Source organism: Actinoplanes auranticolor, assembly GCF_018332655.1.
GTDB lineage: Bacteria > Actinomycetota > Actinomycetes > Mycobacteriales > Micromonosporaceae > Actinoplanes > Actinoplanes auranticolor.
Window position 1 is genome coordinate 53,927 of record NZ_BOQL01000022.1, and the last position, 54,581, is coordinate 108,507.

General features: G+C 72.3%; 59 protein-coding genes, 1 tRNA gene and 1 pseudogene (1 of these 61 cut by a window edge). 33 read left to right on the forward strand and 28 right to left on the reverse strand.

The annotated features are described in order from the left end of the window. Positions 1–601: the 3' portion of an EamA family transporter gene (locus tag Aau02nite_RS13770; RefSeq protein WP_212988800.1), read on the forward strand. It extends 398 nt beyond the left edge of the window; only the last 601 of its 999 coding nucleotides appear in the window; its start codon lies beyond the left edge, outside the window; the stop codon is at positions 599–601. 64 nt (positions 602–665) lie between these two features. Here the strand turns inward: Aau02nite_RS13770 and Aau02nite_RS13775 are convergent, their stop codons facing one another. Next, the gene (locus Aau02nite_RS13775; RefSeq protein ID WP_246595119.1) at positions 666–2,246 is read right to left on the reverse strand and encodes a DHA2 family efflux MFS transporter permease subunit; all 1,581 of its coding nucleotides are present in this window, start codon (positions 2,244–2,246) and stop codon (positions 666–668) included. A gap of 361 nt (positions 2,247–2,607) precedes the next feature. On the opposite strand from Aau02nite_RS13775, the gene Aau02nite_RS13780 reads away from it, so the two are divergent. Together Aau02nite_RS13780 and Aau02nite_RS13785 are read left to right on the forward strand one after the other, a co-directional pair. Next, positions 2,608–3,456, forward strand: a complete 849-nt coding sequence (locus Aau02nite_RS13780) for a metallophosphoesterase family protein (protein ID WP_438841127.1) — start codon at positions 2,608–2,610, stop codon at positions 3,454–3,456. Then, positions 3,453–4,118, forward strand: coding sequence for a 4'-phosphopantetheinyl transferase family protein (locus Aau02nite_RS13785; protein WP_212988803.1), 666 nt, complete (start codon positions 3,453–3,455; stop codon positions 4,116–4,118). The genes Aau02nite_RS13780 and Aau02nite_RS13785 overlap by 4 nt, the downstream gene beginning before the upstream one ends. Here the strand turns inward: Aau02nite_RS13785 and Aau02nite_RS13790 are convergent. The 4 genes from Aau02nite_RS13790 to Aau02nite_RS13805 form a co-directional block, all read right to left on the reverse strand. Continuing rightward, positions 4,115–4,576, reverse strand: a complete 462-nt coding sequence (locus Aau02nite_RS13790) for a DUF6223 family protein (protein ID WP_212988804.1) — start codon at positions 4,574–4,576, stop codon at positions 4,115–4,117. The genes Aau02nite_RS13785 and Aau02nite_RS13790 overlap by 4 nt on opposite strands. 173 nt (positions 4,577–4,749) lie before the next feature. Continuing rightward, on the reverse strand, positions 4,750–5,139 hold the full coding sequence (locus tag Aau02nite_RS13795) for an isocitrate lyase/phosphoenolpyruvate mutase family protein (RefSeq protein ID WP_212988805.1): 390 nt from the start codon (positions 5,137–5,139) through the stop codon (positions 4,750–4,752). A 173-nt stretch (positions 5,140–5,312) separates the two neighbouring features. Next, positions 5,313–6,128, reverse strand: a complete 816-nt coding sequence (locus Aau02nite_RS13800) for an ABC transporter permease (protein WP_212988806.1) — start codon at positions 6,126–6,128, stop codon at positions 5,313–5,315. Beyond that, the gene (locus tag Aau02nite_RS13805; RefSeq protein ID WP_212988807.1) at positions 6,125–7,078 is read right to left on the reverse strand and encodes an ATP-binding cassette domain-containing protein; all 954 of its coding nucleotides are present in this window, start codon (positions 7,076–7,078) and stop codon (positions 6,125–6,127) included. Before Aau02nite_RS13805 ends, Aau02nite_RS13800 begins: the two co-directional genes overlap by 4 nt. A gap of 77 nt (positions 7,079–7,155) precedes the next feature. On the opposite strand from Aau02nite_RS13805, the gene Aau02nite_RS13810 reads away from it, so the two are divergent. The 3 genes from Aau02nite_RS13810 (at position 7,156) to Aau02nite_RS13820 (ending at position 10,255) form a co-directional block, all read left to right on the forward strand. Continuing rightward, positions 7,156–7,902: a TetR/AcrR family transcriptional regulator gene (locus Aau02nite_RS13810; RefSeq protein ID WP_212988808.1), complete on the forward strand. Its 747-nt coding sequence runs from the start codon at positions 7,156–7,158 to the stop codon at positions 7,900–7,902. A gap of 224 nt (positions 7,903–8,126) precedes the next feature. Then, positions 8,127–8,810: a response regulator transcription factor gene (locus tag Aau02nite_RS13815; RefSeq protein ID WP_212988809.1), complete on the forward strand. Its 684-nt coding sequence runs from the start codon at positions 8,127–8,129 to the stop codon at positions 8,808–8,810. After that, entirely contained in the window at positions 8,807–10,255 is a 1,449-nt protein-coding gene (locus Aau02nite_RS13820; RefSeq protein WP_212988810.1) for a HAMP domain-containing sensor histidine kinase, read from the forward strand. The genes Aau02nite_RS13815 and Aau02nite_RS13820 overlap by 4 nt, the downstream gene beginning before the upstream one ends. A 109-nt stretch (positions 10,256–10,364) precedes the next feature. Here the strand turns inward: Aau02nite_RS13820 and Aau02nite_RS13825 are convergent, their stop codons facing one another. Continuing rightward, positions 10,365–12,449 (reverse strand): MMPL family transporter, encoded by a 2,085-nt coding sequence (locus Aau02nite_RS13825; RefSeq protein WP_246595121.1) that lies wholly within the window; start codon positions 12,447–12,449, stop codon positions 10,365–10,367. Between the two features lie 167 nt (positions 12,450–12,616). Here Aau02nite_RS13825 and Aau02nite_RS13830 point away from each other — a divergent pair, with 167 nt between their 5' ends. Then, the gene (locus tag Aau02nite_RS13830; RefSeq protein ID WP_246595122.1) at positions 12,617–12,835 is read left to right on the forward strand and encodes a hypothetical protein; all 219 of its coding nucleotides are present in this window, start codon (positions 12,617–12,619) and stop codon (positions 12,833–12,835) included. A gap of 88 nt (positions 12,836–12,923) precedes the next feature. Here the strand turns inward: Aau02nite_RS13830 and Aau02nite_RS13835 are convergent, their stop codons facing one another. The 3 genes from Aau02nite_RS13835 to Aau02nite_RS13845 all read right to left on the reverse strand — a co-directional run bounded on the left by Aau02nite_RS13835 (position 12,924) and on the right by Aau02nite_RS13845 (position 14,023). Next, on the reverse strand, positions 12,924–13,109 hold the full coding sequence (locus Aau02nite_RS13835; protein ID WP_212988812.1) for a helix-turn-helix domain-containing protein: 186 nt from the start codon (positions 13,107–13,109) through the stop codon (positions 12,924–12,926). A 356-nt stretch (positions 13,110–13,465) separates the two neighbouring features. Next, positions 13,466–13,537: transfer RNA gene (locus Aau02nite_RS13840), tRNA-Val, on the reverse strand. A gap of 60 nt (positions 13,538–13,597) precedes the next feature. Continuing rightward, a complete protein-coding gene (locus Aau02nite_RS13845) occupies positions 13,598–14,023 on the reverse strand; it encodes a TIGR02611 family protein (RefSeq protein ID WP_212988813.1) in 426 nt (141 codons plus the stop codon). Positions 14,024–14,340: 317 nt separating this feature from the next. Here Aau02nite_RS13845 and Aau02nite_RS13850 point away from each other — a divergent pair, with 317 nt between their 5' ends. From Aau02nite_RS13850 to Aau02nite_RS13865, 4 genes are all read left to right on the forward strand, one after another. Continuing rightward, complete coding sequence (locus Aau02nite_RS13850; protein ID WP_014446635.1) at positions 14,341–14,772, forward strand: SsgA family sporulation/cell division regulator; 432 nt, start codon at positions 14,341–14,343, stop codon at positions 14,770–14,772. A 308-nt stretch (positions 14,773–15,080) separates the two neighbouring features. Further along, positions 15,081–15,950: a helix-turn-helix domain-containing protein gene (locus Aau02nite_RS13855; protein ID WP_212988875.1), complete on the forward strand. Its 870-nt coding sequence runs from the start codon at positions 15,081–15,083 to the stop codon at positions 15,948–15,950. A 72-nt stretch (positions 15,951–16,022) separates the two neighbouring features. Continuing rightward, a complete protein-coding gene (locus Aau02nite_RS13860) occupies positions 16,023–16,478 on the forward strand; it encodes an RrF2 family transcriptional regulator (RefSeq protein WP_212988814.1) in 456 nt (151 codons plus the stop codon). A 66-nt stretch (positions 16,479–16,544) separates the two neighbouring features. Then, a complete protein-coding gene (locus tag Aau02nite_RS13865; RefSeq protein WP_212988815.1) occupies positions 16,545–16,718 on the forward strand; it encodes a DUF4236 domain-containing protein in 174 nt (57 codons plus the stop codon). Positions 16,719–16,733: 15 nt separating this feature from the next. Here the strand turns inward: Aau02nite_RS13865 and Aau02nite_RS13870 are convergent, their stop codons facing one another. Beyond that, positions 16,734–17,654: a hypothetical protein gene (locus tag Aau02nite_RS13870; protein ID WP_212988816.1), complete on the reverse strand. Its 921-nt coding sequence runs from the start codon at positions 17,652–17,654 to the stop codon at positions 16,734–16,736. A 96-nt stretch (positions 17,655–17,750) separates the two neighbouring features. Between Aau02nite_RS13870 and Aau02nite_RS13875 the strand changes: the two genes are divergently transcribed. Both Aau02nite_RS13875 and Aau02nite_RS13880 read left to right on the forward strand, forming a co-directional pair. Then, positions 17,751–20,060, forward strand: a complete 2,310-nt coding sequence (locus Aau02nite_RS13875; RefSeq protein WP_212988817.1) for a hypothetical protein — start codon at positions 17,751–17,753, stop codon at positions 20,058–20,060. Positions 20,061–20,165: 105 nt separating this feature from the next. Then, on the forward strand, positions 20,166–21,752 hold the full coding sequence (locus Aau02nite_RS13880) for a GGDEF domain-containing protein (protein WP_212988818.1): 1,587 nt from the start codon (positions 20,166–20,168) through the stop codon (positions 21,750–21,752). Here Aau02nite_RS13880 and Aau02nite_RS13885 read toward each other — a convergent pair. From Aau02nite_RS13885 to Aau02nite_RS13900, 4 genes are read right to left on the reverse strand one after another with little or no spacing between them, the layout of a single operon-like run. Continuing rightward, positions 21,747–22,526: an endonuclease/exonuclease/phosphatase family protein gene (locus tag Aau02nite_RS13885; protein WP_212988819.1), complete on the reverse strand. Its 780-nt coding sequence runs from the start codon at positions 22,524–22,526 to the stop codon at positions 21,747–21,749. The genes Aau02nite_RS13880 and Aau02nite_RS13885 overlap by 6 nt on opposite strands. Further along, on the reverse strand, positions 22,523–24,049 hold the full coding sequence (locus tag Aau02nite_RS13890) for a phosphatase PAP2 family protein (protein ID WP_212988820.1): 1,527 nt from the start codon (positions 24,047–24,049) through the stop codon (positions 22,523–22,525). The genes Aau02nite_RS13885 and Aau02nite_RS13890 overlap by 4 nt, the downstream gene beginning before the upstream one ends. A 46-nt stretch (positions 24,050–24,095) precedes the next feature. Further along, the gene (locus Aau02nite_RS13895) at positions 24,096–25,154 is read right to left on the reverse strand and encodes a YihY/virulence factor BrkB family protein (protein WP_212988821.1); all 1,059 of its coding nucleotides are present in this window, start codon (positions 25,152–25,154) and stop codon (positions 24,096–24,098) included. Further along, positions 25,151–26,122 carry a diacylglycerol/lipid kinase family protein gene (locus Aau02nite_RS13900; protein WP_212988822.1) on the reverse strand — a complete coding sequence of 324 codons (972 nt, stop codon included), beginning with the start codon at positions 26,120–26,122 and terminating at the stop codon, positions 25,151–25,153. The genes Aau02nite_RS13895 and Aau02nite_RS13900 overlap by 4 nt, the downstream gene beginning before the upstream one ends. 95 nt (positions 26,123–26,217) lie before the next feature. Here Aau02nite_RS13900 and Aau02nite_RS13905 point away from each other — a divergent pair, with 95 nt between their 5' ends. From Aau02nite_RS13905 to Aau02nite_RS13920, 4 genes are read left to right on the forward strand one after another with little or no spacing between them, the layout of a single operon-like run. Then, a complete protein-coding gene (locus Aau02nite_RS13905) occupies positions 26,218–27,105 on the forward strand; it encodes a YndJ family protein (protein ID WP_246595123.1) in 888 nt (295 codons plus the stop codon). Next, positions 27,102–27,608, forward strand: a complete 507-nt coding sequence (locus tag Aau02nite_RS13910) for a DUF1990 domain-containing protein (protein WP_212988823.1) — start codon at positions 27,102–27,104, stop codon at positions 27,606–27,608. The genes Aau02nite_RS13905 and Aau02nite_RS13910 overlap by 4 nt, the downstream gene beginning before the upstream one ends. Next, entirely contained in the window at positions 27,605–28,381 is a 777-nt protein-coding gene (locus tag Aau02nite_RS13915) for an MBL fold metallo-hydrolase (RefSeq protein ID WP_212988824.1), read from the forward strand. Before Aau02nite_RS13910 ends, Aau02nite_RS13915 begins: the two co-directional genes overlap by 4 nt. Then, the gene (locus Aau02nite_RS13920; RefSeq protein WP_246595124.1) at positions 28,378–28,971 is read left to right on the forward strand and encodes a DedA family protein; all 594 of its coding nucleotides are present in this window, start codon (positions 28,378–28,380) and stop codon (positions 28,969–28,971) included. Before Aau02nite_RS13915 ends, Aau02nite_RS13920 begins: the two co-directional genes overlap by 4 nt. Here the strand turns inward: Aau02nite_RS13920 and Aau02nite_RS13925 are convergent. Beyond that, positions 28,968–29,819, reverse strand: a complete 852-nt coding sequence (locus tag Aau02nite_RS13925) for a serine hydrolase (RefSeq protein WP_438841130.1) — start codon at positions 29,817–29,819, stop codon at positions 28,968–28,970. The genes Aau02nite_RS13920 and Aau02nite_RS13925 overlap by 4 nt on opposite strands. 179 nt (positions 29,820–29,998) lie before the next feature. On the opposite strand from Aau02nite_RS13925, the gene Aau02nite_RS13930 reads away from it, so the two are divergent. The 3 genes from Aau02nite_RS13930 (at position 29,999) to bla (ending at position 34,965) form a co-directional block, all read left to right on the forward strand. Next, positions 29,999–30,757 (forward strand): hypothetical protein, encoded by a 759-nt coding sequence (locus tag Aau02nite_RS13930; protein WP_212988825.1) that lies wholly within the window; start codon positions 29,999–30,001, stop codon positions 30,755–30,757. Between the two features lie 202 nt (positions 30,758–30,959). Next, positions 30,960–34,022, forward strand: coding sequence for a glycosyl hydrolase (locus Aau02nite_RS13935; RefSeq protein WP_212988826.1), 3,063 nt, complete (start codon positions 30,960–30,962; stop codon positions 34,020–34,022). Between the two features lie 61 nt (positions 34,023–34,083). Next, complete coding sequence (gene bla, locus Aau02nite_RS13940) at positions 34,084–34,965, forward strand: class A beta-lactamase (protein WP_212988827.1); 882 nt, start codon at positions 34,084–34,086, stop codon at positions 34,963–34,965. On the opposite strand, the gene Aau02nite_RS13945 is transcribed toward bla, so the two are convergent. Together Aau02nite_RS13945 and Aau02nite_RS13950 are read right to left on the reverse strand one after the other, a co-directional pair. After that, a complete protein-coding gene (locus Aau02nite_RS13945; protein WP_212988828.1) occupies positions 34,916–35,962 on the reverse strand; it encodes a protein kinase family protein in 1,047 nt (348 codons plus the stop codon). The genes bla and Aau02nite_RS13945 overlap by 50 nt on opposite strands. A 40-nt stretch (positions 35,963–36,002) precedes the next feature. After that, positions 36,003–37,166: an outer membrane protein assembly factor BamB family protein gene (locus tag Aau02nite_RS13950; RefSeq protein ID WP_212988829.1), complete on the reverse strand. Its 1,164-nt coding sequence runs from the start codon at positions 37,164–37,166 to the stop codon at positions 36,003–36,005. Positions 37,167–37,394: 228 nt separating this feature from the next. On the opposite strand from Aau02nite_RS13950, the gene Aau02nite_RS13955 reads away from it, so the two are divergent. Next, entirely contained in the window at positions 37,395–39,230 is a 1,836-nt protein-coding gene (locus Aau02nite_RS13955) for a ricin-type beta-trefoil lectin domain protein (protein WP_212988830.1), read from the forward strand. A gap of 47 nt (positions 39,231–39,277) precedes the next feature. On the opposite strand, the gene Aau02nite_RS13960 is transcribed toward Aau02nite_RS13955, so the two are convergent. The 5 genes from Aau02nite_RS13960 to Aau02nite_RS13980 all read right to left on the reverse strand — a co-directional run bounded on the left by Aau02nite_RS13960 (position 39,278) and on the right by Aau02nite_RS13980 (position 44,513). Further along, entirely contained in the window at positions 39,278–40,453 is a 1,176-nt protein-coding gene (locus tag Aau02nite_RS13960) for a cytochrome P450 (RefSeq protein WP_212988831.1), read from the reverse strand. 80 nt (positions 40,454–40,533) lie between these two features. Then, positions 40,534–41,577, reverse strand: a complete 1,044-nt coding sequence (locus Aau02nite_RS13965; protein ID WP_212988832.1) for a S1 family peptidase — start codon at positions 41,575–41,577, stop codon at positions 40,534–40,536. A 212-nt stretch (positions 41,578–41,789) separates the two neighbouring features. Then, positions 41,790–43,058 carry an FAD/NAD(P)-binding protein gene (locus tag Aau02nite_RS13970; RefSeq protein WP_212988833.1) on the reverse strand — a complete coding sequence of 423 codons (1,269 nt, stop codon included), beginning with the start codon at positions 43,056–43,058 and terminating at the stop codon, positions 41,790–41,792. 301 nt (positions 43,059–43,359) lie between these two features. Beyond that, positions 43,360–43,920: a winged helix-turn-helix domain-containing protein gene (locus tag Aau02nite_RS13975; protein WP_212988834.1), complete on the reverse strand. Its 561-nt coding sequence runs from the start codon at positions 43,918–43,920 to the stop codon at positions 43,360–43,362. 344 nt (positions 43,921–44,264) lie between these two features. Beyond that, positions 44,265–44,513, reverse strand: a complete 249-nt coding sequence (locus Aau02nite_RS13980) for a hypothetical protein (RefSeq protein WP_212988835.1) — start codon at positions 44,511–44,513, stop codon at positions 44,265–44,267. 111 nt (positions 44,514–44,624) lie between these two features. On the opposite strand from Aau02nite_RS13980, the gene Aau02nite_RS13985 reads away from it, so the two are divergent. The 7 genes and pseudogenes from Aau02nite_RS13985 (at position 44,625) to Aau02nite_RS14010 (ending at position 47,635) form a co-directional block, all read left to right on the forward strand. Then, positions 44,625–44,954, forward strand: a complete 330-nt coding sequence (locus tag Aau02nite_RS13985; RefSeq protein ID WP_212988836.1) for an acyl-CoA dehydrogenase family protein — start codon at positions 44,625–44,627, stop codon at positions 44,952–44,954. After that, positions 44,954–45,952, forward strand: coding sequence for an LLM class flavin-dependent oxidoreductase (locus Aau02nite_RS13990; protein ID WP_212988837.1), 999 nt, complete (start codon positions 44,954–44,956; stop codon positions 45,950–45,952). Before Aau02nite_RS13985 ends, Aau02nite_RS13990 begins: the two co-directional genes overlap by 1 nt. A gap of 110 nt (positions 45,953–46,062) precedes the next feature. After that, a complete protein-coding gene (locus Aau02nite_RS13995) occupies positions 46,063–46,578 on the forward strand; it encodes a flavin reductase family protein (protein WP_212988879.1) in 516 nt (171 codons plus the stop codon). Beyond that, positions 46,579–46,830, forward strand: a complete 252-nt coding sequence (locus Aau02nite_RS14000; protein ID WP_212988838.1) for a hypothetical protein — start codon at positions 46,579–46,581, stop codon at positions 46,828–46,830. Next, positions 46,782–47,134, forward strand: a pseudogene (locus Aau02nite_RS46400) (LLM class flavin-dependent oxidoreductase); the annotation flags it as partial. The gene Aau02nite_RS14000 and the pseudogene Aau02nite_RS46400, both read left to right, overlap by 49 nt. A 5-nt stretch (positions 47,135–47,139) precedes the next feature. Further along, the gene (locus Aau02nite_RS14005) at positions 47,140–47,292 is read left to right on the forward strand and encodes a hypothetical protein (protein ID WP_246595130.1); all 153 of its coding nucleotides are present in this window, start codon (positions 47,140–47,142) and stop codon (positions 47,290–47,292) included. 28 nt (positions 47,293–47,320) lie between these two features. Next, the gene (locus tag Aau02nite_RS14010; RefSeq protein WP_212988839.1) at positions 47,321–47,635 is read left to right on the forward strand and encodes a hypothetical protein; all 315 of its coding nucleotides are present in this window, start codon (positions 47,321–47,323) and stop codon (positions 47,633–47,635) included. On the opposite strand, the gene Aau02nite_RS14015 is transcribed toward Aau02nite_RS14010, so the two are convergent. Both Aau02nite_RS14015 and Aau02nite_RS14020 read right to left on the reverse strand, forming a co-directional pair. Further along, a complete protein-coding gene (locus Aau02nite_RS14015) occupies positions 47,610–48,323 on the reverse strand; it encodes a hypothetical protein (protein WP_212988840.1) in 714 nt (237 codons plus the stop codon). The two genes, Aau02nite_RS14010 and Aau02nite_RS14015, sit on opposite strands and share 26 nt — an antisense overlap. After that, complete coding sequence (locus Aau02nite_RS14020; protein ID WP_212988841.1) at positions 48,320–48,748, reverse strand: hypothetical protein; 429 nt, start codon at positions 48,746–48,748, stop codon at positions 48,320–48,322. The genes Aau02nite_RS14015 and Aau02nite_RS14020 overlap by 4 nt, the downstream gene beginning before the upstream one ends. A 98-nt stretch (positions 48,749–48,846) precedes the next feature. Between Aau02nite_RS14020 and Aau02nite_RS14025 the strand changes: the two genes are divergently transcribed. The 5 genes from Aau02nite_RS14025 to Aau02nite_RS14045 all read left to right on the forward strand — a co-directional run bounded on the left by Aau02nite_RS14025 (position 48,847) and on the right by Aau02nite_RS14045 (position 51,370). Then, a complete protein-coding gene (locus tag Aau02nite_RS14025; RefSeq protein WP_345477290.1) occupies positions 48,847–49,122 on the forward strand; it encodes a DUF2238 domain-containing protein in 276 nt (91 codons plus the stop codon). Continuing rightward, a complete protein-coding gene (locus tag Aau02nite_RS14030) occupies positions 49,119–49,757 on the forward strand; it encodes a LysE family translocator (RefSeq protein WP_212988842.1) in 639 nt (212 codons plus the stop codon). Before Aau02nite_RS14025 ends, Aau02nite_RS14030 begins: the two co-directional genes overlap by 4 nt. Position 49,758: 1 nt before the next feature. Next, the gene (locus Aau02nite_RS14035; protein WP_212988843.1) at positions 49,759–50,235 is read left to right on the forward strand and encodes a hypothetical protein; all 477 of its coding nucleotides are present in this window, start codon (positions 49,759–49,761) and stop codon (positions 50,233–50,235) included. Positions 50,236–50,295: 60 nt separating this feature from the next. Continuing rightward, entirely contained in the window at positions 50,296–50,418 is a 123-nt protein-coding gene (locus Aau02nite_RS14040; RefSeq protein ID WP_015624451.1) for a ribosomal protein bL36, read from the forward strand. A gap of 115 nt (positions 50,419–50,533) precedes the next feature. Beyond that, positions 50,534–51,370, forward strand: coding sequence for an alpha/beta fold hydrolase (locus tag Aau02nite_RS14045; protein ID WP_212988844.1), 837 nt, complete (start codon positions 50,534–50,536; stop codon positions 51,368–51,370). A gap of 43 nt (positions 51,371–51,413) precedes the next feature. On the opposite strand, the gene Aau02nite_RS14050 is transcribed toward Aau02nite_RS14045, so the two are convergent. From Aau02nite_RS14050 to Aau02nite_RS14065, 4 genes are all read right to left on the reverse strand, one after another. Further along, on the reverse strand, positions 51,414–52,037 hold the full coding sequence (locus tag Aau02nite_RS14050) for a response regulator (RefSeq protein WP_212988845.1): 624 nt from the start codon (positions 52,035–52,037) through the stop codon (positions 51,414–51,416). Continuing rightward, positions 52,034–53,182 (reverse strand): sensor histidine kinase, encoded by a 1,149-nt coding sequence (locus Aau02nite_RS14055; protein WP_212988881.1) that lies wholly within the window; start codon positions 53,180–53,182, stop codon positions 52,034–52,036. The genes Aau02nite_RS14050 and Aau02nite_RS14055 overlap by 4 nt, the downstream gene beginning before the upstream one ends. 18 nt (positions 53,183–53,200) lie before the next feature. After that, a complete protein-coding gene (locus Aau02nite_RS14060) occupies positions 53,201–53,629 on the reverse strand; it encodes an ABA4-like family protein (RefSeq protein ID WP_212988846.1) in 429 nt (142 codons plus the stop codon). Positions 53,630–53,690: 61 nt separating this feature from the next. Next, positions 53,691–54,572 (reverse strand): hypothetical protein, encoded by an 882-nt coding sequence (locus tag Aau02nite_RS14065; RefSeq protein ID WP_212988847.1) that lies wholly within the window; start codon positions 54,570–54,572, stop codon positions 53,691–53,693. Positions 54,573–54,581: the final 9 nt, after the last annotated feature.

Here is a 54,581-nt window from a genome sequence, read left to right on the forward strand (position 1 = left end):
GCTCGCGGTCGGCGGCCTGGTCCTGGTGATCGGGCCGGGCGCTCTGCAGGCGGTCGACCCGATCGGCCTGGCCATCGCCTTCTGCGCGGCGGTCGGCTGCGCGGCGTACTTCCTGATCGCGGCCCGGCCCGCCGACGGTCTGCCGCCGGTCGCGCTGGCGGGCTCGGGCCTGCTGCTGGCCGGCGTCGTCCTGGCCCTGATCAGCACGACCGGCCTGCTGCCGTTCAGCGCGACCTACGGCGACCTGTCGCTCTTCGACATCACGGTGCCGTGGTGGACGCCGCTGCTGGTCGTCGCGGTCATCGGCACGGCAGTGGCGTACGCGTCGGGAATCGCCGCCTCGGCCATCCTCGGCTCCCGGCTGGCGTCCTTCATCGGGCTGCTCGAGGTGGTGTCGGCCTCGCTGTTCGCGTGGCTGCTGCTGGGCGAGAAGCTCACGCCGCTGCAGTTCGTGGGCGGGGCGCTGATCCTGGGCGGGATCGCGGCGGTCCGGATGGAAGGCTCCGCACCGCAGGACGCGCCGGAGGCTGCCGGCGTGACGGACGCTGCCGGCGTACCGGATGATGCGCAGCCCATCGGCCTGACCACCGGCCGGGTCTGAGCTCCGCAGCCGGTGTTTCCCGGCGCGACGCGGCGGGCTGGGAACAGCCCGCCGCGACGCGGTTTCAGTGGATCATCACCGGGGTGTCGAGGCGGCCGTCGCCCTCTTCGGCCGGACCGCCCAGCTTCGCCGGCCGGCGCTTACGGGGCAGGAAGGCGATCGGGATGAACGTGAGCAGGACCAGCCCGAAGCCCACCCAGAACGTCGTGGCGAACGAGTCGGCCACGAAGGCCAGGCCGCGCTGGATGACCGAGGGCTCCACCGGCAGCTGCTGACCGTGCTGGCTGGCGATCGCCGCACCGGCCTCGGTGATCGGCTCACCGGTGCGCGGGTTGTTCAGGCCCGGGATGGGCTCCGAGCCGTTGAGCCGGCTGGTGAGGATGACCGACATGATCGCCGAACCGATCGAGCCGCCGATCTGCTGCAGGATGTTCACCAGAGTGGAGCCACGCGCCACCTCCTGGCTGGTCAGCGTGCGCAGCGCCGAGGTCATGATCGGCATCATCGTGCCGCCCATGCCCAGGCCCATCACGAACAGCGACCCGCACAGCAGCCAGTACGACGTGTCCGTGCCGACCTGGGTGAAGGTGAAGAAGCCGGCGGCGATGAGGGCCATCGCGAACGGCACCGTGCGGCCCACCGGGATCCGGTCGGCCAGGGTGCCGGCGATCGGCATGGTGAGCATCGCGCCGAGACCCTGCGGTGCCATGAGCAGACCGGCGTTCAGCGTGGACTCGCCGCGCACCTGCAGGAAGTAGCTCGGGAACAACAGGCCGGCGCCCATGAACGCGATGATGAACACGAACAGCGAGATGGACGAGACGCTCAGGTTGCGGTTGCGGAACAGCCGCAGGTCGAGCAACGGGTGCTGCGGCTTGAACGAGTACAGCACGAAGCCGATCACCAGCAGGGCGCCGACGAGCATGGTGCCCCACACCTTGGTGGCCGTGATCGTGCCGGTCTCGGGCAGCGACGAGACGCCGTACAGGAAGAGCGCCAGGCCCGGCGAGAGCATCAGCATGCCGATGAAGTCGAACGACTCCGAGGACTCGGCATTGTCCTTGGGCAGCGCGAAGAAGGCGTAGACGAGGCCGATCGCGCCGATCGGGAGGTTGATCAGGAAGACCCAGTGCCAGCTCGCCGCCTCGATCAGCCAGCCGCCGAGGATGGGCCCGCCGATCGGACCGAGCAGCATCGGGATGCCCAGGACGGCCATCAGCCGGCCGATCCGCTCCGGACCGGCGGCCCGCGTCATGATCGTCATGCCGAGCGGCATGAGCATGCCGCCACCGAGGCCCTGCAGCACCCGGTACGCCACGAGCTGCTCGATCGAGTCAGCCGTGGCACAGAGCACCGAACCCAGCGTGAACAGCAGGAGTGCGAGCATGTAGAGCCGTTTGGTGCCGAACCGGTCGGCGGCCCAGCCACTGAGCGGGATCACCGTGGCGAGCGCCAGGGTGTAGCCGGTCATGGTCCAGGCGACCTCGGCGTACGTGGCGTCGAACTCGGTCTGGAACGTGGGCAGCGCCACACTCACGACGGTGATGTCGAGGATCGACATGATGGCGCCGAGGACCACCACTCCGGCGATCTTCAGCACGGCGGCGTCCAGCTTGTCAGGCGTCGCGGCGGCTTGACCAGTCACGGGAAGCTCCAGGTTCTGTCGGGCGGTGCGGCCGCGCCGACGTGCTGGATGTCGGGGCGCAGGCCGTGCGCAAGGCGACGATCGTGCCACCGTCACCGGCTGCCGGCATCCGCATTTCCGGATGCGGAGCCGGAACACCGGGCTCATTCTGCCCTGCCGGGCACCGTCGGAGGAGCAAGTCCAGCGACTCGGGTACGTGAACCCGGACACGTCGGCTGTCCCCGGACGGAACCGCCGTCGGTGGGACGTTGTCGCTGCCTGCGCTCATCGCAACCTTCGGTGTGAGCCCGGGCAGAAAGACGGTCGGCAGGTCCAGAGTGGAGCCGGCGACGCTCACCCCGGGGCGGGCGGAGCCTCGGCAGTGGGAGAATCCGGTGTGCCCACCTCCCTGTTCGCAGTCAGCGATCTGCACGTCGCCTACGAGGAGAACCGGCGGATCGCCGACGCGCTCGTGCCCGAGTCCGACGACGACTGGCTGCTCGTGGCCGGTGACGTGGGCGAGAAGTTCGCCGACATCGAGGCGGTGCTCCGGGGGCTGCGCGACCGGTTCCACCGGGTGGTCTGGGCGCCGGGCAACCACGAGCTGTGGACCCACCCGGGCGATCCGGTGCGGCTGCGCGGGGTGGCGCGCTACGACGCCCTGGTACGCATGTGCCGCGACCTCGGCGTGCTCACACCCGAGGACGACTACCCGGTCTGGCCGGGGCCGGACGGTCCGGTGGTGGTGGCGCCGCTGTTCCCCCTCTACGACTATTCGTTCCGGGTCGCCGGGGCGGCCACCAAGGAGCAGTCGCTCGAGCTGGCGTACGCCGCCGGGGTGGTGTGCACGGACGAGTCGCTGCTGCACCCCGACCCGTACCCGAACCGGGAGTCCTGGTGCTGGGCGCGCGTCGCCGCGACCGAGACCCGCCTCGCCGCGATCGATCCGGCACTGCCGACCGTGCTGGTCAGCCACTGGCCACTGGTACGCCAACCGACCGACGTGCTGTGGTACCCGGAGTTCGCCCAGTGGTGCGGCACCGAGCTGACGGCGGACTGGCACACCCGGTTCCGGGCCGTCGCCGCCGTCTACGGCCACCTGCACATCCCCCGCTCGACGACCTACGACGGCGTGCCGTTCGAGGAGGTGTCGCTGGGCTACCCGCGGGAGTGGAAGCAACGGCCGGACTCACCCGCGCCGATGCGTCGGATCCTGGGCGGCCCGCGGTGATCGGCGAGCTGCTGCCGCCGGCGGTGCGGAGCGTGGAGGCGTACGGCGACGAGCCGGACGAGCCGCCGTACCCGGGTGAGGCCGATCTGATCGCCGGGGCGGTCGAGAGCCGGCGCCGCGAGTTCATCACCGCGCGGCGCTGTGCCCGGCAGGCGCTGGGCCTGCTCGGGTTGCCGCCCGCGGCGATCCGGCCGGGGCCGAAACGGGAACCGTTGTGGCCGGCCGGCGTGGTGGGCAGCCTGACGCACTGTGCCGGCTACCGGGCGGCGGCAGTCGCGCGGGCGGCGCAGGTGTCGTCGATCGGGATCGACGCCGAGCCGCACGGCCCGCTGCCGGAGGGCGTCCTGGAGTCGGTCGTCGCCCCCGGGGACACCGAGACCCTGCGCCGGGTCACCGAGGGTGACCCGGCGACCCACTGGGACCGGCTGCTGTTCAGCGCCAAGGAATCGGTCTACAAGGCGTGGTTCCCGCTGACCGGGCGGTGGCTGGGCTTCGAGGAGGCGCGCCTGGAGATCGACCCGCGGGCCCGCACCTTCACCGCACACCTGCTCGTCCCCGGTGACCGGCTGGACGACGGACCCGCACTCACCGCGCTGTCCGGCTCGTTCCTGGTGGACCGCGGCCTGGTGCTGACCGCGGTGGTCGTCGAGCACCGGACCTAGCGGGACCGCTGCGGGCCGGGGACACTGCGACCGGTACGGCGGGAGCGGACCAGCGCGAGCCCACCGAGCCCGACCGCGATCAGTCCCACCACCACCGCCACGAAGGCGCCGGCCAGCCCGTTGCCGGTGCCGACGCCACCGTCCGAGGTGGCGATGACCAGTCCGCCGAGGGCGACGCCGACCAGGCCCGCGGTCAGTGCGATGCCGGCGCCCAGGGGCCCGGAGCCGGTGCCGAGACGACGGGCGGGCCGGGCGAGGGCCAGCCAGCCGAAGACCACGCCCAGCAGTCCCAGCATGCCGCCCACGCTCGCCCCGAGCCGCCCGGAGCTCATGGTGGTGACCTCGGCGGCGATCGGCTGACCGGCTGCGTACGCGGCCGCCGGCGCCGCCTGACCGACCACCGCCAGCAGGAGGATCCCGACCCCGGCGATGGATCTCAGTGCTCGTGACCAGCTCATGACTGCGTCCTCCCTGATGCGTCCGGTTCGGCGTTTTCCGGCTCCGCCCGATCATGTCGCCGGGCGCACCGCCGGTCATCCAGCGGCCGGACGCACTTCGGGCTGCTGTCGCCGGCGTACCCGGCTACCGCGGACGCCGCAGTCGCCGGGAAGCTACTGCCGGTGCAGTACGGTCACCCGGCTTCGGTCCGCAGGGCGCGGACCGAGGCTTCGAGTCCGGCCAGGGCTTCGCGGTAGAGCGCGCCCCGCCGGATCGCCTCCGCCACCCGGTCCGGCCCGGGGATGCCCGCGGTGGGCAGGAAGGTGTCGACCCGGGCGTTGATGACGAGGGGGACGCCGGCGTCGTCCGCGGCGGAGCGGACGGCCGCGAGCCATTCGGCGTGGGCACCGGCCTCCCGCAGACCGCCGGCCCGGTGGTCGGAGTCCTCCAGGTTGCAGCCGACGGCACCGATGTCCAGCAACCGGTCCACGAGTTCGTGCGGCTGCATGCCGTACCGCGCCTCGGCATCGACCGTGACCGGGACCGGCCCGGCCCGGATGATGCGCTCGGCCGCGGCGAACATCTCCGGCCACGGCGCACCCCGGCATCCCAGGCGTTGGGCAGCACCAGCATCTCCGTGCTGTGCGGCTCGCGGAGCCGCTGCGCACGGGCGTGCGGGCCGGTCACATCAGCAGGCATGGACGTCCTCCGGTTCGGGATTCAGCCGAGGGGGTCGCGCCGCACCGAGCTGGATCGTCATCGTCCCCAGCGCCGGTAGGTGCGGACCGAGAGGGGGACGAACACCACCAGCAGCACGGCGGACCAGAGCAGCACCGCGGCCACCGGATGCTCGATCGGCCAGGCCGTGCTCCCGGCCGACCCGCCGGGGTTGCCGAACAGGTCCCGCAGCGCGGCGGTGAGCGCGCTGACCGGATTCCAGTCGGCCAGGAAACGCAGCCAGCCGGGCATGCCGCCGGTCGGGACGAACGCGCTGGAGATCATCGTGACCGGCAGGAACAGCGGCGCCAGGTTGTTCGCGGTCTGCTCGTCCTTGGTCAGCAGGCCCAGGTAGACGCCGGCCCAGCTCAGCGCGTACCGGAGCACGACGATCAGCAGGAACGCCTGGACCGTGAGGGCGAGGCCGCGGTGCGGCTGCCAGCCCACCAGCAGGCCCGCACCGGCCATGATGGCCACGAGCAGCAGGCCGGCCAGCACGTCGGAGCCGGTCTGCCCGAACGGCACCGCGAGCCGCGCCGTGGGCATGGAGCGGAACCGGTCCATCACACCGCGGGAGGCGTCGCCGGCCATCCGCACCATGACGCCCTGCGGCGCCGTGAAGGTCACCATCGCGAACAGGCCGGGCATGAGGTATTCGCGGTAGTCGCCGCCGGGCACCCGGATGGCACTGCCGAACACGTATCCGAAGAGCAGCACCATCACGGCCGGGAAGACCAGCAGGCCGATGATCTGCCCGGGCGCCTGGCGCAGCCGGCCCAGCTCCCGGCCGACCAGCGTCATCCCGTCGGCGAGGGTCCAGCGCAGGCGGCCCAGGGGCGAGGGGGAAACGGTCATCGGACGTGCTCCTTCTGGTCGCTCGGCCCGGTGAGCCGGAGGAACACCTCGTCGAGGGTGGGTCGGCGCAGGCTCACGTCGGCGGCTGCGACCCCGGCGCGATCGAGCTCGCGCACGATCTCGGCGAGGCGGAAACCGCTGCCGGGCAGGGGAACGCTGAGCCGGACGGAGTCCGCCGTCGTGGGCTCGGTCCCGGCCAGCGAGCTCAGCACGGTGACCGCCGAGCCCAGCGCGGCCGGGTCGGCGAGGGTGACGTCGAGGCGGTCCCCGATCGTGGCCTTCAGCTCCTCGGGCGGGCCGGTCGCGATGACCCGCCCATGGTCGATGACGGCGATGTCGTCGGCCAGGTGGTCGGCCTCGTCCAGGTACTGGGTCGTGAGCAGCACCGTGGTGCCGTCCGCGACCAGCTCCCGGATGCTCTCCCAGATCTCGCCGCGGCTGCGGGGGTCGAGGCCGGTCGTGGGCTCGTCCAGGAAGAGCACCTCGGGCCGCAGGATGAGGCAGGTGATCAGGTCGAGGCGACGGCGCATACCGCCCGAGTAGCCGGCGACCTGGCGGTCGGCAGCCTCCATCAGGCCGAAGCGTTCCAGCAGCTCGTCGGCCCGCCGGTGGGCCTCGTGCCGGGACAGGTGGTAGAGGCGCCCGAACATACGCAGGTTGCTCCGGCCGGTGAGCACCTCGTCCACGGCGGCGTACTGGCCCGCGAGCCCGATCTTCTCCCGTACCCGGCCGGCCTCGCGGACGACGTCGTATCCGGCGACGCGGGCGTGTCCGGCGTCGGGATCGGAGAGTGTCGCCAGGATGCGTACGGCGGTCGTCTTGCCCGCGCCGTTCGGCCCGAGCACGCCGCAGACGGTCCCCTTCGGGACGCTCAAGTCCAGGCCCCGCAACGCCTGGGTGGTGCCGAAGGACTTGTGCAGTCCCTCGGCGACCACGATCGGATCGGTCATGACCCCTCCACTGGGTATGTTGTACGCAGAAACAACCGTAGGCTACTTGGTACGGTGTACGCAACGGAGGGTGGGACGTGACCGACGAGGCATACGTGAGTATCTGGATGCGGCCGGAGCAGACCAGCCGCGGGCCGAAACCGGCCTACAGCCGGGCCCAGATCGCCCGGGCGGCAGTGCGCATCGCGGACGCCGAGGGCCTGGAGGCCGCCACGATGCGGCGGATCGCCGCCGAGATCGGCGCGGGCGCAATGTCCCTCTACCGGTACGTCCCCGGTCGCGACGACCTCATCGTGCTCATGGCCGACCTGCTCATGGGAGAGATCAACCTCAGGGGAATCCCCTCCGTCGACTGGCGCGCGGACCTGACGCGCTACGCCGAGGAGGTACGGGCCATGTGGCTACGGCACCCGTGGATCGCCACCGTGCACCGGTCCCTGCACAGCTACGGCCCCAACCAGCTGCTCCTGATCGAACAGATCATGGGAGTGCTCGACCCCCACGTCTCCGTCGACGAGAACCTCGTCCTGATGTCGATTCTGAACGGCTACGTCGAAAGCGTCGCCCGCGACGAGGTCACCGCAGCCGAAGAACTCCGCCGCAGCGGCCTCACCGAGCAGCAATGGCTGGCCCGCACCCACCCGTACGTCCAGCAGCTACTGGAAAGCGGAGACTACCCACTCTTCACGAAGATCGCCCTGGAAGCCCGCCACCCCCGCCTGACCTCCGACGCCCAATTCCACCAGGGCCTGACCCGGGTCCTGGACTGCATAGCCACAGCCATCCCCACGACCGAAAGCCAGAACAACCACGAGAAGCCCTGACCGGTGCAGCGATCGACATCGGCGGGACCATGGACCGACTCGCCCGGCTGGATCTCAGATGAGCGCCACTTCTCGGGGCCGGGGGCGGACAATCAGCGCGGGCATCCGTAAGAGCACGGCCCGGGGGCACCACAGCGGCGACGGCTCTAATCCTGGCCTCAGGTTGATCGGAAAGAGTAAGCGGCAAAGTATCGACTGGAGGGGGGCGGGCCGGCGTGCGGATCATGATCGCGGATGACGACGGGGCCATCCGTGAGTCGCTGGAGCGAGTGCTCCAGGTTGAGGGTTATGACACCAGCAGCGTCGCCAACGGTCTCGCTGTGCTCGAGGGGGTGGGTGGGGCCGGCGGTGACGCGCTGGATCTGTTGATTCTCGACGTGATGATGCCCCGCCTCGGCGGGTTGGAGACCTGCCGGCGGTTGCGGGCCGCGGGCCGGGATCTGCCGGTGCTCATGCTGACCGCCCGTGACCAGGTCACCGACCGGGTCGCGGGGCTGGACGCGGGCGCCGACGACTATCTGCCCAAGCCGTTCGCCACCGAGGAGCTGCTGGCCCGGGTGCGGGCCCTGCTGCGCCGGCGCACGCCGGGCGAGGGGGATTCGCAGGTCCTGTCGTTCGCCGACGTCCGGCTCGATCCCGACAGGTTCGAGGCGTGGCGGGGCGGGCGGCCGCTGCGCCTGACCCGGACCGAGTTCTCTCTGCTGCAGGTCCTCATGCGCAACGCGACGCGGGTGTTGACCCGCGACGCGCTGTTCGAGGCGATCTGGGGCTTCGATATGAGCGCCACCGCCAACAATCTCCAGGTGTACGTGAGCTACCTGCGCCGCAAGATGGAGGCCGAGGGTGAACCGCGATTGATCTACACACTGCGCGGCCTGGGATACACGTTGCGGGAGACTCCTCCGTGAGCAGGCCCGGTGGCCGGGAAAAGCGCCGGCTGGCCCGTTGGTGGCGCCGGCGGTCCCTGCGGAGCAGGCTGACGGTGATCGCGGCGACGGCCATCGCGGTCAGCGTGTTTGTGGCTTTCCAGGTGGCCAGCGAGCTCATGGACCGGAAGCTGCGGGACACCGCCGAGGAACAGCTGCGCGCCGACTCCCGCGTGCTGGCCACGAACGCGGAGCGCGCCGGTCTGGCGCAGGTCGAGCTACCGCCGTATCCCGGATCCGGTCGGCTGGTGCGGGTCATCCTGCCCGACGGCTCGACCCGGACGCCGGCCGGCCAACCCGCGCTGCCCCCGGTCAGCGAGCGCGCCGGGCGCGTGGCGCAGGGCGCGTCGACCGACCTGCTGGAGTCGACCGACTGGAACGACGGCTACCGCATCTACACGCTGCGGGCGGTCGACGGCGCGGTCCAGGTGGCCGACCTCGCCGACGACAGCCCGGTCAACCAGTTCGGGTTCGGCATGCTGCTGATCGGGCTGTTCTGCGTGGGCGGCGGCGCCCTTGTCGGGCGGACCGTGGCGCGGACCGCGCTGGCACCGATCGACCGGCTGACCGCCGCCGCGGTCCGTGTCGCGCACACCCGGGATCTCGACGCGGACATCCCGGATGAGGGCGGTGGGGAGATCCGGCGGCTGATCCAGGCGATCAACGACATGCTGGCCGCGCTCCGGGATTCCCGGCGGGCCCAGCGGCTGCTCGCCGAGGACGCCGCTCACGAGCTCAAGACCCCGCTCACCAGCCTGCGCCTCAACGTCGAGCTGCTGATCCGGCTCGATCGGCGCGGCACCCTGGACAGCGCACTGCCGGCGGAGAGCCGGACCCGGCTGCTCAACGATCTCGGCGCCCAACTGGCCGAGCTGAGCACTCTGGCCGCCGAGCTGACCGACCTGGCGCGCGGTGACGTCAGTGACGAGAGCACCGAGCTGATCGACCTTGCCGACGTGGTGGTGGCCGCCGCGACCCGGGCGCGTTCCCGCGTGCCCGACATCGAGGTCGCGCTCGACGTGACCTCCGTGTGGGTGAGCGGCCGACCGGCTGCGCTCCAGCGGGCGGTGCTCAACCTCATCGACAACGCCGGCAAGTGGTCCCCCGCGGACCAGCCGGTCCAGGTCCGGCTCCGTACCGAGGGCGCGTCGGCGGTGCTCGAGGTCGACGACGCCGGGCCGGGCATCGACGCCGCCGACGTACCGCGGGTGTTCGACCGGTTCTACCGTGCCGACAGCGCCCGGGCGCTGCCGGGATCCGGTCTGGGGCTGTCGATCGTGCAGCGGGTCGTCGACGCCCACGGCGGCCGGGCCGCCGTCGCCCGCTCCGCCCGCGGTGGCGCGCTGCTGCGGGTCGACCTTCCGGCCGCGGCCCCGCCCGCCCTGAGCGCGCGGCCCACCGCCGGGGAGGACACCGCGGTGCGCTGACCCGCCCGGCGGCGCGGCACAGGACAAGGGACGGCGGCCGTCAGGCCGACGAAAATAGATCCGGGACGGGTCTGGGTCCCCGTCCCGGATCTCGTACGTGCCGCCGCGCTCACCGTTGCAGCGCGGGCTCCTCATCGTCCACGAGCGGCCGTTGACCGTCCGGCAGTTCCACCGGTCGGGACAGCCGGCTCGGCCACCACATTCGCCGGCCGATCAGCAGGGTGAGGGCGGGCACCAGGACCGACCGCACCAGCAGGGCGTCGAGCAGCACGCCGAACGCGACCAGGAACCCGACCTCGATCAGCATCACCAGCGGAAGTGAGACCAGGACCGCGAACGTGGCCGCCAGGACCAGGCCGGCCGAGGTGATGACGCCACCGGTGGCGGAGAGGGCTTTGAGCATGCCGTCTCTGGTGCCGAGACGCACGGTCTCCTCCCGCGCCCGGCTGACCAGGAAGATGTTGTAGTCGACGCCGAGCGCCACCAGGAACAGGAATGCCAGCAGCGGCACCGAGTAGTCGATGCCCTTGAAGCCGAGGATCGTGTCGAAGACGAACACGCTGCCGCCGAAGGCCGCGGCGAACGAGACGACCACGGTGGCCATCAGGATCAGCGGGGCCACGATCGCTCGAAGCAGCAGGCCGAGGACGATCAGGACGACGGCGAGCACCAGCGGGATCACCAGCTTCTCGTCGCGGCTGGTGGTCACCTCGGTGTCGAGGTTCTCCGCACTCGGCCCGCCGACGATCGCCTCCGCCCCGCTCACCGCATGCACGGCGGCGCGCACCCGCTTGATCGTGTCGTACTCCGCGACGGTGTCCGGCGCATCCTTCGGGAACACGGAGATGTCGACCCAGCCACCCTTGGTCTCACCCGGGAAGGCCTGGACCACACCAGGGGTGCCCTTGACGACGTTGAGCACCCGCACCTCGTACGCCGGCCGCGTGTAGATCGTCATCGGCTGGCCGCCGAGCTCCGGGAAGTGCTGACGGAGAACGGTGAAGCCGGTGACCGACTCCGGCGCGGACAGGAACTGGTCCTGCTCCCGCAGGGCGCCGGTGTTGCCCGCCAGTCCGACGGCGAGCAAACCGAGGATTCCGAGCGAGCCGAGCGTCGCCACCCACCGGCGGCGGCTGATGGCGGCGCCGAGCCGTCCCCACAGCCCCACCTTCTCCTCCACGGCCGTGCTGAACCGCGGGATGGCCGGCCAGAAGATGCGCCTGCCGAGCACCACGAGCACCGCCGGGAACAGCGTCAGCATGGCCACCAGCGCGCACAGGATGCCGGCCGCACCGATCGGGCCCAACCCGCTGATGCTGTTCAGATCCGCGACCAGCAGGCAGAGCAGACCGGCGACCACGGTGGCCGCGGACGCGACGATCGCCGGCGCCGCGCCGCGTAGCGCGTGGACCATCGCGACCCGGACGTTCTCGTGGTGGTGCAGTGACTCCCGATATCGAGCGATGAGCAGCAGCGCGTAGTCCGTGCCGACACCGAACACCAGGATCGTCAGCAACGCCGAGTTCTGGTTGTCGACCACGATGCCGAAGCCCTTGACGAGCAGGTAGACGGTCGCCATCGAGGTCAGTGCGGCCACGCCCACGGCCATCAGCGGGACGAACCACAACACCGGGCTGCGGTAGGTGAGGATGAGCAGGACCGTGACGACGATGACGGTAGTGAGAAAGACCTGCAGGTCGATGCCGTCGAAGACGGCGTCCATGTCGCCGTCGATCGCGGCCGGGCCGGTCACCTCGAGTTCCAGGCCGGCGGGGCGGTCCTTCGCGTCGTCACGCAACGGGCCGACGAGGTCCTCCGGCGGGCCGTAGGTCGTGCTCACATCGAGGGTGAACGTCATCGCCTTGCCGTCGGTGGAGCGGCTCGTCGGTGGGCCCTCGTCCTCGTCGGCCGGGGCCGCCGCCTTAGGCGGGTACCGCTTGGCAAAGGTGTTGTAGTGGCGCTCGACCGTCGCACGGTCGGCGTCGGTCAGGCCGCCGGCGCGGTGGTACACGAAGACGAACGTGTTGTCCTCACCGCCGGGGAGACTGTCCTCCAGCACCGCCACCTTGGTGGACTCGGCACTGGCCGGCAGGGCGTCCACGGCGCTGTCGGTGGTGACCGAGCTCAACTTTCCACTCAACGGCACCATGACCGCCGCCAGCACCAGCCACAAGCCGATCACCAGCCACGGCACCCACCGACCTGTCAACCGACCGGGCGGTGCTTCCCCGGACGGCGCTGCGTTGACTGCCATCACTGGCCTCCTACATACGAGTTACATCGCTTGTCTGACGCCCACTTCGTACCGAGCGAATCTGAGACGATCATTAATCGAGCGCTCGGAGCGGTCGGCCGAACTGGGTGGACACCTGGGCGCCGGGTGCCACGGGGACGCTGCTCACCCAGGACGCCGGCCACAGTCCGGGGGACACGCTGCGGACGACGTGTACGCACGACGCGGGGCTGCGCAAACAGCTGCCGCAGCTGAGCAAGCTGCCGCCGCGCTACGTGGTGTGGGGCGACGGTACCGGCGACGAGATGTGCATCGGCATCATGACTGTCTCCCCCGGCAAGTCCTGACGAAGCATCGAACGTGTGTGAGCTCACGGAGGTCAACCAGCCGGAAACAGCTCTGAGCTCCCACACGTCCGCGCTGGACTCCCACCCGCTACATCGGCCGGGTGAACCGTTGCGCGATCTCGCCGTTGGTGAGGCCGTGGCCGATGGCGACGAGGACCTCGCGTTCGCGGTCGGTCAGGAAGTCCGACCGGGGATCCTCCCGCACGGGCCCGCAGAGGTCATCGTCGAGCTGGTCGGCGAACGCGTACCGGTCCGAGTCGAACGTCGTCAGCACCAGGACCCGCGAACGCCCACCGGCAGCGACGATGCGCCGGTGTCGGGGTGTTCTCCAGCGGCGTGCGAAACCCGAAACGCTGCAGCGGCTGGGCGTCCGCCACGAGCACAGAGATCATGAGTGGCTGCCTTCCAGGGTCGCGGCTGTCCGGTACGGGCCGGCGCTGAACCCTGCCGCGGTGAAGCGCGGCGCGTTCGGCCATGCCGGCGAGACCGAGACCCGCGTCGTCCGGCGATGCCTACTTCATACTGAGCGATCCGGAGACGACTGTCAGAGCGGCGAACAGCAAGAAGCCCCGGCCGACATCTCGACCGGGGCACAATGCCGGCTCGCGAATGATCGCGAGCGAATCTGAGTGGGCGATACTGGGATCGAACCAGTGACCTCTCCGGTGTGAACGGAGCGCTCTCCCGCTGAGCTAATCGCCCTCAACGGAGTCAGACTGTACCGGACCCCGGGGCGCCTGCGCGAACCAGGGTCCCGGCGCGTCAGCCTCCGGTGACGAACTTCCAGATCACCGCGGCCAGGTCGACGCCCATGGTGAGTTTGACCGAGAGCCAGACCACCGCCGAGATGAAGATGAAGCCGGCCAGGCCGATCAGGGCGCGCATCGGCAGGGACTGCCGGAGCACCCAGTGGGTCCAGGCCTGGACGTGTTTCTTGGTGAAGTGCAGCAGCCGTCTGGCCCAGGCGAACTCGACGGCCAGGATCGCCAGGCCGAGGATCACGATCGCCCAGCCGGGTCCCGGGAACGGGATCAGCACGATTCCGACCGCCACCACGACGGTGCCCAGGATGCCGACGCCGATCTTGAGGGCGAGCCGGCCGCTGGGGTTGGCGCGGATCCGGTCCAGGGCCCCCAGAGGCGAGTGTTTCTCGGGTGGCGATTCGGTCAGGGGTTCCGATTGGGACATCTCGTTCACTTTCGCGGCAAAGATCGCGGGCTCCCGGTCATTTCATCCCCCAGTGTTCCCCGCCCCCGTCACTACCCGGGAGGAATGGACGTTACCGGAGTGAGTCAACTGCTGGACCACCCGACGCCGGGCGGAACCAAGTACATGGGCAGAACAGGACAAGATACCGTTTAACGCCTCGTTCGGAGAGCTTATCGGAACCGTCTTCCCACTACTGGGTGAGATCAGCGTATGGCGGAGCGTAATGACAGGGATCACCTGAGTATGGGAAACGCGGGGTTCACCAGCCTCGCAGCGGTGCCGGGGGGAGTTCGTCCATGAGTACCATTCGTCCAACGACCGTCGAGGTCGAAACCTCGCTGCGGCTCGTAGCGCCAGATGCCACGGCTCTGCCCGTGCGCGCCAGTCTGCGGTACGACCCAGCCGACCCGTATGCCGTGCACGTGTTGTTCCACGCGGAATCAGCCGGTGGGGAAGCCGTTAGCTGGTCCTTCGCGCGTGAACTGCTCGTGACCGGGCTCGATGAGCCGGCGGGTATCGGGGACGTCCGGGTGTGGCCGTGGGCCACGCCGCGGGGCGACTTCGTGGCCCTCGCGCTGTCGTCACCAGACGGCAACGCACTGTTCGAAGTGCCCCGCAGTGTCCTGGTCCGGTTCCTCCGGCGCACCTACGTGGTGGTGCCGCGGGGCCGGGAGTCCGATCACCTGGACGTGGACGCGGCGGTCAACCGGCTGCTGGCCGGTCGATAGCGACAGGAATTACCCGGGGCGACCCGCGCGGACACTGCCGGTCCGCGCGGGTCGCCTTTTTGCCGCCCGGGTCCGGGAAACGGACAGCCGGCGATTGCCGCCGAATCCCGGGCACAAAGCGAATAGCGCCACCGACCGTACTTAATGTCCGTTTTGCCCCTTGATTTCTGCCCCGTGACACCGATATCAGGCGGCACCGGCACTCACACGTGCATCCCTGGTCACGGCCCGATACGGTCGGCTCGATGGTCACCTCCACCGCACGTGCGAGCAGGTCCGCACCCGCCCCGAACTGGGCGGGCGTGGGCATGTACACGCTGCCCGAGACCGGCCTGGCCACACCGGCCCCGACTCCCCGCCGGCTGCCGTACCATCTGCTCGCGCTGACCACCGCCGGGCACGGCACGGTCGAGATCGACTTCGTCCTGCAGCGCTGCCGTCCCGGCACGCTGCTCTGGGTCCGGCCCGGCCAGGCGCTGCGCTTCGGCATCGAGCCGGGACTGGACGCCACCCTGGTCTCCTGGGACCGCGACCTGCTCTCGGCGGCCGACGTCACCGGCGTACCGGTCGATGATCTGCCCGGGCCGAACCGCTGGCAGCTCGCCGGCGAGGACGAGGACGCGGTCATCACCGAGGTCGCCCAGCTCGGGGTCGACTGCGCCCGGCACACCTCCGGGGCGGTCGCCGCCGCGCTGCTGCGCCACCAGCTCGCCGTCCTGCTGCTGCGCATCGCACTGCTGCCCAGCAGCGACGACCGGCGCGCCGGGACCACCAGCGCCGAGAGCCGGACCTTCGCGCGGTTCCGCCGCGAGCTGGAGGACGGCCATCCGCACAGCCGGCGGGTCGAGGACTACGCCGCGCGCCTCGGCTGCTCGGTCCGCACGCTGACCCGGGCCTGCCTGGCGGTCACCGGGCGCACCGCGAAACAGGTCGTCGACGACCGGGTCGCCCTCGAGGCGCGGCGGCTGCTGGCCTGCACCGAGCTGTCCGTGGCGGAGATCGGCCGCCGGCTCGGCTTCGGCGAGCCGACGAACTTCGGGCGCTTCTTCCACCGCGAGGCGGGCCTGAGCCCGGGCGCCTTCCGGGCCGGCGCGGCGGCGGCGATGCCGGCCCAGGTGGCCGACGACGTGGCCGACATCGGGGCCCGGGTTCCGACTCAGCGACTGGCCGCTGACTGAGTGTGATGCCCGAATTCCCATTATTCCCGGGGTGCGCGAGGGTCTCGAGCTTCGAGGCGGCATGATGGAGGGGTGCAGATCTCCGCGCGCGGCGATTACGCGGTACGGGCGGCGCTGAGCTTGGCCCACGCCTACCCGGCCCTGATGTCCGCCCAGGCCATTGCCCAGGACCAGAACATGCCCCGGAAGTTCCTCGAGGCAGTACTGGCCGACCTGCGCCGCGCCGGGGTGGTCAGAGCTCAACGCGGCGCCGAAGGCGGCTACACCCTGTCACAGAGTCCGCGAGACGTGACGATCGGTCAGATTCTGCGGGCGGTCGACGGTCCACTCGCAGGGGTCCGGGGCCTGCGTCCCGAGGAGACCCAGTATTCGGGCGCGGCGGAGAACCTCCCCAATCTCTGGGTCGCCGTACGCTCCGCGGTCCGCGAGGTCGTCGACGAGGTCAGCCTGGCCGAGCTGATCAGCGGCCGGATGCCCGCCCACGTCCGCAAGCTGACCACCAGGCCCGACGCCTGGCAGCCGCGCTGAGGGTTTGCGGAAATCCACCATCGGGAATCTTCCGGCCACCTGGCTCTCCACGGAAGGACTCACCCGATGGGCATTCAATACCGCAGTCGCAAGAAGTTCGGGCCGTTCATCCTGAACTTCACGCAGCGGGGATTCTCGTCCTGGTCCATCAAGATCGGCCGCTGGTCCTGGAACTCGAAGGCCAAGGCCCACCGCGTGGACCTGCCCGGTCCGCTGTCGTGGAAGCAGGACAAGTCCTGATCCGTCCCTGACGGCTCACGCCGCGGCGATCACCACGTCGCCGCCGAGCCGGCCGTGCTCCGGCCGCCGGGTCACCGATCCGGCGGTCAGCAGCGCCTGCAGCACCCGGGTCGCGTCGGCGGCCCGGTAGACCGTCTCGGTCAGCGCGAACGTCCTCAGCTCGGTCACCGTGGCCTCGCCCACCCCGGCGAGATGCGCCAGCAGTTCGCGGCGCAGCGGCCCGGGATGCGGGCTGAGCGAGATGTCGATGAGATGGCGCTCGGGATCCCCGGGGTCGCGGTAGCGCACCCCCGCGTACTCGTCGACCGCCCAGAGCGCGTCCTTGAAGCCCTCGAGGTTCTTGCCCGACTGGGTGGCGAACACCAGCACCTGCCCGGGCTCCTCACCGGTCGCCAGCTCCACCGCCGCCACCAGCGGGAACCCGGCGGCCCGCAGCTCGGCGCGGTAGTCGTCGGCCACGAAACCCGGAGCCGGAACCACGATCACCGCCTCCGCGGGCTTGCCCGCGGTCAGCGCCGCGACGGTGGCCGGCAGCGGCGGCCCGCCGGCGGCGGTCGCATCCAGACAAGCAAGCAGCGGTACGCGCCCAGCCCCCACCGCCTTCAGCGCCACCGCCAGCCGCGCGTCCGTGCCACCCGACACGGCATGGACGGTCAGCCCCGCGCCGGCGCCGGCCTCCTGCTGGATCGCGGTGAGCCGCGCACCCACTCCGGTGACGTCCTCACCCACCGCCAGCATGGTCAGCTCCCGCCCCCTGACCAGGTCCGACTGGTCCACGAAGACCCGCAGCGCGGCCTGCGCGAGCTCCGGCCCGGCATCGGCGTAACCGTGCACATAGGTGGCGCGGCGGGCCCGGTGCAGCGCGGCGGGCGCCCAGGCCTCGAGGTGGCGGACGAGGATCTCACGCTTGACGTCGGCGACGCTGTCGGCGGTCATGACCTCGTTATACGGCGTCACCGCGGCGAGCGCAGGCCCGGGTCACCGCAAGCCGGGTCTTGTACCGTGGGTGTCCGAGCAGACACTATGAGGCACGTGGCACCTCCGCTCGCCGACCTCACCGCCCAGGCCCAGATCCTCACCTCCGCGGGCGACCTCGCCGGGGCCAGGGACGTGCTCGCCGACGCGCTGGACCCGGCCGACGCCGATCCGCAGCGTGCGTCGCCCGACCTGGCACTGGCCGCGGCCCTGCACGCCCGGATCCTGATCGCCCTCGGCGACGCGCACGCGGCCCGCACCTGGGCCGGCTTCGCCCACGCCGCGGAGGAACGCCTGCACGGCCCGGGCGACGAGCGCACGATCGCGGCGGCGGCGACCCACGCCGCGGTGCTGCACCGGGTGGGCAACCACGGCCGGGCGGCCCAGCTCTACCACGACCTGGTCGGCGAACTGACCGCTGTGGACGGCCGGCTGTCGGCCCGGGTGCTGGCCGCCGAGGCGGACCTGGCGACCGCCGAGCACGCGTCCGGGCAGTGCACGGCGGCACGCAACCGGCTCGCCGACGCCTGGGCCCGGCACACCCAGGCCCACGGCGAGGACGCCCCGGCCGGCATCAAGATGCTGGCCCGGCTGGCCTCGATGGAACGCGAATGCGGCCACGAGCGCGACGCGCAACAGCACTTCAGCCGGGCCCAGGAGCTGTGCGCCCGCTACCTGCCGCCGGACCACCCGCTGGGCCGCCAGGTCGCCCGGCTGGCCGGGGCCCCGGCCTCGGACCGGCACACGTGCGGCCGGGTGCAACGCTCAACGGGCCCGGCGGCGGACGGCCCGGCGGCGGGCGTCACCCGCGTGCCGGCGACAACCCCGGGAGTCCATCCGGTACGCCAGGAGCCCCCGGCACCGGGCGACCCGACCGGCCGCCACGCCCGCCCCGAGCCACCGATCCCCCTCCCCTTGACATCCCCGGCCCCACCCCCCGAACCCACCCCGCCTGCCTCAGCCCCGGCCGCCAATGTCCCGCCGGCCAACACTGTCCCGCCGGCCAACACTGTCCCGCCGGCCGAGAGCGCCCCACCGGCCGCCCGCACCCCGCCGGCCCGGAGCACGCCGCCAGCCGCCGGCACTCAGCCGCCCCAGCCCACCCTTGCGTCCCACCGCACCCTGCCGGTCCAGACCAATCCGCCGGCCCAGACCAGTCCGCCGGGCCAGACCACTCCGCCGGGCCAGGCTGTTGAGCCGGACGAGACCGCTCCGCCGTTTGGGACGGCCGCACCGGCCGAGACCATCTGGCCGGCCGAGAACACCGCCCCCTCTCAGGCGCCCGAGGCCGGCCCGCCACGGCTGGAGGTGATCCCGCCGCCGCAGGCACACGGCTTCACCCCCCGACGCCCCGCCGCCGCGATCTCCGTCCCGCCCGAGGACGGAGCACCGCCGGAGGACCTGGCGCCCCCCGAAGACGAAGCACCGCCCGCGGCCGTAGCGCGGACCGAGGAAGCAACGCGAGCCGAGGAACCAACGCGGACCGAGGAAGCAACGCGAGCCGAGGAACCAACGCGAGCCGAGGAAGCAGCACGGGCCGAGGAAGCAGCACGAGCCGAGGAACCAACGCGGACCGAGGAAGCAGCGCGGGCCGAGCCGGCGCCGGGCGCCTGGGCCGCACCACCCCCGCCGGCCCCGGTCCAGCAGTCCTGGCCCGAACCGACCACCCAACCGCACATGGCCATGGCCACCCCCGCCCCGCCGACCTACCGACCGATCGAGCGACCGATCGAACAGCCGGTCGAGCAGCCACCGCACGGCTGGGCCGTGGAACCCCCGGGCCCCTGGCCCCCGGACTCGTTCCCGCCCGCCGCCCACGCGCCCCACGCCTATCCGCCCGGCCCCCGGCTCCCGGTGGACGAGCCCATCTCGCCGGTGCCGGACCGGCGGCGTCTGCCCGTACCGGTGGAGAAGCGGAACCAGCAGCCTCTCGTGCTCGCCGCCGTGCTCGTGGCCGGCATCGCGGCCGCGGCCGCGATCGTCGTCGCGACCTGGCCCCGCGAGGACGCCGAGCCCGCGGCGGCCCCGACCGCGGTGGCCTCCGCGCAGGTCTCCGCCGCGCCCCCGGCCGCCCCGGCCTCCGCCCGGCCGAGCAACGCCGCTGTCGCCCCCACCCGGGTGACGCTGCAGGACAACCGGGACAGCGTGGCGCTGACCTGGCGCTATCCGAAGGGCTCGGAGGGCCCGGTGCTGATCTCCGGCGGCCGGACCGGCCAGGAGCAGCGGGCGTTCCAGCAGCTGCCCGCGGGCACCACCGACTACGTCGTGTACGGGCTCAACCGGCAGAACAACTACTGCTTCTCCGTGGCCGTCGTCTATACCGTCGACCAGGTCGCGGCGTCCGAGGCCGTGTGCACGAAGCGGTAGTGACCGACTTGCAACCCGGCAACACCTCAGCAATCACCGCCGGCGTCCGATCGCAACGGTTGCCGAGGACCCACCGGGGACTCAACGGGGAAAGCGGGAACGCGAGTGACGACGGAGGCGGCAGAGACAGCCGGCGCCGTGGCCGTGCACGAGCGGACGACGCTCGAGGCCACCCTGGCGGAGCTCGAGGACCGTCCGCCGTCCCAGTTCCGTTCGCTGGCGACGCCCGCCGCGCTGATCGAGCGCCGGGCCGACGAGCTCGGTGCCGGGGATCTCGCCATGCGGGCACGGCTGCTGCGTGCCATGTCGCTGGTCCGGGAGGGCCGGTCCGAGCAGGGTGGCCGGCGCGCGCACCAGGTGCTGGCCTGGGCCCAGCAGCACGACCACCCGTTCCTGCTGGCCCGCGCGCACCGGGTGCTGTCGTTGTTCTACCGGCAGATCGGCGACCTGTCCGAGGGGCTCAGCCACGCGGTGCAGTGCGTCGCCAACCTCACCGACGACGAGCCGCAGAACGTCCGGGCGCTACACCTGATGCGGCTGGCCGTCGCGCTGGACGAGAGCGGCTCGACCGAGGAGGGTGACCGCCGGTTCCGCGAGGCGCTCACCATCGCCACGGAGATCGGCGACCTCGACCTGACGATGAACATCCTCAACAACATGGCCTACACGGCCTTCGAGAACGGCGACGAGCCCGGGGCCCGGGAACTCATCCGGCACATGCACGAGGTCCGGGAACGCAGCGGCCGCGACTTCGGGGCGCTGGAGATCGACACGATTGCCCGGATCGAGATGATGAGCGGCAACTACGACGCGGCCGAGCAGGCTCTGCACATCATCCTCGACGGCGCGACCTCCGCGCTGCTCAGCCACGAGGGCGACGCCCCGGCGGTCTGCATGCTCACCCTGGCCGAGGCGCGCCGGCTCAGCCGCCGCTACGGGGCCGCCCAGGAGGCCCTGGACGCGGCGGTGGCGCTGGCCGAGGAGCGCGGCCTGGACCGGGTACGGGCCCAGATCCGCGAGGAGCAGGCGGCCTTGTTCGCCGCCACCGGCCGGTATCAGGAGGCCTACGACGAGCACCGCGCCTTCTACGCCGCGGCCAACGCCCTGAACTCGAGGCAGCGGGAGGCGCAGGCCCGGGCGCTGCAGGCGGTCTTCGAGGCGACCGAGGCGCGCCGGGCCAGCGAGCATTTCCGGGAGATGGCCCACCGCGACGCGCTGACCGGCCTGCGGAACCGCCGGTACGTCAACGAGCGGCTGCCCGCCCTGCTGAGCGAGGCCGTCGCCCGGCGGACGCCGTTGTCGCTGGCGATCCTGGACCTGGACCACTTCAAGCGGATCAACGACACGCTGTCGCACAGCACCGGCGACACCGTCCTGCAGGAGGTGTCGCGGCTGCTGACCGACGCGGTGAGCGGCCCGATGATCGCCGCGCGGATCGGTGGCGAGGAGTTCCTGCTGGTGCTGCCGGGCATGACCGCCGAGGAGGCGGCCGACTGCTGCGAGCGGCTGCGGCTACGGATCCGGGCGCACGCCTGGGAGCCGCTGACCGGGACGATGCCGGTGACCACGAGCATCGGCGTCACGACGGCGCCGGAGGGCCGGGCCACCCCGTCGTCGCTGATGTCGCTGGCGGACCGCAACCTGTACGTGGCCAAGCGCGAGGGCCGCGACCGGGTCGTGGCGGACCTATAGCTCGAGGTCGACGGCGAGCGGGTAGTGGTCGGAGGCGTACTCGGCCTCGGCGCCGCGCAGCACCCGGGCGTGGGTGGCCCGCTCGGCGACCGGCGGGGAGGCCATCAGGTAGTCCAGCCGCATCCCGGTGGCGGAGAACTCGTGGCCGCCACCGCGGGTCGTGGGCACCGTGTGCCCGTCGCCCCGCCCGGCCCTGGGCCACAGGTCCACGAAGCCCGCGCCGGTGAACGCCGCGATCGCGCGGGTGTCCGCCGTACCGTCCGGGGTCGTGTGCCGGCGGCGGTACGGCCCGCTGAGGGCCGCGAGCCGCCCGGTGTGGTCCGTGCCCGGGTCCAGGGAGTTGAGGTCGCCGGCGAGCAGCACAGGCCCCTTGCCGGGCCGGTACCGCGCCGCCAGGAAGCGGGCCTCGCGCAGCCGCCGGTACGGCGAGATGGCGTTGAGATGCGTGCTGACCACCGTGAGCTGACCGGCGGTCGTCGGCACCCGGACAGCCGCGGCGGCGTGGTGCAGCCGCCACCGGACGCCGGACCAGTCCACGATCCGCAGCGGCGGCCGGACCAGCACCGCGACGCTCTGCCCGAACACCGAGCGGGCCAGGAACGGCGTCATGCCCAGCGCGGCGGCCACCTCCCGCATCCGCCGGCCCGGGAAACCGCGCAGCTCCTGCAGGCACAGAACGTCCGGCCTCTCCCGCCGCAGCAGAGTCACCACGGCGTCCAGCCGGCCGCCGCTGCCCCCGGTACGGATGTTCCAGGTCAGGAAGCGGACCGTCACCGCACCGCCTCGGGCGTACCGGCGGGCACCGTCGTCTCGGTCAGGTCGCGGTGGGCGTCCCGCTCGGTCAGCTCACCGGCGTCGGCCCGGTTGCCGTCGCCGACGTCGGCGTTGGGCCGCAGCACGTACCAGAGCAGAGTGAGCCAGCAGGCGGTCAGCACGCCGGCACCGAGGAAGTCGGTGGGGTGGTGCATGCCGCGGTACATCCGCGAGAGCGCGACCCCGGCCGGCATGATCACCGCGAGGGCCACGAAGGCCCAGCGCCACCAGGCCCGGATCCGCGGCACGAGCAGGATGGCGATGGCGACGTAGAGGCACATGGTGGCGGCGATGTGCCCGGAGGGGAACGACGAGGTGGGCATCTGCCCGTCGAGCTGCTCGACCGGCGGACGCGGGCGGCCCACCGCGGCGGCCGTGGTGAGGAACAGGCTCAGCTCGCCGAACATGGCCAGCACCACGAACAGCACCGGGCGCCAGCGCCGCCAAAGAGCCAGCACCAGCGGGCAGAACACCAGCGAGACGAGCAGGATCATGTGGGTGTCGCCGGCCTTGCTCCACAGGTGGCTGAAGTCGTCCAGCGCCGGCGTGCGGAAGGTCTGCAGCCAGCGCACGAAACCCTCGTCGGCGGACCGGATCCAGGTGCCCCGGGTGTGGTTGGTGACGGCCCAGCCCAGCAGATACAGCACGCCGAAGACGAAGACCCAGCCGACGATCAGCTCGGCCGCCCTGGCCCACGGGTGCGGCAGCAGCTTCTCCTCGTCCGGCGCCGGGGTGACGTCGCGGGCCGCCTCCGGCTCGAGCCCCTCCTCCAGCGGGCGGACGGGCTGGCCGACCTCGCGGCGCCAGACCCGGAACGCGTACGCGGTGACACCCAGCCAGGCGGCGCCGAGCAGCCAGCCGGCCAGCACGTCGGACAGGTAGTGCACGCCGAGCGCGATCCGGGTGACGCCGACCGTCACGATGATGAGCCCGACCAGCGCGATCACCGCCTTGCGCCAGCGCGGCGCCACCGCGGGCAGGAAGACCAGCAGCAGCGCGCCGTACGCGACGAACGAGCCCAGGGCATGCCCGCTCGGGAAGCTGTTGCCCGGCGCCCCGGCCACCGGCACGTCGACCACCGGGCGCAGCCGGCCGACCAGCGTCTTGAGCGACGGGTCGAGCAGCAGCGCACCGACGCCGGTGACGACCAGGTAAACGGCCAGGCGGGTCCGCCGGCGGATCAGCAGCAGCACGACGGCCACTGTCACCAGCCACATCATCACCGGCCGGCCGCCGAGATCGGTCAGCGCCTCCAGCACGGTGACCAGCGGCGGGTGCGGGGCGACCAGCTCGTTCAGCGCGTCGGCCACGCTCCGGTCGAAGCTCTGCAGGGGTGCCCAGCGCAGCCGCACCAGCAGCAGGAGCAGGCCGAAGCCGAGCCCGACCGCGATGACGGCGAGCAGTCCGAGGACGCTGCGCTCGGTGAAGTGCCGCAACGGCGCCCAGCCGACCCGTTTGTGGATCCTGCCTTCGTCGGTGGACATCGTCGGCTCCTGCTCGTATCGGGGTCACGCGGTGGTGCGGCGGGACTTACCCTTTCGACTCCGCGCTCACACCGGGGTCGCGCTGACGGGGCATCTCCCCGTCCGCCGCGTCCGGCGCCGGGGAGTCGAAGCCCTTCAGGTCGGTGTCCCCTCCCGGCTCCCACTGGTCGTGCTGAGCCGGCCGGACGACCCCGACCCGCTGGGCCTCCAGCTGCGCGGCGAAGGAGAGCCCGAAGAACAGCGAGATGCCGGTGAGGTTGGCCCAGAGCAGCAGCGCCATGATCGCGGTCAGCGGGCCGTAGGTGGCGCCGAAGCCGTCGCTGACGCGTACGTAGCCGGCGAGCAGCAGGCTGGCCAGCCACCACAGGATCGTGGACAGGGCGGCCCCGAACAGCAGCCAGGTCAGCGCGGGCTGGTTGCGCCGCGGCGAGTGCCGGAACAGCAGCCCCACCGCGAAGACGATCAGCAGCAGGCTCAGCGGCCAGCGCACCAGGGTCCACGCCGTCATGGCGCCGTCGCCCCACCCGAACTGCCGGGCCATGGATTCGCCGGCCGAGTGCCCGGCGACCAGCAGCAGGAAGCCGAAGAGCGCGGGCAGGCCGGCGATCAGCGCCAGCACCACCGAGCGCAGGTACTTCGGCAGGGCGGGCCGGTCGCGCTCGACGCCGTAGATGCGGTTGGCGCCGCGCTCGATCTGGGCCATGCCGGTGGTGAGCGCGAACAGCCCGGTGATCAGACCCAGGGCCAGGGCCAGCTCACCGGCCTCCTCGGTGCGTTCGTCGTCCTCGAGCAGCTCGGTGACCAGCGGCTCGCTGGCGCCCGGGGTCAGCGCGATGACCGTGTCGGCCACGACCTGGCCACCCTCCTCGACGCCGAGGTCGGTGGCCAGGCCGGACAGCGCGATCAGGAACGGCACGATGGCCAGGCAGAGCTGCAGGGCGAAGGCCCGGGAGTGGCTGAATCCGTCGCCGTACCGGAACCGGACGAACGCGTCACGCACCAGCGGCCAGCGTCCGTAGTGCCGCAGAGCCAGGAACGCGTCGTCGGCGGAGAGTTCGTCCCCCGGCATCATCCTGGTCTCGGGGACCGGCTCCGTGCTGCTCATGCTTTTTCTTCAGCCGCGGCGCGCACCCCCTCGGCGGCCCGCTTCGCCGCGCTGCTGTCGTACGCCAGGTCGGGGTCGCCGGCGGGCTGCGGCACACAGAGCAGCAGCGCCCGGTGCCGGATGTGGACCTTGAGGGTCTTGCCCGGATCGATCAGGTCGCCGTCGAGTTGGCGCGGCTGCGCCCGGTTGCTGAAGATCTCCACGCGCTCGGCGGAGTACGTCTCCATCAACGGCACGCGTTTGCGCCGGCGCACCACGGCCCAGCCGAGCTCGGCCCAGTGCCGCAGGCTGCGCGGGCTCAGGATGGCCACGTCGAGCTTGCCGTCGGCGGGCTCGGCCTCGCTCAGCAGCCGGACGCCGCCCTGCAACCGGCCCACGTTGCCGACGATCACCGAGCGCGGGCGCCGGGGCATGGGCGCGCCGCCGTCGATGACGATGCGCACCCGCATCGGGCGGTCCCGCAAGTGCTTGGCAGCGCCACCGACGTACGCCAGCCAGCCGATGTGCTTCTTGGCCGTGTCCGAGGTGCCCTCGAGCATCTGCGCGTCGAAGCCCATGCCGGCCATCACGGCGAAGCACTGGTCGCCGACGGCGCCGACGTCGATGCGCTTGCGGCCGCCCTCGATCGCGACCTCCACCCCGGTGGCGGCGTCGGTGCCCAGGCCCAGGTTGGCCGCGAGCAGGTTGCCCGTGCCGGCGGGCAGCACCGCCAGGGCGACGTCCGTGCCGGCCAGCGCGGTCACCGCGGCCATCACCGTGCCGTCGCCACCGCAGACGAACACCAGCTCGGCACCGTCCTTGACCGCCTGGGAGGTCTGGCCGCGGCCGGCGTCCTCCGGGGTCGTCTCGTGCCAGGTGGGCTCGGGCCAGCCGACGCGGGCCACGCCCTCCTGGACGATGCGGCGCAGCAGGTCGAGGTCGTCGACCTTGACGGGGTTGTAGATCACGGCAGAGCGAAGTCCTGTCACGGCCGTCAGTGTGCAGGACACACATCACAACGGCGACCCGGGTGCGCGTGCGTTAGAGTGAATTCAGTTACTTGAACGCGTTCAAGAATGAGGGGGTGGGGTCGGTGTGGGTGCTCGTCAACCTGCTCGTCGCCGTCGGCATGCTGGTGGTCGTGCCGGCCGGGCTGCGGCTGATCCGTGACCCCGCGCTGGCCTTCGCCCGGCGCTGCTGGCCGGTGGGGGCCGTCGCCGGCGCAGTGAGCCTCTGGCTGCCGCGCGGGACGGTGGCCACCAGCCTGGCGACGGTCTACGCCGTGGCGGCGGCCGTGCTGTGTGCGTACGCGCTCAGCCGCCCGGTCCGCCCCCGCCGCGAGTGGCCCACCGAGGCCGCCGTGCTCACCGCCCTGATCAGCCCGGCCGTCGCGGCGAGCGCCCTGATCGCCGAGCGCGCCGGCTACCACCTGTTCGGCTTCGAGCTGGGCATCCTCACGCTGACCGTGGCGCACTTCCACTTCGCCGGGTTCGCCGCGGCCCTGATCGCCGGGTTGGAGTCTTCAGTCCGGTCAAGGGTGGCGGCGGGGCGGTCGGACGGGCAGAGTCAGCTGACGCCCGGCCGGGCCGCCGATGCCGCCGCGCTCACCGTTCCCGCCGGCACGCTGCTGGTGCTGCTCGGTTACTTCACCGCCGAGGCGGTCGAGCTCGCCGGGGCCATCGTGCTGACCGCGGGGATGTGGACCGTCGGCTGGCTGACCTGGCGGTACGCGCGCACCGCCCCGGACCGGCTCACCGCGCTGCTGCTGGGCTGCTCGGCCGTCGTGCTGGCGGCCTCCATGGCGCTGGCCGTGAGCTGGGCCCTGGGCGAGGCCACCGGGCTGCCGCACCCGTCGCTGGCCTGGATGGCCGCGACCCACGGAGTGGCGAACGCGCTGGGATTCGCGGTCTGCGCCATGGTGGGCCGGCACCGCGCCGGGGCATACCTGGGACACGAGGAAGGGACGCCATGACTGAGCTCACCTACGCCGAGGTCGGCGCGACCCGGCACGAGCCGCTGCCGCCGGGCTACCGGCACCTGCACTACCGCACGGAGCTGGACCGGGCCGACTTCGCCGCGGCGGCCGACGCGATCCTGACCTTCCGCATGCACCGCGCGACCGGCGCCCGGATCCGCGCGACGGCCGACCGTGCCGCGCCCGGCGTCGGCGTCACCGTCGGGCTCGGCCCGCTGGTCGTGCCGTGCCAGGTGGTGTGGGCCGCGGACGACCGCGACCGGGCCGGCTTCGGTTACGGCACGCTGCCCGGCCACCAGGCCCGCGGCGAGGAGTCCTTCACTGTGGAACGGGACGCCGACGGCCGGATCTGGTTCGCGGTGACCGCGTTCAGCGTCCCGGCCCGGCTGCCGATGCGGCTGGGCGGTCCGGTCGCGGTGCTGGCCCAGCACGGGTACGCCCGGCTGTGCGGCCGTGCCGTCAAACGGCTCTGTGCCCGGTCCCGTACGGTTGGATCGTGAGCGACACGAGCGTCACCTGGTGGGGGCACAGCACGATGTGGCTGGCCGACTCCGGTGTCTCCCTGCTCACCGACCCACTGCTCACCGACCGGCTGATCCACCTGCGCCGGATGGCCGGGCCGACGCCGCGGTTGCCCGGCCCGCCGGACGCGGTGCTGGTGTCGCACCTGCACGCGGACCACTTCCACCTGCCGTCGCTGCGCGCGGTGCCCGGTGAGCCGCTGCTGATCCTGCCGCGCGGCGCCACCGGCTTCGTCGCCAGGGGCCTGGGCCGCGAGTGGGCGCAGCGCTGCGTCGAGCTGGAGCCGGGCGAGGAGACGACGGTCGGCGCGGTCACCGTGCGCGCGGTGCCGGCGGCCCACGACGGCGGGCGCGGCCCGTGGTCGAAGCTCCGCTCGGTCGCGATGGGCTTCATCGTGGAGGGCGCGGCCCGCACCTGGTACGGCGGCGACACCGGCCTGTTCGACGGCATGGCCTCGCTGGGCCCGCTGGACCTGGCGCTGGTCCCGGTCGGCGGCTGGGGGCCGACGCTCGGCGCGCACGGCCACCTGGACCCGGCCGACGGCGCCGAGGCGCTGCGCCGGGTGAAGGCGGCCTGGGCGGTCCCGGTGCACTACGGCACGTTCTGGCCGGCCGGCATGGGCCGTTTCCGGGCCCACATGTTCCACGACCCTGGCACGGAGTTCGCCCGGCGCGCCGCTGCCGCCGCCCCGGAGACCCACGTCCGGGTCCTCGCCCAGGGCGAGACGCTCAGTTTCGAGCCGGCCACGTGATCTCCGAGCTCGGAGCCATGGGCTGGCTGGCGCTGGTGGTCGCCTTCGGCGCCATCGTGCCGATCGTGCCCACCGGCGCGGCGGTGAGCGGAGCCGCCGCGCTGGCCTTCCACGACCACCCGCTGCTGATCCTGCTGACCATCGCGGCCGGCGCCAGCGGGGCGTACGCGGGCGACCTGGTGATGTACGCGATGTGCCGGGCCGGCGGCGAGCAACTGGCCCGCCGGCTGCGCTGGCTGCGCGACGAGGAACACCTGGCGGCGGTGAAGGAACGGCTGCAGAAGAGTCAGATCCCGGTGCTGCTGGTCTCCCGGCTGCTGCCCGGCGGCCGGGTGCCGGTGCTGCTGGCGGCGGCGTTCCTGGGCCTGAGCTGGCGCACCTTCGTGGTGGCGAACGTGCCGGCGTGCGCGCTGTGGTCGGCGGTCTACGCAGCCATCGGCGTGGTGGGCGGCTCGATCTTCCCGGAGCCGTGGGAGGGCGTGGTCGCGGCGATCCTGCTGGTCCTGATCATCAGCCAGATCGTGAGCCTGATCAGCAAACGCCGCGCCGCCCGCCAGGCCGCCACCGAGGCGGAAGCCGAGACCGCTTAGTACTTCAGGTGCTGGCGGGTCAGCTTGGCGACCTTCTCCACCAGGGTGATGCCGCCGTCCATGGACTGATTGTTGTGCGAGAGCACCGCCACCGACACGTCCACGTCGTCGTCCGAGGTCACCCGGCCGACCGTGTTCACCGCCCACAGGCCGCCGTCCGCCGACCGGGTGTCCCAGCCGTTCTTCACCGTGGTCGTCTCACCGGGCTCGGCCACCGCCGGCACCCCCCAGTCCTGGGTGTCGTCGACCGTGTTCATCAGGTTGAACGCTTCCTTGCGCGAGCCGGCGTCCAGCGGTCCCTTGGTGTCGACCAGCTCCGAGAGCAGCTTCACCTGGTCGTCGACCGTGGTCCTGGTCAGGCCCCAGGCGCTGTTGACCGCGGTCTGCTTCAGGCCGAGCCGCTTGTTGCACTTGCTGACCGCCGGGACCTTGCCGAGCCTGGTGAACAGCGACGTGGTCGCGTTGTTGTCGCTGAGCCGGATCATCGGCTTGGCCAGGGCCAGCTCACCGGCCGACAGCTTGCGGCCGGCGTCCTGGGCCTGCAGCAGAGCGCACGCGAGCACCTGCACCTTCACGATGCTGGCGGTGTCGTACTTTTCGGATCCCCGGTACGAATAGCGCTGGCCCGTCTTCTTGTCGAGCACGGCGACGGAGAACTCCGGGGAGGTGGCGTCGAGCTTCTTCAGGGCCGCGTCGAGCGCCTTGACGCGCTTGGCGCGCTGCCGGGCGGCGAGCTCCTCCGGGCTGGGGCCGGTCGGGGTCGGCGAGGCCTTCGGTGACGGGTCGTCACCGAAGGTGAGCGAGCGGGGCAGCACACCGCCGCCGGCGCCGCCGCTGTCGTCGCGCATACCGAAACCGATCAGGGACGCGCCGCCCACGATCACCAGTGCCGCCATCGCGAAGATCCAGAGCTGGGTTCGTCGCACCCATGCATAGTGCCGTGCCCGGCGCGGGATGCCAAAAGCTACTACCGGTTGCTTGATCTCCCTCACGGTTTGTCACTGGTCCCGGCGGGCACAATGGGCTCATGGCCCTGCTCCCGTCACCTGTCGCCCTCGTCCAGCTCACCCGGTACGCGGTCGGTCAGGTGGTGGAGACGGCGGCCTCGGCGGCCACCATCCCCTTCCGCCTGCTCGGCCTGCTCGGGCAGACCGAACTGCTGGTCAGCCGGATGACCCTGCTGGCCGAACGGGCCGAGGGCCTGATCGGCCGGGTCGACGGCGTGGTGGGCGACATCGAGCAGACCCTGCGCGACACCAAGGTCATCATGGCCGCGGCGGCGCTGGCCGTCGACGAGGCCACCGCCGTGGCGGCCCGGGCGGCGCTGGTCGTGGACGGCGCCTCGGCGACCGTGGACGGCGCGGCCGCGGCCGTGACCGGCGCTTCCGCCCTCGTGAGCGACGCCGGGCGGATCACCGACGCGGCGTCCGGGGTGGTCCAGCAGGCGTCCGCGACCTCGGTCGAGGCCCGCACACTGCTCGACGGGTACGCACCCGCGCTGCGCCGGGCAGCCCCGCTGGCGGTGCGTTTCATCGAGGAGCTGACGCCGGAGGAGGTCACCGCGGCGATCCGGATGATCGACGAGCTGCCCCAGCTGCGCAAGCACCTCACCGAGGACGTGATGCCGCTGCTCGGCAAGCTCGACCAGGTGGGTCCCGACCTGCACTCGCTGCTCGAGGTCACCAACGACCTGCACCTGGCGATCATCGGGCTGCCGGGCCTCAAGATGCTGCGCCGCCGCGGCGAGGAGCGCGTGGCCGAGGACGACGCCACCAACGGCCGCTAGGGCCCGTTCGATCGCTGCGGTGGGCTGCGCGCTCGCACAAATGTCGGCAAATCCTCGCTGACCAGGACCTATTCACGTTTGTAAACATTGACGAAACACAGGGTGACGGTTAATCTCGCGACACCCTGAGAGCGCTCTCACGCTCGTCCGCGGTCCCCTGCCGCGGCTCCGGCGACCCCCGTCCCCATCGGAGGCACTGGCTATGAAATCCCCGCTCCCCCCTTCCCCCGTACCCCGTCGGCGGCGCCGGTCCGGCCGGCTCGCCGGCCTGGCCACCGCCGTCGTGGTCGCCCTCGGCTCCGGCGCCCTCGCGGTCGTCGTCACCAGCTCCGCCGAAGCCGGGACCATCGGCGCCGGGAGCTACACCGAGACCCTCCCGGCCGGCGCCAAGCTGCCGACCGGCTGCGGCGACATCGCCACCAACCCGCGCCAGTTCCTCACCGCGAACGCGCCGGCCGGCGCGGTGCCCACCAACGACTGGTGGTCCTCGCTGGTGTTCAAGAAGGGCGACGAGTGCAACTTCTCCCAGCCCCTGTACGCCCACCCGGCCGCGTACAAGCCGGTGGCGAGCGGGCTCGGGCTCTCGTACCAGACGCAGGCCGCGATCAGCGGCAGCCCGACCGGCCTGGGTGAGTACCACTTCCCGTACGCCCAGCACGTGGTGGTCGGAGTGGCCGGGCTGAACGCGCCGCGGGCCCTGGTGGACGGCTGGAGCGACTGGACGGTCACGCCGTCCTGGAGCGACGGCGCCCGGACCCTGAAGGCGACCATCGGCCACGGCCTGCCGATGTCCTACTACCAGGTGACCGGCGGCGACGCGCTGATCTCCGTCGTCGGGCCGCCGACGGTGTGGCAGAACAGCGGCAACCGGGTCGGCTGGTCGATCGGCGGGCACGACTACGTCGCGTACGGCCCGGCCGGCTCCACCTGGGCGCTGAGCGGGAACACCCTGCGGTCCAGCCTGGCCGGTCGCGGCTACTTCTCGGTCGCGGTGCTGCCCACCACCTCGGGCACCAGCACGGCTGACAAGACGGCGCTGGCCGACCGCTACGGCGCGGTCGCGCACAACCACGTCACCGGCACCCGGGTCTCGTACACCTACAACCAGGCCGGCGGGACGGTGAACACCACGTACGGCTTCACCACCACCGCCCGCGAGGGCAGCGGCTCGGGCACGGTCATCTCGCTCTACCCGCACCAGTGGCGCTACCTGTCCGGCGGCTCCCCGCTCGCCCAGACCTACGTCTCGCCGCGCGGTGCCATGAAGACCCTCATCGGTACGTCGTTCCAGACGTCCATGAAGTACACCGGTGTGCTGCCCGAGGTGCCCGCCGTCGGCGACTCCTCCGGCGCGGACCTGTCGCAGATCACCACGTACCTCAACAACGAGCTCAACAACCCGGCCGACTTCCGCGGGGACGACACCTACTGGACCGGCAAGGGCCTGGGCCGGGCCGCCCGGATCGCGGAGATCGCCGACCAGCTCAACCTCACCGCGGTCCGCGACTCGGCGCTCAACGTCATCCGGACCCGGATCACCGACTGGTTCACCGCGTCGCCCGGCAAGGCCGCGCGGGTCTTCTACTACGACAACAAGTGGGGCACGCTGATCGGCTACCCCGCCTCGTACGCCTCCGACGAGGACCTCAACGACCACCACTTCCACTACGGCTACTTCATCGCCGCGGCCGCCACCCTGGCCAAGTTCGACCCGCAGTGGGCCTCGGCCGGCCGCTACGGCGGCATGGTCGACCTGCTCATCCGCGACGCCAACAACTATGACCGCAACGACACCCGCTTCCCGTACCTGCGCGACTTCGACATCTACGCGGGCCACGACTGGGCCTCCGGGCACGGCGCGTTCGGCGCGGGCAACAACCAGGAGTCCTCCTCGGAGGGTCAGAACTTCGCGAACGCGCTGATCCAGTGGGGTCAGGCCACCGGCAACACCACGGTGCGCGACGCCGGCATCTGGATCCACACCACCCAGGCCGCGGCGATCAACGAGTACTGGTTCGACGTGCGCAACGAGAACTTCCCGGCGAACTGGGGCCACAACTACTCGGCCATCGTCTGGGGCTCCGGCGGCGCGTACGCGACCTGGTTCTCCGGTGAGCACGCCCTGATCGTGGGCATCAACATGCTGCCGATGACCGGTGGCCAGCTCTACCTGGGCGACTACCCCGAGTCGGTGAAGAGCACGTACGCCGAGCTCGTGCGCAACAACGGCGGTGAGCCGACACTGTGGCGCGACATGTTGTGGCAGTACCTCGCGCTCGGTGATCCGGACGCGGCTCTGGCCAAGTTCCGGGCCAACAGCTCGTACACCTCCGAGGAGGGCGAGAGCAAGGCGCACACGTTCCACTGGCTGCGCAACCTCGCGGCGCTCGGCCAGGTCGACACCGGCGTGACGGCCAACCACCCGCTGGCCAAGGTGTTCAGCAAGAACGGCGCCAAGACGTACGTCGCGTCGAACATCACCAACACCGCGCTGACGGTGACCTTCTCGGACGGCCGCTCGCTCAGCGTCCCGGCCGGCAAGACCGTGGCCAGCGGCGCGAACAACTGGAGCGGCGGCAACGCCAACGGCGGCGGAACGGTGACGACGCCGCCGACCACCCCGCCGACCACGACCCCGCCCGCCTGCACCACCGGGCCGCTGCTCTCGCAGGGTAAGACGGCTACCTCGTCCTCGATCGAGGCCGGCTACCCCGCGAATCTCGCGGTGGACGGCGACACGGGCACCCGCTGGTCCAGCGCGTTCGCGGACCCCCAGTGGCTGCAGGTCGACCTCGGCACGGCGCAGCCGCTCGGCCGCGTCGAGCTGAGCTGGGAGGCCGCGTACGGCAGGGCGTACCGGATCCAGACCTCGACGAACGGCACGAGCTGGACCAACGCCGCGACGGTGACCGCCGGGACCGGCGGCAACGTCACCCACGCGATCTCCGGCACCGCCCGCTACGTGCGCATGTCCGGCACCGAGCGGGGCACGCCGTACGGCTACTCGCTGTTCGAGTTCAAGGTGTTCGGCACCTGCGGGACCGTCACGACCCCGCCCGGCACGAACCCGCCGCCCACCACGACGCCGCCGACCACGAACCCGCCCACCACTGCGCCGGCCGGTACCGCGTGGGCGGCCGGCACCGCCTACCCGGTGGGCGCGATCGTCACCTACAACGGCGCACGTTACCGGTGCCTGCAGGCGCACACGTCGCTGGTGGGCTGGGAGCCGACGAACGTGCCGGCGCTCTGGGCGACCGCCTGACCGCGTGATCCACCCTGCCGTTTCACGTCCCTTTCACGGACAAAACGGCAGGGTGGGTCGCATGAGTGATCACCTGACTCGACGGACCCTGCTCACCGGCGGCGCCGCGACCGCGGCCCTGCTGCTCCTGCCCGGCACCCCGGCGCAGGCCGCCACCGGCCTGCGCCGGCTGGAACGGGACTACGACGGCCGGATCGGTGCCGTCGCGATCGACACGGGCACCGGCCGGACCGTCGGGCACCGTGCGAACGAGCGTTTCCCGCTGCTGTCCACCTTCAAGGTGCTCGCCGCGGCGGCGGTGCTGGAACGGGCCCGCGGCCGCGAGCCGGGCCTGCTGGAGCGGGTCATCCGCTGGACCGAGGCGGACCTGGTCGAATACTCCCCCATCACCGAGCCGCGCACCGCGGAGGGCATGACCGTGGCGGAGCTGTGCCACGCGGCGATCGCGTACAGCGACAACACGGCCGGCAACCTGCTGCTCGCCCGGATCGGCGGCCCGGCCGGCCTGACCCGGTACGCCCGCGGCCTCGGCGACCCGGTGACCCGGCTGGACCGGTGGGAGACCGAGCTGAACGACTGGTCGCCGGCCTCGCCGCGGGACACCACCACGTCGGCCGCCATGGCCCGCAACCTGCGTAACCTGACCGCCGGGCACGAACTGCACCCGTGTGACCGCGACCGGCTGACCGGCTGGCTGCGCGCGAACACCACCGGCGCGGCCCGGATCCGCGCGGGTCTGCCGTCGTCCTGGACGGTCGGCGACAAGACCGGCTCCGCCGACGCGTACGGCGCGGCGAACGACATCGCGATCGTCCATCCGCCGACGGGCGCCCCGCTGATCCTGGCGATCTACACCAACCGCACCGCGCCGGACGGCACCCGCGACGACGCGGTCATCGCCTCGGCGGCGACGCTGCTGGCGTCCGCGCTCGGCCGGCTGTGAGCAGCTCCGCCGCCGGATAGCGGGCGGTCGCCGGCCCGTCGAGCAGCCGGCCGTAGAAGTCGTTGAGCAGCGTGACGGTGGGCCCGTACCGCCGGAGGACCGCGCCGGCCCAGGCCGGCAGGCCGGGTCCGCCGGCGCTGATCAGCGCCGGCCGGCCGGCTCCGGGCGCGAGCCGGTGGCAGAGCCAGTTGACCAGGTACCTCCGGGTGTCCCAGCGGTCCCAGTCGCGGTGCAGGTCGAGGAAGGCCGCCTCGGCGTCCGACAGGGCGAACGCGCCGTCCAGGGTGAGCCCGAAGTCCGAGAGGTAGAGCCGGCGGCCGTCGGTGAGCAGGTTGCCCGGGTGGGCGTCGAAGTGCACCATCCCGTGCGCCCGCAGCACGTCGGTGACAGCGCTCAGCTCGCGCTCGGCGAACGCGGTGGCCCGTGCACCGTCGCCGGCGTCGAACCGCTCGGTCAGCCACTCGTGCAGGTTCTGCGGCAGATACTCCAGGAACAGCACCACCCCGGCGGTGGCGGCCTCGATCGCGGCGATGCGGCCGGCCACGGCCGGGTCGCCGTCCCAGTCGCCGAAGTCCGGCAGCGTGGCGGGCGGGGACGGCAGGACGCGCCAGTGGTGCAACAGCGGGAACCGGGCCGACACCCCGCCACGCACCCACTGCGTGGTGGTGTGGTGAGTGGCCAGTTCCCGCCAGGCGCCGAAGCCGGTGGAGCCGACTCCGTACTGGTAGCAGGTGGGCAGGCCGAAGAGGTTCGCGGTGGAGCCGACGTGCCCGGGACGGCGTTCCCGGTCGGTCAGCGGGATCCGCTTCACGAACACCGGCACCCCGGCCACGTCCAGCCGGGCGGTCCGGCCGCCGATCCCCACGCCCAGCGGCGTCGCGGTGTCGACCCGAGCGGCCAGGTCGCCGTCGTCCAGCGCGGTCAGGGCGGCGGCGACGGCCCGGTGCCGGTCGAGGCGGGACGCGAGTGAACCGGCGTTGCCCTGGTCTGCTTCCACCCCGAGATCCTTGGCGAACGCGGGGAACGGGTCAACCGGGTCAGCTCGCGTACCCGGAGATGGTGTTGCCCTTCAGCGCGTAGATCCAGCCGCCGGTCACGATGACGTTGCCGCCGGCGATCGCGCCGATCTGGGTGCCGGCGGAGGCCCGGGCGCCGCTCGACGCGCGCAGGATGCCGAGCGGCCTGCGACCGTCCACGGTGGCGTAGAGCAGCCCGCCCGCACGGACCGGCTGGCCGGCCTGGCCGGGCAGGGACACCGTCCACCGGCGCCGGCCGGTGAGGGCGTCCAGGGCTTCGACGCGGTTCCCCATGGACCGGTAGACGCGGCTGTCGTCGGCGGCGACGAGCGGGCTCGCCTTGCGCGCGGCGGTCCACAGCACGTCGCCGGTGGCGGCGTCCACGCAGACCATCTCGTTGCGGCTGCCCGAGGCGAAGAACCGGTCCCCGGCCGGGGCCGCCGCCTGCCCGGTCCAGGCGGTCTTCTTGGTCCACACCACCGCGCCGGTCGTCACGGACAGCGCCGACGTGCCGGCGGCTCCGACCCGGCTCACCAGCACCCGGCCGCCGGCCGACACCCCGGCGGAGGCGTGCTCGGTGACCTGCCAGCGCTGGGTGCCGTCGCTGACCGCGAGGCCGGTCACCGCCGCGGTGTCGGACATCGACTTCCCGGAGACCACGGCGATTCCCCGGTCGACGACCAGTGATTCCACCGGCGCCGGCAGCTGCCGGGTCCAGGCGAGCCGGCCGGAGCCGGTGTGCAGCGCGCGGACCGTGCCGTCCGGGTCGCTCTGTGACTGGCAGTCCTGGTTGGCCACGATGAGCAGGCCGCCGGAGACCGCCAGGTACGGAGTGCTCTCGTCCTCGGGCGAAGGCCAGGTGAAACGCCACGACAGCCGCCCGGTCCCGGCCTGGTACGCCGACACGCCGGTCTCCTGGGCGACGAAGACCCGGCCACCGGCGACCACGGGCACGGCCGCCCGCGCACACCGTTCCCGGGCCTCGGGCAGCGCGACGGTCCACCGGCGCCGCACCGCGTTGATGCTGGTCGCGTTGATCACCGACTCGCCGGGGTTGTAGTACGCGTCCTCGGCACCGTAGCCGGGCTGCGTCCACTCCGCCGCGACGGCAGCCTGGACGGGAACTGGCACAGCGAGCACACCGGCGGCCACCAGGGCGACGCCGAGAGCGGGTAGGACGGGCAACGGTCCTCCAGAGATCGAGCGGCTCGGACCTCGTCAACGTAAACGGGTGGACCGCCTCCGGGACGCGTCTTTGCGCATGATCACCCACTTTGAGTTTCATTTGTTTCATCGACGTTGACCCATGCTGCCCGGTTGACAACCAGGCCGAGGGCCGGTGTTCTGAGAACAACAGTGTTACGAACTTGTTTCACACTGTTACAGCTGTCCCCGCCCCCGAAAGGACATCTCATGGCAGAACGCAGCCGACGACTGCTGGCCCTGGCCGCCTCCGCGGTCGTGACCGTGGGCGCCGCGGCCTACGTGGTCGCGGCCGGCACGGCCTCCTTCGCCGCGACGAGCGCCGACGTCTGGCTCACCACCCCGGACCGCGGCAACCTGCTCACCCAGAAACCGGCCGTCGCCTTCGGCACGACCGGCAGCGGCTCGACGATCACGGTCAACCCCGGCACCACCTACCAGTCCATGGTGGGCTTCGGGGCGTCGTTCACCGACGCGGCCGCGTACAACGTCTACAACTCGTCACAGCGCAACACCATCATGAACGCGCTGTTCGGCACCGGCAGCGGCATCGGCCTGAGCTTCGTCCGGCAGCCGATCGGGGCCAGCGACTTCTCCCGGTCGTTCTACACCTACGACGACGGTGCCGCCGATCCGTCGCTGTCGCGCTTCTCCACCGCGCACGACAACGCGTACATCCTGCCGTTGCTGCAGCAGGCCAGGCAGCTCAATCCCCAGCTCACCTTCAAGGGTGCGCCGTGGAGCGCGCCGGCGTGGATGAAGACCAACAACAACCTCATCGGCGGGTCGCTGGCCCAGGCCAACGAGGGCGTCTACGCCGACTACCTGGTCAAGTTCGTGCAGGCGTACCAGGCCGCGGGCATCCCGATCGGCTACCTGAGCGTGCAGAACGAGCCGCAGTTCTCCCCGCCCGGCTACCCGGGCATGCTGATGTCCGCCGAGCAGCAGGCCCGCGTCATCAACCTGCTCGCGCCGAAGCTGCGCGCCGCCGGGCTGAGCACCCGCATCCTCGGCTGGGACCACAACTGGGACAACACGTCGTACCCGCAGACGGTCAACAACGCCGCCGGCAGCAACGTCGCCGGCTCGGCCTGGCACTGCTACGCCGGTGACCCCGCTGCCCAGTCGGTCGTGCACAACGCCCAGCCGGCCAAGGACGTCTTCTTCACCGAGTGCTCCGGCGTCGAGTCGGCCAGCACCTTCGCGGATTCGCTGCGGTGGCAGGGCCGCAACCTGGCCGTGGGCGCGACCCGCAACTGGGCCCGTACCGTCTCGCTCTGGAACCTCGCCCTGGACGCCAACCACGGGCCGGTGATCGGCAGCTGCACCAACTGCATGGGCGTGGTCACCGTCAACGGCGGCAGCGTCACCTACAACGCCGAGTACTACGTCCTCGGCCACCTGAGCAAGTTCGTCAAGCCGGGCGCGGTCCGGATCGACTCCACCGGGTACGGCCAGGGCGGCATCGAGAACGTCGCGTTCCGCAACCCGGACGGCAGCATCGCGCTCGTGGCCATCAACACCGGCGGTGACCAGGACTTCCGGGTCTCGTACCAGGGCGCGTCGTTCGGCTACCGGCTGCCCGCGGGCGCCATGGCCACCTTCACCTGGCCGGGCACGGGCGGCGGCACCACGCCCCCCGCGACCAACCCGCCGACCGGCCGGACCGGGGCCGTCACCAGCGCCAACGGCAAGTGCCTGGACGTCACCGACGGCTCCACCGCCAACGGCAACCTCCCGCAGATGTGGGCCTGCACCGCCGGGCCGAACCAGCGCTGGACCGTCGCCGCCGACGGCACGATCCGCGGGCTGGGCAAGTGCCTCGACGTCAAGGACAACGGCACCGCGGACGGTTCCGCCGTCCAGCTGTGGGACTGCGCCGGTGGGGCCAACCAGCGGTGGAGCTCCACCTCCGGCGGCACGCTGGTGAACGCCGCCTCCGGCAAGTGCCTGGACATCAGGGACAACAGCACAGCGGACGGCGCCAAGCTGCAGATCTGGGCCTGCACCGGCGCCACGAACCAGCGCTGGACCCTGCCGGCGTGACCGGCGGCGGGTGTGCGCGCCTTCTCCGGGTACGCACACCCGCCCGATCAGCCGCCGGTGGTGATCATCAGACCGGTCAGCTCGTACGACGCGATCTCCTTGCGGATGCCCACCTTCGGGGGCCGCACCATGCGCAGGCCCGGCAGCGCGAACAGCTTGCTGAGGAAGATGTCCGTCTCCTGGATGGCGATGTACGCCCCGGGGCAGCGGTGCGGCCCCTCCCCGAACGACAGTCCCGCGTCACCGACGCCGTCGGCCAGCGACCGGCCCGGGCAGACCGCACCCGGATCGGTGCCCACCGCCGCCGGGTCCAGATTGGCCGCCGCCACGCCGATGTCGACCCGCGCCCCGGCGGGGATGATCGCGTCGCCCGTCCGCAGCTCCGCCGTCGTCCAGCGGGCCAGGTTGGCCACCACCGGCTCGAGGCGCAGGATCTCGTGCAGGATCGCCACCCGCTGCTTCTCGTCGCCCTGGGTGTACGCCGCACGCAGCTCGTCGTCGGTGAACAGGTGCCAGGCCACCAGGGTGATGAACTCGCGGGTGGTGATCATGCCGGCCGCCGCGAAGGTGACGCACTCGCCGAGGATCTCCCCGCTGGTGCAGCCCTCGCTCAGCAGATGGCTGATCAGGTCGTCGCGGCTGTGCTGCTTGCGGGCCTTGATCGCCGGGCGGACGTCCCGCCAGAAGAACAGCGCCATGTTGGCGTTGGAGCGGATCTCCTTCCAGGACCTGACCAGCCGGTGCGGGCTCTCCTTCTCTTCGAAGAAGCGGTCCAGCCGGCGGGACATGCCCGGGCCGCTCTCGGTCAGCCCGATGACCTCGGCGGCCACCGCCACGGCCAGCCGGAAGGACAACTGCGAGAGATCCACGGTGCCGCGCCGGCGCAGCGTCTCGCACTGCTCCTCGGCCAGGCGGTCCATCAGGGACGCGTACGCCGTCTCGACCCGTCTCGGGGTGAAGTACTTCGCGGTCTGCCGCCGGTGCTCGCGGTGCTCCGGGCCGTCGCGGTAGAGGACGGGCATGCGCATCCGGCCCTCGAGCTTGACGGCGTTCTCCACGCCGAAGCCGGCCTGCCGGGTCTCGGTGCTGCGCAGCACCGACCGGGCGCCGGCGAAGTCCTGGACGTGCCAGACCTCGTCGGCGCCGGCGTGGGCGGGGCAGCCGGGGGCCAGGTCCCCTCGTGCGATCTTGCGGGCGGACTCGACCGGGGTCTCAGCTGACATGCATCGATTCTCGTCGCTACCGGGCTCATGGGAAAGGCCCCACCCTTCCCGGGTGGGGCCTTTCTCGGTGTGGAGCCGGATCAGAAGACCGAGACGCCGTACGCGTTCAGGGCCTCGGTGACCGGCTGGAAGTACGTGGTGCCGCCGGAGGAGCAGTTGCCGCTGCCGCCCGAGGTCAGACCCAGCGCCGTGGTGCCGGCGTAGAGCGGGCCGCCACTGTCACCCGGCTGGGCGCAGACGGTGGTGCGGATCATGCCGCTCACCGAGCCCTGGGGGTAGTTGACCGTGGTGTTCAGCGCGGTGACCCGGCCGGAGTGCGTGCCGGTGGTGCTGCCGCGGCGGTAGACGGTCGCACCGACAGCCGGGGTACCGGCCGAGGTGATGTCCTGCGAGCCGACGCCACCGGTCTTGGTGATGGTGGTGTTGGTGTAGCGCACGATGCCGTAGTCGTTGCCCGGGAAGCTGGAGCCCGCCGTGGTGCCGAGCGTCGCGGAGCCGTTGTTCCAGCTGGAGCTGCCGCGGGTGCAGTGCCCGGCGGTCAGGAAGTAGTTCGTGGAGCCGCTGCGGACGTTGAAGCCCAGCGAGCACCGGCCGGTGCCGGAGTAGATGGCGTCACCGCCGGAGATGGTCGGCTGCAGCTTGCCGGGCACCGACTCCAGGGTGGCCTTGTCGCCGAGCTTGGCCACGATCGCCTTGACCGCGGCGAGCTTGGCGCCGGTGACCGTCTCGTCGGCGGTCACCACGATCTTGTTGCTGACCGGGTCCAGGCCGAACGAGGTACCAGGCGTCTTGAGCTCGGCCTTGAGGGTGGAGTCGGCGGCAGCCATCGCGGCGCCGCTGTGGGTGACGTAGCGCGGGGTCGCGCCGGCCGCGGAAACCGACTTGGCGGTGGCGGCGTCGGTCACGTTGACCACGAGCTTGCCGGCCGAGTCGACGTAGGAGCCGGCCGCGGACGCGCCGAGCCGGGTGTCCAGCGTGGTGGCGAGCGCGGAGGGGGCGAAGGACGGGTCGGCGGCGGGGCCGGTCGGGGCGGCGGACGCGGGTGACGCGAACGCACTGCCCGCCAGCAAAACGGCGGCCAGGCCGACGATCGGTCGGCCGAGCTTCGAGCCGGGGTTACGCACAGGTTCCTCCCAGGGGGACGGGGGGTACGCCGGGTCTCCGGTGTACCGGTGCCTCCCTGAGTATTGAGCTGTTTCGATGTGGACTCAAGGTCGGGCATTGTTTCCACAATGTGAAGGCAACACCCCTCAAACCGACCCCGAGCTGCGGAAACAGGGTCGTCATATCACTAGGCTATGCCCGTTTCGGGATGCCGACCGGGCCGGTCAGCGCGCTACGCGGCGGCCGGGAACGCGGCGGCGATGCGCGTCCCGGCGCGCAGATCGGTGACCAGCCGCCGGGCCTGAGCCCGGATCTCCGGGACGGCGGTGGTCTCCCAGCGCGCGCCCCGGCGCAGCGGCCCGATGACCCAGAGCCGGTCGTGCGCCCGGCCGTCGGCCCCGACCAGCCGTCCCGCCTCGTCGATGTCGAGGCCGAGGCCGTGCGGGCCCACCCGGGCCAGCCCGGCCGCCAGCAGGCCGCCGACCAGCGGGCCGCCCGCACCCGGGAGCCGCCCCGGGCCGGCACAGTTGACCACCGCGGCGAAATCCGCCAGGCCGGGCCACGCCGCGACCCCACCGGACCGGATCTCCAGCAGGCCGGCCGCGCGCAGCTCCACCACCCGGGCCGCCACTTCGGGCGCCATCCGGTGCCGGTGACATTCCCACGGGCGCGCCAGGTGCCGCAGGAACGCGTCCTGCTCGCCCGGCGTCAGGGCGGTCCACAGCTGATCGAGCAGCGGACGCAACCCGTCCACGACAGGCCGCCAGTCCCCCGCCTCACCGGCGGCGGCGCGCACGGCCCGGACCACGTCGCGCAGGGTGGCGCAGTCGTCGAGCGACGGTACGGCCGGCGGAACGGCGTCCGCGGTGTGCGTCAACGGCAGCAGTCCCCGCCGGCTGACCGCGACCACCGGAGCGGTCCGGCGCCCGTCGGCGGTCAGGGTCAGCACCACGTCGACGGCCGTGAGCCCGGTGCCGATGAGCAGCACCGGCCGGTCGGCGGGCAGCGCGTCGAGCACGCCGGGGCGCCACGGGTCGGTCACGTACCGGGGGTGATCGATGGGCTGGCGCGCGGGCGCCGGGGCGCCGGTGGCCAGCACCACGTGATCGGCGTGCAGGGCGCCGCCGTCGTCCAGCGCGACAGTGCCGTCCGGGCCCAGCGCCGCCACCCGGGCCCGGCGCACCCGCAGGCGGCCGGGGTGGGCACGGTCGGCTTCCTCGATGACCGAGCGCAGGTAGCGCCCGTACTCCGCGCGGGGACGGAAGGCCGCCGGGGTGGTGCCGGCCCAGCGGACGAAGTGGCCCGGGTCGTCCGGGTCGGCGCTCATCGCCCCCGCCCGCGAGTTCAGCAGGTGCCACGGGCGCGCGGCGCCGTACGCGACCCCGCCGCCCGGCTTGCCGGGCTCGATCAGCACCACGTCGTCATCGCCACCGCGCAGCAGCTCGCGGGTCACCAGGACCCCCGAACAACCTCCCCCGACCACTGCCACCACACGCCCCATGAGGCCCCCTCTCTCCTATCAACACGATAGGCAAAACAGGTTATGGGTGCCAGTGGCGCGCCGCAGCGGAACCGCTCCGATGAGGGCATCAGGAACAGAGCCGCCGCCGGAACGCCCGATCTCAGCGGGCGGTGCGGTTTTCGTAGTTCGTCACCGCTCGATGACGTGACGGCCGGGCCTTCCAGTGCGCTGGGGCTGGTGCCGGTGCGGCGAACGCGCCGAGGCCGGCGACTGCCATCGCGGCTGCGACGGCAAAGGGCCGAGGTACGCCGCGCCGGCGAAAGCCGGAGGCCGGCCCGGGTCAGGCGTCGGCCATCGTGATGCGGGCGTCGTCGGACAGGCGGTAGCCGACGCCGTAGACCGTGGTCACGATCTCCGGGTTGCCGAGCTTGGTGCGCAGCCGGCTCACGTGCACGTCCACCGTGCGGACCGTCGTGTGCGCGTGTCCCCAGACGTGCCCGAGGAGCTGGCTGCGGCTGAACACCTGGCGCGGGTGCCGGGACAGGAAGACCAGCAGCTCGTACTCGAGGCGGCTCAGGTCCAGCCGCCTGCCGTCCAGGGCCACCGTGCGGGCGCGGGTGTCGAGCTGCAGGCCGGATGCGTCCGGCAGCACGACCGGCGGGGCCGCGGCCGGCGCGAGGTCGATGTCCGCGCCGGGACCGGCGGCGGCGACCAGGTCACGCAGCGCCGTCAGGACCCGCTCGCTCTCCTCCGAGCCGGGCGCGCCCAGCGTGATGGTGACGGTGACCGACGAGTCGGGGGTGGCGAGCGCCCGCAGCCGGGCGGCGCGGGGACGGCCGGCCCCGCGGCGGACCGGGGCGGGGCGGGCCAGGGACGGATCGGCGACGGCGAGAACGGACATGTTTGCCCTCCGGAGATTTGGCCGCCGACCGGGTCCCGACCGGCGCCTGAACAATACTTTTCCCATGTGTGGGATAGGTTTATAGACGCGGAACGGCGTCGAGGATCATTCCTTCGGGCTACCGTGGCTCTCGCACCGCGGGGTCGCGGCGGGCACATGGACGCCGGTGGATCAATAGGCCCGACAGCGTGCGCTCGCGCACCGGAGGAGGTCGATGGCGAGGCGGGACGTGAGTCGTACGTCGCGCAGCTGCATGTCCTCATCCTTCACACTCGATGGCCGGGGGTCAAAACAAATCCAGGATGCGGGAGTCACCAATTCAGTGATGATCGGCACAATGCCATTCAGGCGATCACCGCTAATGCGGCGGCCTCCCGGCGGGCGATTTCCGCGCGGACGGCCGGAATCACTTCGCGGCCGTAGTCGATCGCGTCGTCCAGCGGGTCGTGACCGCGGATGAGGAATGTCGTCACGCCGAGGTCGTGATAGTCGAGCAGGGCCCGGGCGACCGTGTCCGGCGTACCGACCAGGGCGGTGGAGTTGCCCGCCGCGCCGCCGGCCTTCACCGTGGCGGCGATGGTGGGAGTGGACATGGCCGGAACTCTGACCCATCCAAGTTCTGCATGTTAAACAAAGCCCATAGGTTCACTAGGATATGGGATCACCGTTGACACCCGTGCTGCAAGGAGGGCACGGTTTGGACCATGCCCACCCCCGCCGCGGATGCCCAGGCTCTGCCGACGCCCCGGCTTTCCCACTTGGTGGACGTGGCCGCGGCCCTGGCTGCCCACGCCGAACAGCACGACCGGACCGCCGACCTCCCGCACGCCGGCCTGGCCGTGGTGCACGAGGCCGGCCTGCTCACCCTCACCGTCGGCACCGGGCACGGAGGGCCGGGCGGCGGCCTGGCCGACACCGTCCGCGTCCTCACCGCCCTCGGCCACGGCGATCCCTCCGTCGCCCTGATCCACACCCCGCAGGACGACGTCGTCCTCACCGCCGCCGGTCGCGCCCTGCTCGAGAGGAATTCCTGATGACCGTCGAGTTCGTCGGCATGATCGGCACCCGGGACGTGTCCGAGACCCGCGGCCCCACCGGGCCACCGATCGACCCGGGGTACGTGCGGCGGTTCAGCCGGGTGCACGAGGACGGCGGCTTCGACCGGGTGCTGATCGGCTACGGCTCGTCCACGCCGGACGGGACCCAGGTGGCCGCGTACGCCGCCGCGCACACCGAGCGCCTCGGGCTGCTCATCGCCCACCGGCCCGGCTTCGTCGCCCCGACGACCGCCGCGCGGACCTTCGCGACACTGGACCAGCTCTCCGGTGGACGGGTCGCCGTGCACACCGTCACCGGCGGTTCGGACGCCGAGCAGCGCCGCGACGGCGACTACCTGGGCAAGGACGACCGGTACGCCCGCACCGAGGAGTACCTGCGGATCCTGCGCCGCGCCTGGTCGTCGCCGGAGCCGTTCACGCACGAGGGCCGCTTCTACCGCTTCGAGGACTTCTCCCTGCTCGCCCAGCCGGCCCACCGGATCCCGCTGTACTTCGGCGGTTCCTCACCAGCGGCGTACCGCACCGGCGGAGCGGTCGCCGACGTCTTCGCCCTCTGGGGCGAACCGCTGAAGGAGACCGCCGAGCAGATCGCCGCCGTGCGGGCCTCGGCCGCCGCGGCGGGGCGGGGCCTGCTGGGCATCAGCGTCTCGTTCCGGCTCATCCTGGCCGCGACCGACGAGCTGGCCCGGGAGCGGGCCGAGCGGATCCTGGCCACCATCACCGAGAGCAAGGGCGGCAAGGGCTCCTTCACCGGGACGAGACCCGCGTGCTGGGCGGGCCGCACCCCGAGAACGCCAGCTCGCAACGCCTGCACGCGGCGGCCGCCAAGGGCGACCGGCACGACCGGGCACTGTGGATGGCCACGGCCCGGGCCGGCGGCGCCCGGGGCAATTCGACCGTCCTGGTCGGCTCGCCCGAGACCGTGGCCCGGGTCCTGCTGGACTACGTCGACCTCGGCGTCACCACGATCCTGATCCGCGGCTACGACCCCGTCGACGACGCGGTCGACTACGGCCGGCACCTCATCCCGCTCGTCAGGCAGGAACTAGCCCACCGCTCCCTCGTCGCTGCTCAGGGGACCACCATGACTGTCACCCCTCTCCACCAGGACCGTGCCGTGGACGCCGACCTCTTCCGGGCGCTGCTGCGTCGCCATGCCGCCGCCGTCGTCGTGATCACCGCCCCCGGTGAGCCCCCGGCCGGCTTCACCGCCACCTCGTTCACGTCCGTCTCGCTCGACCCGCCGCTGGTCTCGTTCTGCCTGGCCAAGACCGCCTCGGCGTGGCCGGCCGTGGAGTCCGCGAGCACCATCGCGGTGCACGTGCTGACCCTGGAGCAGGAGCACGTCGCCCGCACGTTCGCGACCCGCGGCATCGACCGCTTCGCCGCACACGGCACCTGGCGGCCCGGACCGGACGGGGTGCCGCTGCTCGACGGTGTACTGGCCCGCATCGTGTGCCGGGTGACCCAGCGGGTGGAGGCCGGCGATCACACCATCGTGCTGGCCGCGCCGGAGCTGGGCGAGCACCACGAGGACACGACGGTCACCCCGCTCGTCTACCACGACGGCACGTACGCGCACCTCCAGCGGTCGGCGTAGATGGAGGTCCACTGGTTCCTGCCCACCGCCGGGGACCGCCACGGCATCACCACCGGCGGGCAGGCCGCGGCCACCGTGCGCACCGAACGCCCGCCGGAGCTGGGCTACCTGGCGCTGGTGGCCCGCGCGGCCGAACGGCTCGGCTTCACCGGCGAGCACTACCGGATCGAGGGCGCGACGACGCGGGAGCCGCCGAATCCCGTGAGCCGCCGGACGCGGTCGACGCCAAGCTCGCCGCGGTGCGCGCGCTGACCGGCCGCCGGCTCACGTACGGGATCAGGCTGCACGTCATCACCAGAGACACCGCCGGCGAGGCCTGGGCGGCGGCGCGCGCCCTGCTCGACCGGGTGCCGGAGGCCGCCGTCACCGCGGCGCGGGAGCGCTTCGCCCGTACCGAATCGGAGGGTCAGCGCCGGATGGCCCGGCTGGCCGGCGGCGACTCGCTCGAGGTCTCCCCCAACCTGTGGGCCGGCTTCGGCCTGGTCCGGCCGGCGCGGGCACCGCGCTGGTCGGCAGCCACGCCGAGGTCGCCGAGCGGATCGCCGAGTACCACGCGCGGGCGTGGCCCCTCAGGCGGCCACCGCCGCGGCCCTGCTGTCGCAGCTGCTGGCCGAGCTCGGCGCCGAGGTCGCGCCCGCGCTGCCGGTGGTGGAGGCGGACCTGCCCGAGTCGGTGGTGATCGCCGAGAAGTACGCGGCGTTGCACGGCGGGTGATTGGCGGGGGCTTGTCACGATGATTCCCATGGAGATCCTCGTGACCGTCGCGCTCGTCGTGCTGCTGGTCGGCCTGATCCTGCTCGGCCTGGCCTCCTCGGCGAACTCCCGCCGGGAACAACTGCGGACAGCTGCCCGGCTCACCGCGATCGAGCAGAAGCTCGACGCGGTGGTCGGGCATCTCGGCATCACCGTCCGGGAGCGGGAGCTGCCCGAGGTGCTCCGGCTGATCTTCGCGGACCAGCGGGTGGCGGCGGTCAAGGCCTATCGCGACGAGACCGGCGCCAGCCTGCTGGAGGCGAAGAACGCGGTCGACGCTATTGCTGCGCGGCACGGGCGCTGACGCGACGCTCCCGCAGCTTCCCGGCACCGACCAGCAATCCCGCGGCGGCCATCGAGACCGCTCCCCAGAACACCAGCGAGCCCTCGGCGTTCCCGTCGAACCAGGCCCCGTAGGCCAGCACGGTCGCGACTGCGACCACCAGGACCCCGGGCAGGCTCGCCAGCGCCCGGTCCCGCCCGGCCGGCCGCACCAGTCCGACCAGCGCGTCCGCCACCACCAGCAGCGCGGCCACCGCACTCATCCCGAAGGTGAACGACCGCACGTCGAGCGGCACGTCCGCGTCGTCCAGCCGGTAGACGACGAGCAGCAGAGCAACGCCCAGCGCCAGGGCCAGAATGGCGGCGGCGCCGAGGTCCCAGCTGCGCGGCAGCGGCCGCTCCCGGTCCTGGCGCTTGCGCGGGATGTGGTCCCAGGCCCGGTTGATGGCGAAGCGGCTCGCCAGCGCCCCGAAGATGCTCAGCGCGAGAAAGACGACGATCGGGGCGACCACGCTGCGGGTCAGGTAGGCGATGATGCCGGCGACCAGGGCGGCCACCGGCAGGCTGGTGGCCGCGCCGACCAGCCAGCCGTTGCGGAAGTCGGTGCGGGCCGCGGGCAGGTCCAGCGGGTGGACCAGCGGCTGGGTCTCGGGGTCGGGCAGGTCGACGAGCTCTTCCATGGCGGTCGGTGCCTCTTCCAGGGTCGTCACGGCAGCCTCCAGGGCGCGTGGTCGATGAAGGAGCTGGTGGGGTTGGGGCGGGCGATGTCGTAGACCTTCTGCCGGGAGACGCCGAGCCGGGCGGCGACCGTCACAGCGCTGAAGTCGTCGAGCAGAGCCTCGACGGCGAGCGCCCGGACGGCGGAGGCCCGGGAGGTCAGGTGGGCGGCGAGGGCGCTGACCTCGGCCGCGATCAGCGCGACGGCGAGCGGTCCGCCGAACGGCGCGGCCCAGTCGGCGGCGCCACCGGCAGCGGCGGCGAAGATCTCGTCGCCGCCGTCGGCGAGGGCGGCCCGGACCTGCTCAGGGGAGACGCCGGCCGAGGCGAACCGCTCGCGGACCGGCGCCCGGGTGTCGGGGGTACGGTGCGCCAGGACGATGTCCCAGCCGCTGTCACCCCCGGGTTGACTGCTCATGGGACCAGCATGTGTCACCCCGGGGGTGACTGTCAACCCTCCAGACTGGACCGGGCCGCCTAGAGTGCGCCTGTGCCCACGTTCCCGCTCGCGTACCGGTGGACGCTGGGCGTCTTCCTGATCGTGCTCGCCGGGCGGCGCTGGTGGCGGTGGACGTGGTGCTGTCCACGAGTGCGGTGTACGAGCTGTTCGAGTGGGCCATCGCGATGACGCTCGCTCCCGGGGCGGCGGAGGCATACAACGGCCCGCAGGGCGATCTGTGGGACGCCCAGAAGGACATGACCGGGGCGGTGGTCGCGGTGGCGGTCGCGTACCACGGGCCTCGTTTTGGCTCTCGCCGGAGGCCGGACCCGGCGGCGAGGCTGGACGGATGATCAGTCTCGCGTCGCTGCTCGGCGTCACGGCCGTCGCCCTGGGCATGGTGCTCACCCCCGGCCCGAACATGATGTACCTGGTGTCGCGCAGCATCACCCAGGGCCGGCGCGCCGGCGTGGTCTCGCTGGGCGGCGTGGCGATCGGCTTCCTGGTCTACCTGACCGCCGCCAACCTCGGCCTCTCGGTGATCTTCGTGCACGTCCCGGAGGCGTACACGGTGCTCAAACTGGCCGGCGCGGCGTACCTGGGCTGGCTCGCGTTCCAGACGCTGCGCCCGGGCGGCACGTCGGTCTTCGCCCCGGGTGAGCTGCCGGCCGACTCGTCGTGGCGGCTGTTCACCATGGGCCTGCTCACCAACCTGCTCAACCCGAAGGCCGCGATCATGTACCTGTCGCTGATCCCGCAGTTCGTGCGGCCCGACGCCGGGCCCGTGCTCGTCCAGGGCTTCGTGCTCGGCGGCGTGCAGATCCTGGTGAGCCTGACGGTCAACCTGCTGATCATCTCGGCGGCGGGCGGCATCGCGGTCTTCCTGGCCCGGCGGCCGGGCTGGCTGCGGATCCAGCGCTACCTGATGGGTACGGTGCTCGGCGCGCTCGCCGTCCACCTCGCCACGGACCGCGCCCGCCCGGCCTGACATGTCGTTCTGCTGGGACGTCTACGTGTGGCTGCCGCGGCGCGACCCGGAGCTCCTGCGGGCGTTCGTCGACCGCTACGTCGACCCGGAAGCCCCCGGCGACGACCGGCTCCCGGCGTTCCGGCGCACCTACATCACCGGCACGCCGGGCGGGGCCGACGCCGCGGCGCTGGCCGAACTGCACCCGAGTGACGGCACCGGGGCCTTCACGCTGTACCTGCACGGCCGCAACCACCCGTGGGCGATGATCACCATGACCGAGGACGACGCGGCCGTGCTGGGCCTGAGCATCGACGACCCCGGCAACTCGCCGGCCGAACGCCGGGAGGCGCGGGAGCTGATCGAGCGGCTGCGCCAGGAATTCGCCGCCCCGGCCGGAATCGCGGGCGTGGAGATGCCGCCGCCAGGGTCGCGGCACCAGTGGCGTACGGACCACACCCCGATCCGCGTCGGCACCATCCCGGACGATCCGGCCTGAGCCCGTCAGGTTCCGGAATGCCGGGGTGACCGGCGGCGTTGGCAGGACCGAGGAGGCATCATGAAGGTTCGCAACTCGCTCCGGTCCCTCAAGAGCAAGCCGGGTTCCGTGGTCACCCGCCGGCGGGGCCGGATGGTCGTCATCAATCGCAAGAACCCCCGCTGGAACGGCCGTCAGGGCTGATCCCGCGATACCGTGAGAAGGCACCAAGGCCGGGAACCCGCCGCCACGGGTTCCCGGTCTTTTGCGTGCGGGAGATCACGATGCGGCCGGGTCCGTCCACGCCGACACTGATCCGATGGAACCTCGCGTGCATCCTGTCCCGTCCACCGACGGTGTCACCCTGACCGTCGAGGAGTACGGCGAGCCCGGACCCGCCGCCTCCGTGGTCTTCCTGCCCGCCCTCGGGGTTCCCGTGGCCTACTACGGTCCGCTGTTCCGGGCCTGGGCGGCCGCCGGCCGGCACGTCGTCGGCGTGGAGTTGCGCGGCATGCCGCAGAGCCCGGTCGCCGACCTGCGCCGCGACTCGTTCGGCTACGCCCATCTGGTCCGCCACGACCTGCCCGCGGTCTTCACCGATCCCGCCGTGGCCGGCGCGGACAAGGTCGTGCTGGTGGGCCACAGCCTGGGCGGTCAGCTCGCGCTGCTGTCGGGCGCCGCCGGCACGGTACGCCCGGACGCCGTCGTCACCCTCGGCACGGGTACGAGCTCCCCGTTCGCCCGCAGCGGCCGGCTCGCCCGCGCCCAGCGCGCCGCCGGGGTCCGCTTCGTCGGCGCGGTCACCTGCTCCCTGGGCTACTGGCCGGGTCACCGGCTCGGTTTCGCGGGCCGGCAGCCGCGCACGCTGATGTCCGACTGGGGTTACGAGGCCCGTTACGGCCGTTACCGGCTGCGGGGCGACCGCACCGACTACGAGGCCGCGCTGGCCGATCTTCCCGTGCCCGCGCTGCTCGTCGACATCGCGGGCGACCGGATGATCCCGCGCGCCGCCGTCGACCACCTGGCGGCCCGGCTCCCCTCCGACGTCGACCGGGCCACGGTCCACGCGGTCCCGGACCACTTCCTGTGGGCCCGCCGCACCCCCGAGAGGGTCATCACCCGCGTCGAGAGCTGGCTCGCCACCCGCGGCCTCTGACGCAACCGAGCGGCCGCAGCCGCGGGCGATCAGCCGCGGGCGATCAGCCGCGGGCGAAGAGCGCGAGCCGCACCCGGTTCGGGCTGTCGGTCTTGGTCATCAGGCTGGTGATGTGCGTCTTCACCGTCGTCACGCCGATGTGCAGCCGGTCGGCGATCTCCGTGTTGGACAGGCCCTCGGCCACCAGCTCCAGCACGTCCCGTTCCCGGGCGGTCAGCCCCGCCACCGGCCGCGGCTGCTCCACCCGGGCCGCGACCGCCCGCCGCACCAGCCGCTGCAGCACCTCCTGGCTGAACGGGCTGTCCCCCGCCGCGGCCCGCCGGATCCCGTCCAGCAGCTCGACCGGCGGCGCGTCCTTGAGCAGGAAGCCGCAGGCGCCCGCGGTCAGCGCCGGGTAGAGGTGATCGTCGTCGCCGAAGGTGGTCAGCACGACGATCCGGGCGCCCGGGCGTTCGGCCAGGATGCGGCCGGTCGCGGTGATGCCGTCGACGCCCGGCATGCGCAGGTCCATCACGACCACGTCGGGGGTGAGCCGGGCGGCCAGGGAGACCGCGTCGCGGCCGTTCTCCGCCTCGCCGACCACCGTCAGGTCGGCCTCGGCGTCGCAGAGCATCCGCAGGCCGGCGCGGATCAGCGGCTGGTCGTCGACCAGCAGGACGCGGATCACACCGGCTCCGTGGACCGGCGCGCCGGCAGCACCGTCTCGACCCGCCAGCCGCCCGCCGCCGGTCCGGCGGTCAGCTGCCCACCCAGCACCTCGACCCGTTCGCGCATCCCGGTCAGACCGTGACCGCCGCCGGACGGCAGCCCGGGCGCCACGCCGCCGCCGTCGTCGGTCACCGACCAGAGCACGTCCTCGTCCTGCACCTCGACCCGCAGGATCGCGCGGGCCGCCGGTCCGGCGTGCTTGGCCACGTTGGTCAGCGCCTCCTGGGTCAGGCGCAGCACGGCCAGGCCGCGGACCACGTCCAGCGATCCGGCCTCCGGCGCGATCGTCGCGTCCACCGTCAGCCCGGCCCGCCGGGCCGTCTCGACCGCGGCTTCGAGGGCGGCCGGCAACGCGCCGGGCTCGATCGCGGTGAGCGCCGCATCCGTACGCCGGGACGGGTCCCGCAGCACCCCGACCAGCTGCCGCAGGTCTGCCAGCGCGGCCGTACCGGTGCTGTGCACGTCGTCGAACACCTCCGTCACCCGCGGGTCCACGTCCGGCAGCACGTGCCGGGCCACGCCGACCCGCAGCACCATCGACGCCACGTGGTGGGCCACCACGTCGTGCAGTTCGCGGGCGATGGCCGAGCGTTCGTCCGCCCGCGCCGCCCGGCTCTCCGACTCGGCCCGGCGCCGGGCCTGCACGCCGAGCTCGCGGGTGGTCCGGATGACCAGGCCGAGCAGCACCGGCACGCCGATCACGATGAACAGCCCGAAGACCGCCCCCGAGATCCGCGACGGATCCCGGCCCAGGGTGAAGGCGAGGTAGACCGCCGCCACCAGGCCCGCGCCGGACCACAGGATGCGCGGCCGGGGCGCCCACAGTGCCAGTTCGAGCAGCAGCCAGCTGGTGCCGACCTGGTTGATCGTCGTGTCGTCGATGAGCCAGAAGGCCACGACGAGCAGGGCGGTCTGGGCGAGCAGTCCGGGCAGCTGCCGGCGGTGCAGGATCAGGGCGAGGGCGAAGGCCGCCACCGCCAGCAGCCACTGCGTCGGGGTGGGGGCCCGGCCGGCCTGGTTGCCGAACAGGAGATAGCTCAGGCCGCTGAGGTCCAGCAGCAGCATCCGCACGAACGTGTCCCGCGCGTCGAAGAGCCGTGCCATCCATCCCACAGCGCCACCCTAGGCGCTCTCGGCGGGGCCGTAGCGGGCTCGTACCAGCAGGTAGACCAGCAGGCCCAGCGGGCCGAGCAGGATGGTGAGCACCAGGACCGGCGCCATGATCAGGGCGGGGACGCCCCGGGACCGGCTGTCGAGCCAGGACCACCGGCCGACGAAGAGGTCGAACGCGATCATGTGCGCCCAGGCCGCCGCCGCGCCGTCGGCCGTGCCGAGCAGTTCGCGGACGCCGCCGAGGGTGGGTGAGGCCACGGCCGGCAGCACCTCGCCGAAGGCCGGGATGACCAGCAGTGCATAGATCACCACGACCGGCAGCACGATCAGCGGTGAGGCGATGATCCGCCGGGTCCAGGACCAGCCGGGCAGCAGAATCATGAGCGCCCAGAACGGCGCGGCGACCGCGAAGGTCAACCCGAACAACACCCCGGTCATGCTGAGCCTCCCTCGGACGTGCCGTCGTCTGCCGCGACCAGGTGCCGCTCGGTGCCGGTGGTCATGCCGCCAGCTCCAGGGCCGGCCGCCGGCGACGGCTCACGACAGCGACTGTGGCGGTTGCCGTGGCGGCGGCGAGGGCGGCCCAGGCGGTCAGGGTCAGGGCGTCGGGCTGCAGCAGCGGCTGGCCGCGCAGGGCCTGCCAGGTCAGCAGCGCGGTGAGGATGCCGTACGCGACCCCGCCGACCAGCAGCAGCCGGATCCGGGTGAGCTCGTCGAGCCGGTTGCCCAGCAGCAGGGCGAGCAACGGCAGCGCCTGCAACGCGTGCAGGCCCACGAAGTGCCCGATCCGCAGGTCGCCGCCGGTGGTGCTCCAGCCGGTCACCGGCAGCCCCGGTCCGCCGTCGCTCACGCCGACACTGTGCCCCATCTGGGCCGGCTGCACCATCGGGATCGCCGCCGCCAGGCCGAGCAGGGACAACCCGAGGCCCCAGCGGACGGCGTGCGCGGCCACCCGGTCGGCGATCCGCTGCCGGAGCACCACGATGCCGATCACGAAGTGCGCCACGAACAGCACCATGATCGCGGTGCCCATGACCTGCCACAGCGCGTCGTTCAGCGGGGAGGTCTCGTTGTAGTGGCTGGTCTGCCCGCGCAGCACCTGCGTCACGATCACGACCATCTCGGCGACGGACATGGCGACCACCACGGTGGCGGTCCGTTCGGCCAGGCGGCTGCGCCGCGGGAGCAGGGAGAGCATCCACGCCAGGGTGGCGGTGTAGAGGGCGAAGGACACCGCGAACTTGAACGGTTTGAGCCAGATCGGCGCGCCGGTCAGGACGCGCGGGTCGGCGAGGGTGCCGACCGCCGCGACCAGGGCCAGGACGCCCATCACGGCGGCGAAGATCATCAGCGGGCGGTGCCAGCGCAGCACGTTTGTCATGCCTCGATG

What these genes read in the sequence shown, in the direction of transcription:
- Aau02nite_RS13790 (WP_212988804.1), bottom strand. Translation starts at nt 4,576, where the DNA reads ATGAGCTGGTCACGAGCACTGAGATCCATCGCCGGGGTCGGGATCCTC.
- Aau02nite_RS13795 (WP_212988805.1), bottom strand. Translation starts at nt 5,139, where the DNA reads ATGTTCGCCGCGGCCGAGCGCATCATCCGGGCCGGGCCGGTCCCGGTC.
- Aau02nite_RS13800 (WP_212988806.1), bottom strand. Translation starts at nt 6,128, where the DNA reads ATGACCGTTTCCCCCTCGCCCCTGGGCCGCCTGCGCTGGACCCTCGCC.
- Aau02nite_RS13805 (WP_212988807.1), bottom strand. Translation starts at nt 7,078, where the DNA reads ATGACCGATCCGATCGTGGTCGCCGAGGGACTGCACAAGTCCTTCGGC.
- Aau02nite_RS13815 (WP_212988809.1), top strand. Translation starts at nt 8,127, where the DNA reads ATGATCGCGGATGACGACGGGGCCATCCGTGAGTCGCTGGAGCGAGTG.
- Aau02nite_RS13845 (WP_212988813.1), bottom strand. Translation starts at nt 14,023, where the DNA reads ATGTCCCAATCGGAACCCCTGACCGAATCGCCACCCGAGAAACACTCG.
- Aau02nite_RS13850 (WP_014446635.1), top strand. Translation starts at nt 14,341, where the DNA reads ATGAGTACCATTCGTCCAACGACCGTCGAGGTCGAAACCTCGCTGCGG.
- Aau02nite_RS13855 (WP_212988875.1), top strand. Translation starts at nt 15,081, where the DNA reads ATGTACACGCTGCCCGAGACCGGCCTGGCCACACCGGCCCCGACTCCC.
- Aau02nite_RS13865 (WP_212988815.1), top strand. Translation starts at nt 16,545, where the DNA reads ATGGGCATTCAATACCGCAGTCGCAAGAAGTTCGGGCCGTTCATCCTG.
- Aau02nite_RS13870 (WP_212988816.1), bottom strand. Translation starts at nt 17,654, where the DNA reads ATGACCGCCGACAGCGTCGCCGACGTCAAGCGTGAGATCCTCGTCCGC.
- Aau02nite_RS13890 (WP_212988820.1), bottom strand. Translation starts at nt 24,049, where the DNA reads ATGTCCACCGACGAAGGCAGGATCCACAAACGGGTCGGCTGGGCGCCG.
- Aau02nite_RS13895 (WP_212988821.1), bottom strand. Translation starts at nt 25,154, where the DNA reads ATGAGCAGCACGGAGCCGGTCCCCGAGACCAGGATGATGCCGGGGGAC.
- Aau02nite_RS13910 (WP_212988823.1), top strand. Translation starts at nt 27,102, where the DNA reads ATGACTGAGCTCACCTACGCCGAGGTCGGCGCGACCCGGCACGAGCCG.
- Aau02nite_RS13925 (WP_438841130.1), bottom strand. Translation starts at nt 29,819, where the DNA reads ATGCGCGACGACAGCGGCGGCGCCGGCGGCGGTGTGCTGCCCCGCTCG.
- Aau02nite_RS13930 (WP_212988825.1), top strand. Translation starts at nt 29,999, where the DNA reads ATGGCCCTGCTCCCGTCACCTGTCGCCCTCGTCCAGCTCACCCGGTAC.
- Aau02nite_RS13935 (WP_212988826.1), top strand. Translation starts at nt 30,960, where the DNA reads ATGAAATCCCCGCTCCCCCCTTCCCCCGTACCCCGTCGGCGGCGCCGG.
- bla (WP_212988827.1), top strand. Translation starts at nt 34,084, where the DNA reads ATGAGTGATCACCTGACTCGACGGACCCTGCTCACCGGCGGCGCCGCG.
- Aau02nite_RS13955 (WP_212988830.1), top strand. Translation starts at nt 37,395, where the DNA reads ATGGCAGAACGCAGCCGACGACTGCTGGCCCTGGCCGCCTCCGCGGTC.
- Aau02nite_RS13960 (WP_212988831.1), bottom strand. Translation starts at nt 40,453, where the DNA reads ATGTCAGCTGAGACCCCGGTCGAGTCCGCCCGCAAGATCGCACGAGGG.
- Aau02nite_RS13970 (WP_212988833.1), bottom strand. Translation starts at nt 43,058, where the DNA reads ATGGGGCGTGTGGTGGCAGTGGTCGGGGGAGGTTGTTCGGGGGTCCTG.
- Aau02nite_RS13975 (WP_212988834.1), bottom strand. Translation starts at nt 43,920, where the DNA reads ATGTCCGTTCTCGCCGTCGCCGATCCGTCCCTGGCCCGCCCCGCCCCG.
- Aau02nite_RS13980 (WP_212988835.1), bottom strand. Translation starts at nt 44,513, where the DNA reads ATGTCCACTCCCACCATCGCCGCCACGGTGAAGGCCGGCGGCGCGGCG.
- Aau02nite_RS13985 (WP_212988836.1), top strand. Translation starts at nt 44,625, where the DNA reads ATGCCCACCCCCGCCGCGGATGCCCAGGCTCTGCCGACGCCCCGGCTT.
- Aau02nite_RS13990 (WP_212988837.1), top strand. Translation starts at nt 44,954, where the DNA reads ATGACCGTCGAGTTCGTCGGCATGATCGGCACCCGGGACGTGTCCGAG.
- Aau02nite_RS13995 (WP_212988879.1), top strand. Translation starts at nt 46,063, where the DNA reads ATGACTGTCACCCCTCTCCACCAGGACCGTGCCGTGGACGCCGACCTC.
- Aau02nite_RS14000 (WP_212988838.1), top strand. Translation starts at nt 46,579, where the DNA reads ATGGAGGTCCACTGGTTCCTGCCCACCGCCGGGGACCGCCACGGCATC.
- Aau02nite_RS14010 (WP_212988839.1), top strand. Translation starts at nt 47,321, where the DNA reads ATGGAGATCCTCGTGACCGTCGCGCTCGTCGTGCTGCTGGTCGGCCTG.
- Aau02nite_RS14020 (WP_212988841.1), bottom strand. Translation starts at nt 48,748, where the DNA reads ATGAGCAGTCAACCCGGGGGTGACAGCGGCTGGGACATCGTCCTGGCG.
- Aau02nite_RS14030 (WP_212988842.1), top strand. Translation starts at nt 49,119, where the DNA reads ATGATCAGTCTCGCGTCGCTGCTCGGCGTCACGGCCGTCGCCCTGGGC.
- Aau02nite_RS14035 (WP_212988843.1), top strand. Translation starts at nt 49,759, where the DNA reads ATGTCGTTCTGCTGGGACGTCTACGTGTGGCTGCCGCGGCGCGACCCG.
- Aau02nite_RS14040 (WP_015624451.1), top strand. Translation starts at nt 50,296, where the DNA reads ATGAAGGTTCGCAACTCGCTCCGGTCCCTCAAGAGCAAGCCGGGTTCC.
- Aau02nite_RS14045 (WP_212988844.1), top strand. Translation starts at nt 50,534, where the DNA reads ATGGAACCTCGCGTGCATCCTGTCCCGTCCACCGACGGTGTCACCCTG.
- Aau02nite_RS14055 (WP_212988881.1), bottom strand. Translation starts at nt 53,182, where the DNA reads ATGGCACGGCTCTTCGACGCGCGGGACACGTTCGTGCGGATGCTGCTG.
- Aau02nite_RS14060 (WP_212988846.1), bottom strand. Translation starts at nt 53,629, where the DNA reads ATGACCGGGGTGTTGTTCGGGTTGACCTTCGCGGTCGCCGCGCCGTTC.
- Aau02nite_RS14065 (WP_212988847.1), bottom strand. Translation starts at nt 54,572, where the DNA reads ATGACAAACGTGCTGCGCTGGCACCGCCCGCTGATGATCTTCGCCGCC.